This window comes from ANME-2 cluster archaeon, from assembly GCA_019429385.1.
Classification (GTDB): Archaea; Halobacteriota; Methanosarcinia; order Methanosarcinales; family Methanocomedenaceae; genus Methanocomedens_B.
In genome coordinates, this window is the sequence record JAHYIS010000025.1 from 1 (window position 1) to 41,918 (window position 41,918).

General features: G+C 46.3%; 43 protein-coding genes and 2 pseudogenes. 16 read left to right on the forward strand and 29 right to left on the reverse strand.

The window, feature by feature from the left end:
• Positions 1-204: 204 nt before the first annotated feature.
• Positions 205-1,551, forward strand: a pseudogene (locus K0A89_08980) (ammonium transporter).
• On the forward strand, positions 1,548-1,886 hold the full coding sequence (locus tag K0A89_08985; protein MBW6518618.1) for a P-II family nitrogen regulator: 339 nt from the start codon (positions 1,548-1,550) through the stop codon (positions 1,884-1,886). Before K0A89_08980 ends, K0A89_08985 begins: the two are co-directional and overlap by 4 nt.
• Before the next feature lie 61 nt (positions 1,887-1,947).
• Here K0A89_08985 and K0A89_08990 read toward each other — a convergent pair whose 3' ends face one another.
• The gene (locus K0A89_08990; GenBank protein ID MBW6518619.1) at positions 1,948-2,265 is read right to left on the reverse strand and encodes a hypothetical protein; all 318 of its coding nucleotides are present in this window, start codon (positions 2,263-2,265) and stop codon (positions 1,948-1,950) included.
• A 72-nt stretch (positions 2,266-2,337) separates the two neighbouring features.
• On the opposite strand from K0A89_08990, the gene K0A89_08995 reads away from it, so the two are divergent.
• Positions 2,338-2,805: a helix-turn-helix transcriptional regulator gene (locus K0A89_08995; protein ID MBW6518620.1), complete on the forward strand. Its 468-nt coding sequence runs from the start codon at positions 2,338-2,340 to the stop codon at positions 2,803-2,805.
• A gap of 23 nt (positions 2,806-2,828) precedes the next feature.
• On the forward strand, positions 2,829-3,344 hold the full coding sequence (locus K0A89_09000) for a nitroreductase family protein (protein MBW6518621.1): 516 nt from the start codon (positions 2,829-2,831) through the stop codon (positions 3,342-3,344).
• A gap of 33 nt (positions 3,345-3,377) precedes the next feature.
• On the opposite strand, the gene K0A89_09005 is transcribed toward K0A89_09000, so the two are convergent.
• The 6 genes from K0A89_09005 to K0A89_09030 all read right to left on the reverse strand — a co-directional run bounded on the left by K0A89_09005 (position 3,378) and on the right by K0A89_09030 (position 6,265).
• On the reverse strand, positions 3,378-3,806 hold the full coding sequence (locus K0A89_09005; protein ID MBW6518622.1) for a hypothetical protein: 429 nt from the start codon (positions 3,804-3,806) through the stop codon (positions 3,378-3,380).
• Between the two features lie 118 nt (positions 3,807-3,924).
• On the reverse strand, positions 3,925-4,092 hold the full coding sequence (locus K0A89_09010) for a hypothetical protein (GenBank protein MBW6518623.1): 168 nt from the start codon (positions 4,090-4,092) through the stop codon (positions 3,925-3,927).
• Positions 4,093-4,282: 190 nt separating this feature from the next.
• Positions 4,283-4,426, reverse strand: a complete 144-nt coding sequence (locus K0A89_09015) for a hypothetical protein (protein MBW6518624.1) — start codon at positions 4,424-4,426, stop codon at positions 4,283-4,285.
• 770 nt (positions 4,427-5,196) lie between these two features.
• Positions 5,197-5,430, reverse strand: a complete 234-nt coding sequence (locus K0A89_09020; GenBank protein ID MBW6518625.1) for a type II toxin-antitoxin system HicA family toxin — start codon at positions 5,428-5,430, stop codon at positions 5,197-5,199.
• A complete protein-coding gene (locus tag K0A89_09025; protein ID MBW6518626.1) occupies positions 5,427-5,651 on the reverse strand; it encodes a type II toxin-antitoxin system HicB family antitoxin in 225 nt (74 codons plus the stop codon). Before K0A89_09025 ends, K0A89_09020 begins: the two co-directional genes overlap by 4 nt.
• Before the next feature lie 41 nt (positions 5,652-5,692).
• Entirely contained in the window at positions 5,693-6,265 is a 573-nt protein-coding gene (locus tag K0A89_09030; GenBank protein ID MBW6518627.1) for a hypothetical protein, read from the reverse strand.
• A gap of 328 nt (positions 6,266-6,593) precedes the next feature.
• Here K0A89_09030 and K0A89_09035 point away from each other — a divergent pair, with 328 nt between their 5' ends.
• Positions 6,594-7,586, forward strand: coding sequence for an EVE domain-containing protein (locus K0A89_09035; protein MBW6518628.1), 993 nt, complete (start codon positions 6,594-6,596; stop codon positions 7,584-7,586).
• Positions 7,587-7,763: 177 nt separating this feature from the next.
• Here the strand turns inward: K0A89_09035 and tnpA are convergent, their stop codons facing one another.
• The 6 genes from tnpA to K0A89_09065 form a co-directional block, all read right to left on the reverse strand.
• Positions 7,764-8,183 carry an IS200/IS605 family transposase gene (gene tnpA / locus K0A89_09040; protein MBW6518629.1) on the reverse strand — a complete coding sequence of 140 codons (420 nt, stop codon included), beginning with the start codon at positions 8,181-8,183 and terminating at the stop codon, positions 7,764-7,766.
• 102 nt (positions 8,184-8,285) lie between these two features.
• Positions 8,286-9,221, reverse strand: a complete 936-nt coding sequence (gene arcC / locus K0A89_09045) for a carbamate kinase (GenBank protein MBW6518630.1) — start codon at positions 9,219-9,221, stop codon at positions 8,286-8,288.
• Complete coding sequence (locus K0A89_09050) at positions 9,218-10,552, reverse strand: cyclic 2,3-diphosphoglycerate synthase (protein ID MBW6518631.1); 1,335 nt, start codon at positions 10,550-10,552, stop codon at positions 9,218-9,220. Before K0A89_09050 ends, arcC begins: the two co-directional genes overlap by 4 nt.
• Before the next feature lie 49 nt (positions 10,553-10,601).
• Entirely contained in the window at positions 10,602-11,012 is a 411-nt protein-coding gene (locus K0A89_09055) for a PIN domain-containing protein (protein MBW6518632.1), read from the reverse strand.
• A 3-nt stretch (positions 11,013-11,015) separates the two neighbouring features.
• Entirely contained in the window at positions 11,016-11,246 is a 231-nt protein-coding gene (locus tag K0A89_09060; GenBank protein MBW6518633.1) for a hypothetical protein, read from the reverse strand.
• A gap of 30 nt (positions 11,247-11,276) precedes the next feature.
• Positions 11,277-13,418, reverse strand: a complete 2,142-nt coding sequence (locus K0A89_09065; GenBank protein MBW6518634.1) for a hydrophobe/amphiphile efflux-3 (HAE3) family transporter — start codon at positions 13,416-13,418, stop codon at positions 11,277-11,279.
• A 491-nt stretch (positions 13,419-13,909) separates the two neighbouring features.
• Here K0A89_09065 and sucC point away from each other — a divergent pair, with 491 nt between their 5' ends.
• On the forward strand, positions 13,910-15,031 hold the full coding sequence (gene sucC / locus K0A89_09070; GenBank protein ID MBW6518635.1) for an ADP-forming succinate--CoA ligase subunit beta: 1,122 nt from the start codon (positions 13,910-13,912) through the stop codon (positions 15,029-15,031).
• Entirely contained in the window at positions 15,028-15,894 is an 867-nt protein-coding gene (gene sucD / locus K0A89_09075; GenBank protein ID MBW6518636.1) for a succinate--CoA ligase subunit alpha, read from the forward strand. The genes sucC and sucD overlap by 4 nt, the downstream gene beginning before the upstream one ends.
• Here the strand turns inward: sucD and K0A89_09080 are convergent.
• From K0A89_09080 to K0A89_09090, 3 genes and pseudogenes are all read right to left on the reverse strand, one after another.
• A pseudogene (locus K0A89_09080) lies at positions 15,895-16,038 on the reverse strand (DUF2339 domain-containing protein).
• A 3-nt stretch (positions 16,039-16,041) separates the two neighbouring features.
• Entirely contained in the window at positions 16,042-16,641 is a 600-nt protein-coding gene (locus K0A89_09085) for a hypothetical protein (GenBank protein MBW6518637.1), read from the reverse strand.
• 15 nt (positions 16,642-16,656) lie between these two features.
• Positions 16,657-17,166 carry a hypothetical protein gene (locus tag K0A89_09090; GenBank protein MBW6518638.1) on the reverse strand — a complete coding sequence of 170 codons (510 nt, stop codon included), beginning with the start codon at positions 17,164-17,166 and terminating at the stop codon, positions 16,657-16,659.
• A 201-nt stretch (positions 17,167-17,367) separates the two neighbouring features.
• On the opposite strand from K0A89_09090, the gene K0A89_09095 reads away from it, so the two are divergent.
• Genes K0A89_09095 through K0A89_09105 form a run of 3 tightly spaced genes read left to right on the forward strand, consistent with a single transcriptional unit; the run spans position 17,368 to position 19,506 of the window.
• A complete protein-coding gene (locus K0A89_09095; protein MBW6518639.1) occupies positions 17,368-18,261 on the forward strand; it encodes a fructose-1,6-bisphosphatase in 894 nt (297 codons plus the stop codon).
• Positions 18,262-18,270: 9 nt separating this feature from the next.
• Positions 18,271-18,756: a hypothetical protein gene (locus K0A89_09100; GenBank protein MBW6518640.1), complete on the forward strand. Its 486-nt coding sequence runs from the start codon at positions 18,271-18,273 to the stop codon at positions 18,754-18,756.
• Positions 18,757-18,762: 6 nt separating this feature from the next.
• Positions 18,763-19,506: a Bax inhibitor-1/YccA family protein gene (locus tag K0A89_09105; GenBank protein MBW6518641.1), complete on the forward strand. Its 744-nt coding sequence runs from the start codon at positions 18,763-18,765 to the stop codon at positions 19,504-19,506.
• 43 nt (positions 19,507-19,549) lie between these two features.
• Here the strand turns inward: K0A89_09105 and K0A89_09110 are convergent, their stop codons facing one another.
• The 3 genes from K0A89_09110 to K0A89_09120 all read right to left on the reverse strand — a co-directional run bounded on the left by K0A89_09110 (position 19,550) and on the right by K0A89_09120 (position 21,964).
• Positions 19,550-20,329 (reverse strand): C15orf41 family protein, encoded by a 780-nt coding sequence (locus K0A89_09110; GenBank protein MBW6518642.1) that lies wholly within the window; start codon positions 20,327-20,329, stop codon positions 19,550-19,552.
• Between the two features lie 9 nt (positions 20,330-20,338).
• Entirely contained in the window at positions 20,339-21,589 is a 1,251-nt protein-coding gene (gene prf1, locus K0A89_09115; GenBank protein MBW6518643.1) for a peptide chain release factor aRF-1, read from the reverse strand.
• Between the two features lie 72 nt (positions 21,590-21,661).
• Positions 21,662-21,964, reverse strand: coding sequence for a hypothetical protein (locus K0A89_09120; protein ID MBW6518644.1), 303 nt, complete (start codon positions 21,962-21,964; stop codon positions 21,662-21,664).
• A gap of 352 nt (positions 21,965-22,316) precedes the next feature.
• On the opposite strand from K0A89_09120, the gene K0A89_09125 reads away from it, so the two are divergent.
• Together K0A89_09125 and clpB are read left to right on the forward strand one after the other, a co-directional pair.
• Complete coding sequence (locus K0A89_09125) at positions 22,317-23,123, forward strand: 4Fe-4S binding protein (protein ID MBW6518645.1); 807 nt, start codon at positions 22,317-22,319, stop codon at positions 23,121-23,123.
• Positions 23,124-23,202: 79 nt separating this feature from the next.
• Positions 23,203-25,797 carry an ATP-dependent chaperone ClpB gene (gene clpB / locus K0A89_09130; GenBank protein MBW6518646.1) on the forward strand — a complete coding sequence of 865 codons (2,595 nt, stop codon included), beginning with the start codon at positions 23,203-23,205 and terminating at the stop codon, positions 25,795-25,797.
• Between the two features lie 36 nt (positions 25,798-25,833).
• On the opposite strand, the gene K0A89_09135 is transcribed toward clpB, so the two are convergent.
• Entirely contained in the window at positions 25,834-26,280 is a 447-nt protein-coding gene (locus K0A89_09135; GenBank protein ID MBW6518647.1) for an Hsp20/alpha crystallin family protein, read from the reverse strand.
• A 295-nt stretch (positions 26,281-26,575) separates the two neighbouring features.
• On the opposite strand from K0A89_09135, the gene K0A89_09140 reads away from it, so the two are divergent.
• Positions 26,576-27,178: an ATP-dependent Clp protease proteolytic subunit gene (locus tag K0A89_09140; GenBank protein ID MBW6518648.1), complete on the forward strand. Its 603-nt coding sequence runs from the start codon at positions 26,576-26,578 to the stop codon at positions 27,176-27,178.
• A gap of 60 nt (positions 27,179-27,238) precedes the next feature.
• Here the strand turns inward: K0A89_09140 and K0A89_09145 are convergent, their stop codons facing one another.
• Both K0A89_09145 and K0A89_09150 read right to left on the reverse strand, forming a co-directional pair.
• The gene (locus K0A89_09145; protein ID MBW6518649.1) at positions 27,239-28,111 is read right to left on the reverse strand and encodes a hypothetical protein; all 873 of its coding nucleotides are present in this window, start codon (positions 28,109-28,111) and stop codon (positions 27,239-27,241) included.
• A 151-nt stretch (positions 28,112-28,262) separates the two neighbouring features.
• Positions 28,263-29,774 (reverse strand): hypothetical protein, encoded by a 1,512-nt coding sequence (locus K0A89_09150; GenBank protein ID MBW6518650.1) that lies wholly within the window; start codon positions 29,772-29,774, stop codon positions 28,263-28,265.
• A 110-nt stretch (positions 29,775-29,884) separates the two neighbouring features.
• Here K0A89_09150 and K0A89_09155 point away from each other — a divergent pair, with 110 nt between their 5' ends.
• Entirely contained in the window at positions 29,885-30,838 is a 954-nt protein-coding gene (locus tag K0A89_09155; GenBank protein ID MBW6518651.1) for a hypothetical protein, read from the forward strand.
• Positions 30,839-31,095: 257 nt separating this feature from the next.
• On the opposite strand, the gene K0A89_09160 is transcribed toward K0A89_09155, so the two are convergent.
• The 5 genes from K0A89_09160 to K0A89_09180 all read right to left on the reverse strand — a co-directional run bounded on the left by K0A89_09160 (position 31,096) and on the right by K0A89_09180 (position 35,579).
• Positions 31,096-31,398 (reverse strand): ribonuclease P, encoded by a 303-nt coding sequence (locus K0A89_09160; GenBank protein ID MBW6518652.1) that lies wholly within the window; start codon positions 31,396-31,398, stop codon positions 31,096-31,098.
• Between the two features lie 50 nt (positions 31,399-31,448).
• Positions 31,449-32,144 (reverse strand): ABC transporter ATP-binding protein, encoded by a 696-nt coding sequence (locus tag K0A89_09165; protein MBW6518653.1) that lies wholly within the window; start codon positions 32,142-32,144, stop codon positions 31,449-31,451.
• Positions 32,137-33,303, reverse strand: coding sequence for an ABC transporter permease (locus K0A89_09170; GenBank protein ID MBW6518654.1), 1,167 nt, complete (start codon positions 33,301-33,303; stop codon positions 32,137-32,139). The genes K0A89_09165 and K0A89_09170 overlap by 8 nt, the downstream gene beginning before the upstream one ends.
• A gap of 11 nt (positions 33,304-33,314) precedes the next feature.
• Positions 33,315-34,394 (reverse strand): ABC transporter permease, encoded by a 1,080-nt coding sequence (locus K0A89_09175; protein ID MBW6518655.1) that lies wholly within the window; start codon positions 34,392-34,394, stop codon positions 33,315-33,317.
• 84 nt (positions 34,395-34,478) lie between these two features.
• Entirely contained in the window at positions 34,479-35,579 is a 1,101-nt protein-coding gene (locus K0A89_09180) for a hypothetical protein (GenBank protein MBW6518656.1), read from the reverse strand.
• 137 nt (positions 35,580-35,716) lie between these two features.
• Between K0A89_09180 and pdxT the strand changes: the two genes are divergently transcribed.
• The gene (pdxT, locus tag K0A89_09185) at positions 35,717-36,310 is read left to right on the forward strand and encodes a pyridoxal 5'-phosphate synthase glutaminase subunit PdxT (GenBank protein MBW6518657.1); all 594 of its coding nucleotides are present in this window, start codon (positions 35,717-35,719) and stop codon (positions 36,308-36,310) included.
• Between the two features lie 486 nt (positions 36,311-36,796).
• Here pdxT and K0A89_09190 read toward each other — a convergent pair whose 3' ends face one another.
• On the reverse strand, positions 36,797-38,500 hold the full coding sequence (locus K0A89_09190; GenBank protein ID MBW6518658.1) for an ATP-dependent DNA ligase: 1,704 nt from the start codon (positions 38,498-38,500) through the stop codon (positions 36,797-36,799).
• 86 nt (positions 38,501-38,586) lie between these two features.
• Here K0A89_09190 and K0A89_09195 point away from each other — a divergent pair, with 86 nt between their 5' ends.
• Positions 38,587-40,554, forward strand: coding sequence for an NFACT family protein (locus K0A89_09195; protein ID MBW6518659.1), 1,968 nt, complete (start codon positions 38,587-38,589; stop codon positions 40,552-40,554).
• 519 nt (positions 40,555-41,073) lie between these two features.
• Here the strand turns inward: K0A89_09195 and K0A89_09200 are convergent.
• The gene (locus K0A89_09200) at positions 41,074-41,640 is read right to left on the reverse strand and encodes a hypothetical protein (protein MBW6518660.1); all 567 of its coding nucleotides are present in this window, start codon (positions 41,638-41,640) and stop codon (positions 41,074-41,076) included.
• Between the last annotated feature and the right edge of the window lie 278 nt (positions 41,641-41,918).

Consider the following 41,918-nt stretch of genomic DNA (forward strand, 5'->3'; position numbering starts at 1 on the left):
AGCGACTGAAACAAAGCTGAAACTTGTTGCTCATGATATCAGAAGAATTGGCTACATTGAGATTTTAGATGGCAGAAGACCTCATTGGCAAAGGAAAGGGGGTTAGGGGAATATTGTCCCAAGGCCGGAGGTAATAAAATTACGTCGAATAAAAAAATTCCAACGCTGGTAATTTCGGCAGCATTATTACTCTTATTGCTGGTCATGCCTGCGATGGGCGCAACGCCTGATGAGAATGCCGACGCAATAGCAGCAGTTCAGCAAAGCCTTACATTTATCTGGTTGCTGCTTTGCGGAGGCCTGGTGTTCTTTATGCATGCAGGTTTCTCACGTGTGGAAGCAGGTCTTACCCGCACCAAGAACACAGCGAACATATTAATGAAGAACATGATGACCATCTGTATTGGTATCCTGGTATACTGGGCCGTAGGATGGGCTATCATGTACGGTGGTGATATTGCCGGGCTTTTCGGAGGAGATCAATTCTTCCTTTCAGGTGCAGATAATGCCACCTGGAACGGTTGGTTCTTCCAGATGGTATTTGCAGCCACCGGGGCCACCATCGTATCTGGAGCCATGGCCGAGAGGACCAATTTCAAGGCATATTTGATATTTACCGTCATAATGGTAGCCATAATTTACCCGGTATATGGACACTGGGTCTGGAGCGGTGCCGACTCTGCCCTTCTCACCGGAACAAATAGTTTCATTGTCAAAATAGCAGGTGCAGCCCACCATGACTTTGCCGGGTCCGGCGTAGTCCATAGTATCGGTGGATACGCAGCCCTGGCAGGCGTATTGATTGTAGGACCAAGACTGGGTAAATTCAAGGACGGTGTGGCCCAGGCAATTCCCGGTCACAACCTGACCATGGCATTCCTGGGTACACTCATCCTGACATTGGGCTGGTTAGGTTTCAACGGCGGCAGTACCCTGGATGGAAATGACGCTTTCATGAACCTGGTTGTTGTCAATACATTCCTAGCCTCAGCAGCAGGTGCAATAACTGCAATGCTCATTACCTGGGTAAAGAACGGAAAGCCTGACCCTTCACTGACCGGCAACGGCGTACTGGCAGGCCTGGTATCAATTACCGCACCTGCAGGCTCTGTAGAGAACTGGGCGGCAATAGCTATAGGCATCATAGGCGGTGCCATAATGATTGCAGGCGTGTTCTTCAATGAGAACAGGTTGAAGGTTGACGACCCGGTAGGTGCCATAGCAGTACACGGCTACTGCGGTTCCTGGGGTCTGCTCTCAGTAGACATATTCAGGGTGGGTATCGGACGCGGTATCCTGGCCGATGCAGCTTATGCAGCAGAGACACCCGGATTGCTCTAAGGAGGAGTATCACAGTTCATTGCACAGGTAGCAGGTGTCATCCTGACATTTGTCTGGGCATTCGGAGTATCTTTTATCGTATTCAAGATACTGGATGCCATTGTCGGACTTCGTGTATCTGAAAAGGATGAGGTCATGGGACTGGATATTGCAGAACATGGTGTGAACGCATATCCGGAATATATAATCGATTGGAGGTGTAACATATGAAGAAGATCGAAGCTATTATCTGTACCAATAAAGTGGATGATGTCAAGGAAGCCCTGGACGAAGCAGGATTTTCGAGCATGACCGTGACCGAGGTCAAAGGTCGTGGACGGCAGAAAGGTATTATGCAGCAATGGCGCGGCCGCGAGTACTGCGTTGACCTGCTGCCAAAAGCCAGGATCGAGATCGTAATTCCTGACGATCAAGTGGACAAAGTGATGGAGGTCATTCAAAAATCAGCTTCCACCGATAATATCGGTGATGGGAAGATTTTCGTGATACCCATCGAAAATGCCATGCGTATCAGGACGGGAGAGACCGGAGAGGGCGCGCTTTAGCGTCCCCTCCCTTTTTATTTTTTTTCATCTGGTATCGACAATTGATGCGGGATTTCCAGCACTATTTGCCTTTCAGGAACTCAATATGTTCTTTGACAGCCTGAAGTTCAAGTTCTAATTGTTGCTGGTATTCCCCTAATTGTTCTATTTTTTCCTGCTTTGTTTTAAGATGTCTGCTAAAGCCGCCATGGCATCCACACCCGCACTGTTCTTGATGCATGTCCATACCACTATGTCCATGATGCATACTCATTCCACCTTGTCCATGATGCATGCCCATTCCACCTTGTCCATGATGCATGCCCATTCCACCTTGTCCATGGTGCATGCCCATTCCGCTATGTCCGGGATGCATTCTTATAGTATTATCTTGACACATTATTATCATCTCCATTCTATAGTATAAAATCGAAAGTATTTAAACTATAAAGTTTATAGTAATATAGCTACTATGCAAAAAGAGAGAAACCAACTTTGTCTGTGCCCACTGGAAGGTATTATAGATACTATTAGCAAGAAATGGGCTCTCCTTATTGTCAATGATATCGGAAATCATGATAAACTCAGGTTCAACCAGCTTATGGAGAACCTGAACGGGATAAGTCCCAAAGCGCTTTCTGATACTTTGAAAAAGCTGGAAAACGAGCGGCTGGTAACAAGGGAATCGTTTGCTGAGATCCCGCCCCGGGTTGAATATTCTTTGACAAATGACGGCATCGACCTCAGGAAAGCAATAGTGCCCCTGCTCAAATGGGCTTCACAAAGAAGCGATGTGGGCGATATTGACCGGGAAAAATGTCCATCGAACTTTAAAGGGATGGCGGCACATCGGGTAAAAGGTGATGGGATTATTAGTGTTGATTTAGTGGCAGGAAGGACTTGTCAGTCACAAAAGCAAGATAAGTACGGACAACATTGAAACGATAAAGGAGTGTATATGGTATGGATGTGCAAAAAGCGATACAATTAAGACGGAGCATACGGGCGTATGACCCTCGTGAGGTGGAGGAGGATAAACTGATGAGAGTACTTGAATCTGGCAGACTTTCTCCTTCTGCTGGAAACCGCCAGGAACGCAGATTTATTGTCATAAAAAATGCAAATACGCGAAAATTGCTTGGTGAAGCTGCAGGTAACCAGAGATTTGTAGCTGAAGCACCTGTGGTGATCGCAGCGTGCTCTGTTGAAAAAGAATATGTCATGTCATGCGGCCAGCTGGCGTATCCCATTGACACGGCGATTGCTGTGGATCATATGACCCTCCAGGCTGTTGAGGAAGGACTTGGCACGTGCTGGATCGGGGCATTCAATGAAAAAAAAGTCAAAGAAATATTACAGATACCTGATGATGTGCGAGTGGTTTCCCTCCTTCCTCTTGGATATCCATCGACTGTGCCGCAATCGAAACCACGAAAAAGGCTTGATGAGATCGTAATGTGGGAAACATGGAGAAGCTAGCACGTTGAGGTGAAGGTCAGGGTCCTGATACCCTCACAATCCAGTGGTCCTGAAATCCAGTGCAGGTGAAAGCATAATAGCTATCACCGAAAATGCAAAAATAACAAGGTAATTCATCCGTTCCCTGGACATAGAAAGACTCCGCATGACATAATTAAGTCCCTCAAAATCCTCTTCAGTGAAAGGTTCACGCCTTTCTATCTTTTCAAGTAACTCCAGGTCTTTTATCACCCCAGACCTGCGTTTACCAATGTGATACCGATGTGCAAAGAACCACAAATATCCTGAAACTCCCCGGTACCGCAACACTCGTGCATAGATATCCCCATAATGGTCGGCAATGATAACCAGTCTGAGCAGCAGTGCTGAGATAAGGCCCACCCAGAAATACCTTTTTATCACAGACATCCGGTACCCTTTAGGCATCTTCACTCTGGCCCGGTCAGATTCAAACTCTGTCATAAACCCACGTACTCCCATTTTATACTCCCTGTCGGTAGGATGGAGCGACCAGATGCTGCTCCTCCTCCACCAAATCCCATCAGCAACAAGGGATCGTTTGAATTATTTAGGTTTTTTTTCAATATGCATACAAATTCCCATACGGCCTGCTGCTTACCGCCTTTAGCTTGATAAAATCCCTTAACCGATCACGTATGCAGTAAATTTCCGCTTCGTTGATATATGCCAATTTTTGAAGTCCCAGGATTTGTTTTGCATCTGCAATAGTAGCATTTTCAATCTTCACAATTCAATATTGATCTTAATCCAATTAATTCTTTATCGATATTCATATTTCGAAGAATTTGTCATGGATTTATTCAACACAGGGCTCCTTGAATTCATGGGGTCTGCCTGCGGCATACATAAATATATTTGTGTCAATGAAATATTCATTCATTGACAGCACCTGATTCTATCTCCTGCTCCATGGTCTCTCAATCGTCGATGAGTAGGTTCATCTTAGAGATCTTCTTTGCAGCATCAGGAGTTTTGGTATGCATTGGGCGTATGATGAGTTCGTCGTCCCTGTCTTCTCTATATACTGCTGTGGATTCTTTCAGGCAGAAGGCTTGCCTCATTTTGACAGGAATTGAAATTATGCCAAATGTATCTATTTTGGCAATTTTATGCATAATGCCATAGTAGGGTTTATTGGGTTTAGGGTGTTGAGTATGGGATTGGGTTGAGGATAGTAGAGTAAAGGAGTGGCTTTCACCACCGCCTCCTCATCAAACCGCACGTACGGATTTCCCGTATACGGCTTTCGTTTGGCATTGTCCCTTAGCAGGAGATGGATTCATCACTTGATGCTTCCACCGGTCTTTGGTCTTCAGCAGTTATTCCATCATCTTCACATATTATCCAGATGGCGTTTTTCCTTACTTTATTTCAGGAGCTACCTTTCTGGCATTTTTTTTATCCGATTGATGTTATCATGCTAAATCCTCTGACTCTACCAAAGCTAGAACCCCTTCGCTAAGTTGGGTTTTACTTCGTACAGTCGCCCCCTGCATCCTGCGATGCAGGTTCTGTATGTCATTGGCCCAACCATTATGGCTACTATGAGTTCATCCGACTTCTCATGCTGCATTGGTCTGGCTTTCCCATCAGGTTATACCTCGCCTACCTGTTCTCCTTCCTTTGAGTTCATTGAACCTGAAACGTGTAGGATGTAAACCAGCGTCAGGCAGGACAGCATAAGACCTCCCTCGAATAGAATTTGGAGGGCATCCTGGCGCGGGTGCATGAGGATTAGTATCGTTTATTCGCTGTATTGGATTTGCCAAAAAGGAGGGGCACGTAATCGGTATAAAGAGGGAGCAGATATAGGCTCAAGGATTCGTGGTTCTTATTTTTTCATCATCTTCTTAAATTCATCCACAGATAATCCAGCATCAACCAATATACTTTTGACAACTTTTGGATGCAGGATTTTTCCGCTATGGTACACAATTGTTACTCTTTTGCCTTCATCATTCTTGTATATTTTATGGCTACCTGATTGTCTTGAGAAACGGAAGCCCAATTTTTCAGCAATTTTGATTATTTCATTTGCAGTTACTCTTGGCAGCTTTTCGCTCATGCTGTCACTTCAAGGGCAACAAGGCTGAAAGAGTTGATCTTTTCAATTGCTTCTCCACTTGCGAGGATATCTTCTATGTGTAGGCGAATAGCATCTCTTATATTATCAAGAGCTTCTTCATAAGTATCCCCCTGAGAGTAACAGCCCTGCAAAGCCGGACACATTGCAAAATAGCCATCGTCGTCTTTTTCTATTACTACAGGGAGGGTATATTTTTCCATCGATAGATTCTCCTTTCAAGTCTAATTGATTTGGAAAGTATTTAATAATTACATATCTCACTTCTGTTAGTTCCTTTTTTATCGACCAGCATTTCCATCAACATCATATTTACACCCATTTGAGGGTGTTTTAATTGCCTACTCTCTTTATTATATGCATGTTCATGGCGTGATTTTATATCTCCAATAGTTAGCGAAGATAAAACATTATCATGCTTTTCAAGCAACATACGTCCCGATATCGGATCTTCAGGATCACCTGCCAATAAGTCCTTATTAGTGATATCCCATCCATCTGGACTTCTGTTTGAGCCTACAGGCATCTTTTTGCCCTTTTTTTCCATTTTTGCGCTTGGCATTTTTGCTTTTGCCAAATCGTTTTTTAAGTCCGAAATTTTTTTATAGAAACCCTCAGAAAAACATATCTTTGCCTGACACATGGTTCTGATAACTTCATATGCTCCTAATGTCCAAAACCACATCAAAGTTGAAGCATGCCCTATTAGACCTGTATGATTATTTGTAAAACCTTTATCAAGATTTTCAATAATTTCATCCGATACTGATAAAAGAATGTTATTCCGTTCAGATAAATAATATGAAAATGCAATCAAGGGTTCTTGTGATAATCTCTCTTCTTCGGTGGGATTTACTAAACAAATTTTTATCCTTCTGACTTTGTTGCAGTTTTATCCGTGCCCATTTTCTACGCCTTGATTTTTGCACTGGTTTAAGATATATTCTTAAGGATGCACATATTCTTATCGCCTTCAGTCAACGACCTCGGACCAGAGGTCCGAAAGGCATCAGGAGGATGCTCAGGCTTTTAATTTTGGAGGTTATATAATAATATAATATGAATAATTTTATTGTATTATGCTTATATACATATTGTACTCAAATTCAAAAAAATATTAATCATGCCGATAAGAAGGTTAAAGTATGTTATTCAAACTGAACAAAGAACGATCCACTATCCAACGCGTTCAACGAAATCATTTGTCTGATTTTGAATGGAAAGAGGAAAACTTTCAGAGACTATTATTTAATAATTTAGAAAAAATATTGCAAGATGAGGAATTGCTATTAATAATGCAATCCAGAAAATGGCAAGAAGAACCTGATTTGATGGCAATTGATAATAATGGTGATTTATATATTTTTGAGTTAAAAGCATGGGAATCTGAGGAATCTAATCTTCTTCAAGCATTACGATACGGACAGATATATGGACAGTACTCTTATGAAAAACTTGAGGAATTATTCCTAAAATTTTTTCCAGCTAGCAACAATTTATTAGACTCTTTAAACGATAAATTTGAAACTGATTTGAATTTAGAAAAAATTAATACAAAACAGCATTTTATTACAATAACAAATGGTTTAGATTTTAAGACCCGTAATGCTGCTTTATATTGGTCGCAAAATGGGATTGATGTACGAACGTGGATTTACCGTCTTTATAAATTAGGTGATAATGATATATTAATAGAGTTTGATACTTTTAGCGTGAAAGATGACCCATTTGAAGATATTGATGAAGGTTTTTACATTTTGAATACTGATTATAAAGATGAACCATTGAATGATAAAGACATGATAGAAAACCAGAAAGCTGCAGCTTATTTTGAGCCTTGGAAAAGGAATATCGAAAAGATCAAAAAAGGCGACAAAGTTTTCTTATATCGTTCAGGAGAAGGTATTATTGCGCTTGGGATAGGTTCAGGTAAATTAGAAAAGAAACCATATCATGATGATGAAAAACACAAAAATGAAGAGTATTGTATGAAGTTAAATAAATTCAAGAAATTAAATCAACCTTTACCTGCATCAAATATCAAGAAAATTACAGGTGTTAACTATAGGTTTATGTCTACAATGTTTGCCATTGATAAAGATTCAGGAAATAAACTATGGGAATATTTAGGAAAATAACATTTAATAAAACCGAAAATACAGCAATAACGGTTAATAACTCTTAATAATTGTGCCTATTTTCAGTTTTGAAAAGAAAATGTTCAAGTTTTCTATCATCTCACCGAGCATAAATTCCCCCATCCCGAAGTCACTATACCCCGGACTTAAGTCACAGGGCCTGTATACAGCGTTTTTTTAGGATTGTCTCCTGTTATGCTCATATGTATTGTGTGCTGAGATATACTTCTCAACAATTTCCCAGCCATTGCCCACAGAGCCGTGGTAACAACTCGGAGCCCAGAGATGGTCACCACACCATTCTTTTAAATGGGGAAATTCCTTCCTGAGCACTCTGCTACTTCTTCCTTTGATCATCTTTGATATATAACGTACGGAATATTTTGGCGGATATTTCAGAAATATATGCACATGATCTGGATTAACCGCCATATCTATAATCTCGATATTTAACTCAACGCAGGTCTTCCAGATTATCGCTTCAGCCACCATAGCCACATCACCAACCAGTACTTTACCTCTATACTTTTGGCTGAACACCCTATGGTCAGTGAGCAGAGATACCGTATGCCTGTCATGCCTCAGTTCCTTAGACATATTGAATTGTGTATGGGACAGCAATATAAGGATCAATGGCAAGAGTAAACTGAAAGTATTGATACCATCACATAAAATAAGCCGGATTAATCAAGCGATTATCTATCTCCCAACAATCACAGTCCCGCCCTTCCCCTCCAGCGCCTCGACCACACCTTCAGGCCTGCACACAACCGCCCGCTCTCCCCCCTGCTCCACAAACTCCACCGCAGCCTGTATCTTTGGCCCCATGCTCCCGGGCGGGAACTGCCCCTCTGCCAGGTAGCGGCGCGCCTCCTCCACGGTCAGCCTGTCCAGTTCAACCTGCCCTGGCGTATTATAATTCAGGCACACCTTATCCACCGTGGTCAGGAACATCACCACATCCGCCCCGAGCTCCCGTGCCAGCAAACCGGATGCCAGGTCCTTATCGATCACCGCATCCACCCCTTTCAGGTCGCCATCCTCCTCGACCACAGGAATACCCCCGCCCCCGCAGGCCACCACGATAACACCGTCCCGGACGAGTTCCTTAATGACCTCCAATTCAACGATACCCACGGGCATGGGTGAGGGTACCACCCTCCGCCATCCCCGCCCGCTGTCCTCCACCATAACATGGCCGAAGCGTTCAAGTTCCTCCACATGTGCCCGGTCATAGAACGGCCCCACAGGCTTGGTCGGATGCCCGAACGCAGGGTCACGGGGGTCCACCAGCACCTGCGTGACCACCGGGGCCACCCTCGTATTGAGGTGGTGGTCCTTCAACTGGTTCACCAGGCTCTGGGCGATCATGTATCCCATGCTCCCCTGGGACTGGGCTACGTCCACGTTCAGTGGCACATACGGCACCTTTCCGCGGGCCGCCTCCACCTGTATCATGATGAAACCCACCTGGGGCCCGTTCCCGTGTGTCAGCACGACCCGGTGGCCCGCCCGCACCAGATGAGCGATATAACCCATGGATTCGAACGTGTTGTCGAACTGCTCCCTTATCGTGCCTTTCTGCCCCGGCTTGATAATGGCATTACCACCAAGCGCGGCGACTATGAGACTCACGCGCCCACCTTTTCCAGGAACTCCCTGACTATCATTTCCAGCGTAATCTCGCCTATCTCTTTTATCTCGTAGCGCACCCTTGTCGCCGGTTTATTAATAGTGATGATCCGGCTCAGGTCAATAGGTGTCCCGATGACCACAGCATCGCAATCAACCCTGTTAATGGTCTCTTCCAGGTCGCTTACCTGCCTGGGACTGTAACCCATGGCAGGCAGCAGCGCCCCGGTTCCCGGGTATTTCCTGAAGGTCTCGGTAATGGTACCCACCGTATACGGCCTGGGATCAACTATCTCCCGGGCTCCCGCCTTTTTAGCACCAATGGTACCGGCACCGTATTTCATGCCACCATGGGTAAGGGTAGGCCCGTCCTCCACCACCAGCACCCGTTTTCCTTTGATCATCTCAGGATGTTCCACCGTGATGGGGGAGGCAGAATCAATGATCTTCGCATCTGGATTGACCTCCATAATGATGCGGCGCACCAGCTCGATATTTTCCAGCTCGGCAGTATCCTGTTTATTGATCACCACTACATCGGCCATCCGCAAATTTATCTCACCTGGATAATAGGTGAGTCCGTCCCCTGCCCTGTGGGGGTCCGCAACCACGATGCTCAGGTCAGGTTTGAAGAACGGGAAATCATTGTTACCTCCGTCCCATACCACGACATCCGCCTCTGCCTCTGCCCTGCGCAGTATCTTTTCATAATCCACACCTGCGAATACCGTACATCCCGCATCAATATGGGTTTCATATTCCTCCCGCTCCTCAATGGTAGTGTCCATTTCATCCAGGTCCCTGTACGATGAAAACCGCTGCACTGCCTGTTTTGCCAGGTCCCCGTAGGGCATGGGATGCCTGACCACCGATGATGTTTTGCCAAGCTTGCGCAGTATCTGGCATATTTTCTTGCTCACCGAGGTCTTGCCGCTACCTGTACGCACCGCGCATACCGATATCACAGGTTTGCGGCTCCCGATCATAGTGTAATCGGGTCCCAGCATGATAAAATCCGCACCAGCAGCATTGACAATGGCACCCTTTGACATAACATATTGATATGGCACATCGCTATAAGCGAACACAACCAGGTCAATGGAATGTGAATGGATCAGGTCGGCAAGTTCAGTTTCCGGGTATATGGGGATACCATCAGGATACCGCTCACCCGCAAGGGCAGCCGGGTATGTCCTGCCCTCGATGTCCGGTATCTGCGTGGCAGTGAACGCTACTACATGGTAGGCAGTATTGTGCCTGAAATATACGTTGAAATTGTGGAAATCCCGACCCGCTGCTCCCATTATTAAAACTTTTATTGGATTCTTACTCATACAACTCTCCCCAATAGGTTCTTATTATTGTATTTTATCTGTTCAACTATTATGGTATACTATTAAATCCCATTTTCCTGAAATCTTCGTCAAAGGTGAAAACATCATCAATACCCATGCTTTTCATCAATGCAAAACTGGTACAATCAGTAAAGCTCAATTGTTTGTCATGATATTTCTCAAATATGGCCAGTGCATCCTCATAGAGGGTTTTGTCAACTCTCATCAACTCGATAATGTTAGAACTATGGATGTTCCGGCTCCAGCTGACAGCCTGTGTATGGCCTACCTTGAACCTGATTCGGGTCAAAGTCTCACCTATGATATAATCAGATGTGATCAATCTGGAAGGTCTCAATCTCCCTTTTTGCAAGTCCATCAGTAAACGCCGGGCTGCTTTGTAGTAGGTGTCCCTGTCATTCGCCAGTGCCAGAAATGCAGACGTGTCTATGAAAAGCACATTTCATACCTCATATATCCGGTCATGGTTCTCTGACAGGTTCTCGTCAGTTGAGAACATCCCTGACGTTTTGAAGAACGGGTCATCTTTGTCAAGGTCTGACTTACTTCTTACCCAGAATAATATGGCCTCTCTGACAGCATCTTTTAATGAAAGATGTTTCTCATCAGCTAACATTTTAAGCCATGAATATTCGTAATCTTCCAGTTGTACCTGTACATGTTTGAACGACATGATGCACCAACATGTAATATTAACATGTTCTCATAAAATGTTATCGCTTGATGCTATCCTGTACTTCAAATGATTCGCCCCTGGCCTGTCGATCAATATCAACATGGCAGGCAGCATCGTCAACGTCAGGAAGAGTATCAGCAATATAGAAATGAACGCAATGATACCGAACCATTGCATAAGCGGGAATGGAGACAAAATCATGGCAGCAAACCCGCCTGATGTTGTCAGTCCCGAGGTCACGATGGCCTTGCCTATCCTTGAAATAGAGGTCTGGATGGCCTCATGGGGATTGACCCCGTTTTCCCTTTCCTCTTTGTAACGATGCATGATGTGGATGGAATAATCCACACCCAGGCCCAGGATGATACTGTTTGTGCTGATACTGAGGGTGGTCTGGGGAATACCCAGCAGCCACATCAGGGCACCGCTTATGGCGATCACCACAATGATAGGGACCATGGGGATAAGCGCCCGTACCACTGACCCGAATATCAATAACATGGCTAAAAACACGAACACAAAACTGATAAGTGTCATCCGCATCTGCCCGTCGGTCATAGTATGGCCTATCTTGTTGTTCAGTAACGGTTCTCCTGTTATGGTAATATCCATATCAGGTTGTATAAACCCGATAGACGAACGGATATTGTTCAGGGTATCGTCCAGCCGTTTTCCGTCCAGGTGTTCTACGGTCAGGTCGATGACCCCGAGGGTGGTGTACGGGTAATTGACCAGCCTTCGCCTCTGGGCAGGGTCCATTTCATCGACCATACGGGGGATATCATCATTCTCCGGCAGGCTTCCCCCGATTGCCAGAACCGAGGCAAGGCTGCCGGTTTGCTTTATGCTTGGTTCGTGAGCCTGTAGATATTCAGATAGAAACAGCATTTCCTGCAATGTTTTTCTTGAGGTGACGTCGTCGGACCTTACTACCAGGACGATCGTATCAGTACCTCCGGTCAGTTCACGCATTTCTTCCATGAACCTGATAGCCTGTATATCCTGGGGAAAGTACTGGTAAAAATCGGTAAGGGTATCCACCTTTGGATACGCGGCAGCACCGGTAAGGGTCACGCCGAGGATAAGCAGCAGGATGAGTACCGGATGTTTTACCGAGGTCCGGGCCGTGCGTTCAAGTGCCCGGTCCAGTATCCCTGACTTTGGTTCTCTGTATCCGGAATCACCTTTGTCTACCAGTTTCAGGACCGCAGGGATGAACCAGACCGCAGTGATATACGACAGGATAAGCCCGATGGATACAGCCATGCCGAAATACTCAAGGTCAGGGATGTTGGCGAAATACATACTGCTAAAACCGATAAGAGTGGTGATGATCGCAAGTCCCACTGCCTTGCCCATGCGGGTAATGGAGACATCGATAGCCTCATCCACGCCCAGCCCTTTTGAGCGTTCCTCTTCGTACCTCGCCATGACCTGGATACCGTAATCTATCCCCAGGCCTATCAATACACTGAGGAAACCTGTCAGTATCATGGACATGGGTATTTCCAGCACACCCATGAGGCCGAAAGCTATTGCCAGTGCCAGGGTGACCGCCAGGAGTGGGAGGAATAGTATGTACCTTCCCCGTACAACAGTCCTGAAAAAAATGAACAATATGAGTACCATCAGTACAAGAGCCACCGTGAACATCATGCCCATACTCATGCCCATGATCCTCCCGAGCTGGTAGTCAAGCATGGGCCCGCCCGAGGCTTCTACAGTCACCCCGGGGGGCCGTTCAACAAAATCAATGGCATTTTGCATATCAACTGCAATGGCTCCCGGCTGTTCCAGTTCAGGAACTTCGACAATAATGAGGGCAGTGTCGCGTCTGGGCACCATTCCCTGCAGGCGACCATCATCATAGGCTGTCAGCAGCGATTTGTGGCTGGATGTTTCTTTTGTTGTAACCCTACCGGCAGCTGAATTTGTTGAGATGACATATTCCAGTCCCTGTAATTGTATCTCCAGTCGGGCAAGGTAATCAAAAACAGAGGGTTCAAGCACGTCCTCGCTCCTGACCATAACAAAGACCGTATCAGTGCCAAAGTCTTTCTGGTAGGCCTTGAAATTATTATATGCCGCACTAGTTTCCGGGAAGAATGTCTCAGAACTGGTGACCATCTGGACCTGGGATGCAAAAATAAGTGCAATTATCACAGCCACGGCTATTATGCTAATTACAGTCTTCGGATGGCGTGTTGCATTTTTTGAAAGGCCGTGCAGGATGACGTGAATTAATCGGGAAATAATAACGTACTCCGGTATATCGAAGTACTATATCATATTTAATTTTATCAACATGAATGCTCAAAAAAAAGAAAAGGGGAGGGGATGGAGGGAAAAGATATGATTTTCAGTGAATTACGTCATGCAACTCGTGCAGATGTATTTATGCAGTAACTGAATATCGGGAGTAACTTCTAACACTTTATGTCCGCACGACGTACACACTTTCCTGTTCAGTTCAAGTTCGGGTTTGACTCGTGTTTCCATTTGAATCACCAGTCTATCATTATTGTTCATGGGATATATACCTTTCGCATATTTATAATGATTATACGTGACTATTGTATAGCTGAACATTCCCCATCCTCGCTACAATCATTATATGTCATAGGTCCATATAACTGCAATAACGAAGAGGCGGGACCAATATGAGACTTCACGAGTACCAGTCCAAGGAGATATTCAGGCAGTACGGCATACCCACACCCAGGGGAGTGGTATGCACCAGTGCAGACGAAGCGGTGCAGGCTGTGGACCAGTTCGGCAGCGCTGCCATCAAAGCCCAGGTGCTGGTGGGGGGCAGGGGCAAGGCTGGAGGTATCATCCTTGCCACACCAGACAGCGCGGCTGCGACTGCATCACGAATTTTTGGGATGACCATCAAGGGTTTGCCTGTTACTAAAGTACTGGTGGAGGAGAGTGTGGATATTGTGCAGGAGTTTTATGTAGCCATCGCCCTTGACCGAAGTTCACGGCGGCCCCTGCTAATGGCCAGTGCCAGTGGTGGCGTGGATATCGAGGAAGTTGCCAGAACCTCGCCTGAACATATCATAAAAGAATCCATTGATCCCGGCCAGGGTGGCCCCCAACCCCACCAGTTGATACACATAGCTGAACAGCTGGGTTTGCAGGATTTTACTGATTTTCCTGTGCTGGTCCGGAACCTCTATACCCTATATGATCAACTGGACTGCACCCTGTCAGAGATAAACCCGATGGTACTGACCAGGACCAGCCGGCTGGTGGCACTGGATGCCAAGCTGAACATTGACGATAATGCCCTGTTCCGCCAGGAAGCGATGGAACAGCTATACCAGCAGAATCTGGCCGACCTGGACCCGCTGGAAGTGCAGGCCAGGGAACTGGGTATGAGCTATGTGGCCTTAGATGGCAGTATCGGGTGCATCGTGAACGGTGCCGGACTTGCCCTCGCCACACTGGATATGATAACCAGGGCCGGGGGCAAACCTGCCAATTTCATGGATGTGCGCGGTGGTGCCGATGCCAGGCATGTTGGCCGGGCTGTGGAAATAACTACTTCCAATCCTGCTACCAAGGTACTGCTCATCAACATGTTCGGGGGGCTGACCCTGTGCGATGAGATCGCCGAAGGTATTAGGAACAATCTGGAGGAACTGGATATACCGGTGGTCATCAGGTTGACTGGAACCAACCAGGAGCAGGGCTGGAAGATATTAGAGGGTGCAAAAGTAACAGTGGCGCACAGTACAGATGAGGCAGCCCGTATTGCAGTGGAGATGGTATCATGAGCATACTGGTTGACAAGGACACCCGGCTGGTGGTGCAGGGTATCACCGGGCATGTAGGCACATTCGAGACCAGGCTCATGCTACAGGCCGGTACCCGCGTGGTGGCAGGGGTGACCCCGGGCAAGGGCGGCCAGACAGTGGAGGGCCTGCCTGTCTTCAATACCATGCAGGAGGTTGTGGATACCACTGGTGCCAACACGTCCATCATTTTCGTACCCCCGGCACACGCGGCCAGTGCTATACAGGAGGCTGTGGGTTCGGGTGTTGGACTGGTTGTGTGCATAACCGAGGGCATTCCGGTAAAGGACATGGTACAGGTATTCGGTAGCCTGGAAGGCACGGGTGTGAGATTGGTGGGACCCAACTGTCCCGGCATCACCACACCAGGCCAGGCACGGGTGGGCATCATGCCTGACTCGATATTTTTACCAGGCAGCGTGGGTGTAGTCTCCCGTAGCGGCACCCTGACCTACGAGGTAGTGGATGCGCTGAGCAATCATGGTGTGGGTCAATCCACCTGCGTGGGTATCGGTGGTGACCCGCTCATCGGCACCACGTTCATAGATGCGCTTGAACTGTTCGAACAGGACCCCCAGACCAGGGCCATGGTGCTGATAGGTGAGATCGGGGGCACGGCCGAGCAGGAGGCAGCTGAATACATAAAGGAGCATGTGACCAAGCCCGTGGTAGGGTATGTGGTGGGTGTGAGCGCGCCACCGGGCAAGACCATGGGCCATGCCGGGGCCATTATCAGCGGGGGCGGCGGGACCGCTAAGGAGAAGATCCAGGCGCTGGAGGGTGCAGGAGTGGCGGTGGTGGATAGTCCTGGGAACGTAGCAGTGAAAATAAAGGAACTGATATGAAATGGTGAAATAGAGCAGTGCAATCCCGCCGCCGGTAATGAGTTGTGAGAACCGGGGATAGTCCTTCTTCCTGAATACTTCCCCCGCAACCAGGACGGCCAGCGAGAAAATGAGACCAAGGACAACACGTTCGAGAATCCCTATCCATCACTGGTAAACAATAGTAATACCCCTTCTTTCAATCCCATCGGTCCCATCATAATACACTACCACCTTTTCTACCACCAGCGGCTGCCTGGTATCCGGTATGAACGGTTCCTCTGCACGTTCGGCCTCCACCTGCCCCAACATCTCCTCGACAGCCGCCATATCCGATTCCAATAACAGGTCCTCTCCTATACCGGTCCTGCCCCCGCACCTGTTCGCTATTTCCTCCAGCAGTTCGGACCTGTTTACCCAAAAACTGTTAGCAGGATATACCGTTGTCATCAAGCCCCTGGCCCTTGTGATACTACCGGGCCCGGCTCCGGAATCAGCAGACAGGTACCTTGCAGACATGTGTAGGGAAACCTCGGGTGATGATTTGAAATGATAATACCGGGCACCCTGCAGGGAACTACCTTCAACCCCTTCCATGAACGAAGCTATGGATGACAGGTCCGCATCCAACTCCCCTGCCACGTCCTGCAGAATGAACAGGGGCGGTACCTTAAAAGCAACCAGCAGCAGTATGGCACTGAACACCAGGAGTCCTGCCCTGGTGATGAGGTAATCGGCCCATGCTTTTTCATCGTCCTTTAATCCCATAGCTGTGTACCGTCCTCAATATAAGGTAATATACGTCCCATCGTTGTCTTTTACCAATTCCAGGGTCAGTTCATAGGAACCGGGCATCAGGACTATGGGTCCATCCAGTCGGGGCAGTGCGGCATACATCGCTTTTGACGGCCGGGTCCGGGAGGTACCCTGATAGGTTTTGTAGTAGATAATATTCTGCTCGTGGAGACTGGTACTGACAGGCAAACCCCCGGTCTGTGACGGCATGGCCCCGAAAACTACGTACTCGACCCCATTGGGCACGGTCAAGGTAACAATCTCTTTGGTACCGGTATTATCACCAGGTTCCGATACATCCCTGGCTCCGCCCTGCTGGTAAATGACCGACGCCCTGGCCTCGAGCGCAGACAGTTCTCCCGAAAAATGTGATATGTTTGTATCCTTTGAAAAATCTGCCAGGGCCGTTGCCGATATTGCAATGATCATCCCCATCAGAATAGCTGCTGCTGCAAATCTCATGGGCAGCGCGTCAGAACCTTCATCATTACATAACACAGCATGCCACATTTCATCAAAGTATATGATAATTTCGAAAGCGGTTTAATATATATTGTACATTATATATTTCGCCAATCAGGTTTCAAGGGGTGAACCGATAATGGTTATTTACCGAAATATCTATTATCTATACTGCCCTATAATCTACCAACCATTGAGTACAAAGTATGCAATACTGGAGTAGGGAGGATTAGATAAATGAAACTGGAGGATTTTTTAACAATACAAGGAACAGATGAGAACCTGGCGCAGCTGATCATGCTGTTTGGAAAACAGGCTATCAACATTAAAGCTGGTTTCCTGAGTGCACGGGGAGCAGCCGATACCCGGAACGTGTATGGCGAGACCCAGATGGCCCTTGATAAGCGGGCTGATGAACTATTGATAACAGCCCTCACAAAATCAAAACTGGTCAGCTGGATTGCCACGGAAGAGCAGCCCGACATCATTGAAGTGGAAGGAGCTATCAACCCGTTCGGGGTGACCATTGACCCGCTGGACGGTTCATCCCTCATAGATGTGAACCTGGCCGTTGGCACCATTGTGGGCATCTATCCCGGCCATGTTCTGGAACCGGGGAATACCATGCTGGGCGCCCTGTATATCCTGTACGGACCCCTTACCACGCTGACCTATACTACCACAGGCGGCGGTGTTCACGAGTTCGTCATGGGTGCGGATGGCACCTTCACCCTGATGCAGGAGAACCTTACCATCCCTGATGGCAAGATATATGCACCCGGTGCCCTGCGCAAGGACTACCTGCCTTATCATAAACAGTTCATCGAGCAACTGGAATCCGAAGGGTACAAACTGAGGTTCTCGGGTTCATTTGTAGCAGACGTGCACCAGATACTCCACAAAGGCGGGGTGTTCACTTATCCTGCCTTTGAGGGCAAGGAAAACGGGAAGTTACGACTGCTCTTTGAAGGGACCCCCATGGGTAAAGTGGTGACAGAAGCCGGAGGAGCTGCTTCAAACGGAACAGTCAACCTGCTTGATGTTAAACCTGCTGCTGTTTCAGACCGCACACCCATATATATTGGCGGCCGTAAAGAGATAGCATTCATTGAATCCATAAAAAGGAGTTAAGTACCTACAATGCAGCTATTAGCAGAAGATATCAACGATGTCGGGCACATACTTGCCCGCCGGTTCTTTACGGAACAGGGCTGGAAATTCACTGACCTGGCACAATCTGGCAAAAAGATAGCAGAATCACTGGCAAACGTGAACGCTTCATATCGACAATATTCTGATATGAGCAAAGACTGGTATGTGGCAAATTCTGCTGAAAAGAACATTCACATGACCACCACCTGGAATAGATTAAGTGAATTGAACAACCTTTTAATGACATGGTCCGGGCAGTTCGATTTTCTGATTAAGACCAATACGAATGTATCCCTGTGCATGGTCAAGTCCATACGATCAGATCTGGATATCATACAACAGCGTGCTATTGCCGATGCCAGGAAGGCAAAGTTCAATGTATATATTTTCAAGACAGATATTCCAATCGAGATGGATTTTGAACTGGCTGAGGTTGTGGGCGGCATTACGGGAGTAGGGAACTTCAATAAATAAGGATGAATTGATATCAGAACTGCAAATCCGGCGCTCAATAAGAATACTTTCACAAATTACGGTTATTCTTATAACACAAACGTAATGACCATCCAGGGTACTGTGAACAAGACCCTTATCATCCTGCTATTCCTGATGCTGGGTGCATTATGGGTGTGGGATATGTTCTATACAAACAATCCGCTCTTCTACCCCATGATGATACTGGGACTCATCGGCGGACTGGTGGTGGCTATCGTAACCATATTTAAAAAGGAATGGTCACCCTTTACCGCACCCGTATATGGACTGCTTGAAGGGCTGGTCCTGGGTGGTATATCTTCGGTATTTGAAGCCATGTATCCCGGAATCGTGATACAGGCAGTAGCACTGACCTTCGGCACACTTTTTGCCCTGTTATTTGCATACAAATCACGACTTATCAAGGCCACAGAGAACTTCAAACTGGGTGTAGCGGCTGCCACGGGTGCTATATTCATGATCTACCTGGCAACCATTGTGCTGGGTATGTTCGGTGTGGGCATCCCGTTCATCCATGAAAGCGGGCTCATTGGGATCGGGTTCAGTTTGTTCGTAGTAACGATCGCGGCTTTGAACCTGGTGCTTGATTTTGACTTTATCGAGAGTGGGGCCCATTCGGGTGCTCCTAAATTCATGGAATGGTATGCGGCGTTCGGGCTTATGGTCACCCTTGTCTGGCTGTACATCGAGATACTGAGGTTACTGGCAAAACTCCGCAGCAGGGATTGAAAGGACTGGATTACACATTACCGGATAGGGCACTCATGCAATATCATTGCACCATAACATGATTGAGCAGCCTGTCCAGGTCATATCCCATTTGTTCAAAAAAAGTATGGTCAACGATCAGGTAATTGTTCGGGGAAATCGTATCAAGGTATCCATACCAGTAAACTACCATACCTGGTCCGAATAATTCTTCATAGAATCCCAGTTGTTTTTTCTGGTATCTGTTATGTTCAGTCTCGTCTGCGAACACTGCTTTACTTTCGATCCAATTTACCGTACTACCATCTATATCAATGGAATTCTTTAACAGAAAATCAGGTGTTTTTGCATTTAGTTCCTTGTTCAGGTCTGATTCGGTCAGAAAATCAAGATCATGATCTGTTAACCAGTTGTGAATCAATTCTTCACCCAGATCCCCCAAACGACTCTGCACCTCATGACCCTGTGGAGAAAAATCCATATCATGAACGATCGCCTGTATAACTTCCTCCTTCAGTCGTTTGTTACTCAGTATTGCAGGGTTCTTGATCACTGATTTGCTCTTGAGTCCCATCTCCTTTAATATAATTGATGCAATAAGGACCGGAGGAAACCGGTTTTGACGGGCAAGTTCCAGAATGGTTTTCCCTTTGTGCCATGACCTGACCATCAGGGGAGCCTTTTGTACGACCCGGCTATGATATTTCTTGACATTGCGCACGGTCTTCTGGTGGGATATACTGGAGATAGTACTGATACTCACCGAGTATTTTTTTGATACCGTACTGATATCATCATGGCTTTCCAATTCCTGGTAAATCCGCTGGTATGTTTTTACATTCATTTTTCCATGTTATTGAATTCCGGTCTTATATCTGAGTATTGCCGCAATCCCCCCAAAAGCATTCATCAACTGTGCACCTTCTTCAAAATCAGTAGAAATAAATTCTATCTGCGTACTCATCTGGTCTGCCAGTGAGGATAGTTCATCCACCACATCCACGGAACCGGTGACCTTGACCGTTCCACCGCATTTTTTGCATGGGGCCAGTTCAGGTGATTCATCTCCAGGCTTTCGGGTCACGCTCTCCGCACCCACCTCATTGCACTGGTTACACCGGGTATCAATCCGCTCTCTTCGCAGTTCCTCGGATATGAGCAACACTTCCACTGACCCCACCTGGAGGTTTTTCCTGACCTCTTCCTCGCCATAGGCAGCCAGGCCATTATCACTTACGAGTTCCTTAAAAAAGCGCTCTATGTAATTCTTTTCCTTAACGACATCCAGGTTGCTCAGGGCATCAGAAGCACTATCCACCAGTTCGGTAAGACCGCTCTCATCGGTATATGAGATGTCGAACAGGCCCAGTATTTTTTTTTGCAGTTCATGGTGCAGGAATTCCCCGTCCAGGAACTCCTCCTTGGTAGGGGAAGGACCTCCTATGAGAATAGCTTCCAGGTTCTTGTGGTCAACAGTGAGGAATATCTTGCTTGCGGAATCCCCGATCCGTTTGTAAAAATCATGTATGGCGATGAGACGCAATTGCTGGAAACGATGGGCACTCTGACCGCCCTTGCGCTGCTTACCAGGTACGCTTGAGGTCATGTTGTCAAAGGCTTCAATATGTTTGCCTTTTAGCAGACCCACAGTGGCTTCGCGCCGGTCCAGTACCAGCAGGCCATAGGTCATCTTATCGGTCAGCATATCCTCGAGGGTCTCAAGGTAGAAGGCAGAATCACAATGGTATTTGTATGATATCAGGGGCTCGGGGGGTTCCACAGAATAACTTTGCAGGTCGGTCTTGTTACCTCCCACATCTACTGAACCGGTAAACAGTACGATTCCGTGAGGGGGTGCTCTTGGGATGTACCTCAATCGGGACATCAGGCTCTCCAATGCACTTTGTACATTGGTCCTGGTAAGCTTTGATTTTATGTTGGCAGCCTGACCGTGTTCGTCCCTGAGCTGGGCTACTACATCTGATATCTGTTTATCATGAGGGATGTACAGGGATATGAGTTCTGTTCCCCTGCCCTTCTTTGATCGTAACTCTTCAAGCCGGCGTTTGAATTCATACCGTTTATGAGCATCTGATTCATTCATGTGTATTAATATCTCCAGATAAAAACAGTTGTAAATACATGCCTCCGGCTATATATGTTTTTTTAGCAATTGTTAATCAAATATCTGTTTCATGTTACCCAGATGGTCTTGTATGGTTTTTTCTATCTTTGGGTCCCATTCGTTTGCAGTATCCCAGAAAAACCTGATGCGACTGTCTTTTTCTTTTAAATGATTGGGAGCCACTTTGTCCAGGCTTTCTCCCACAGTCTTTACATATTGTGCTCCAATCTCCCTTTTTGTATTGTAAAAAAGGTTTAAAAGATTCCTGCGAATTTCCATTTCATTTTTTTTTGAGTATTGCAGCCACAATTGTTCCACATCAAGGTCAACCGGATTATTTTCCCCTTTGTTCATAATTCCCAATATTAATGTTGCAGTACTATTAGATATATATTATGGTATATGTTTAGCTCGAGTGCTTCCTTACTGGTTACCTCGGGTTTTAGGGTAAGAACGGATTTGGGGGAACTTGAAATGTGGATTTTGTACATGAGGCTACTTGTTTACAGGAGGGTGCAGTTCTCATATCGAATGATAAACAATTTACCGGGCTTAATGATGCAGGAATTATCAACGTATGGACAATGACAAAGGTGATTGAAATATTTGGAAAAGATACTATCGCTCAAAAGATATTTACGCATTGTTATCTTAACATGTAGTGTTATTAAAATCGAATTTGATAATCGGATGAGTGGTTCATATTATCAATAGTACTTTAAAGGATGAGATTCTTGAAAAATGTGCTGTTTTCGACATCCCCTTACTGGGTGTGGCACCTGTGGAGCGGTGGAACACACCTCTATTCGAACCGTGGATACCCGAACCGTTCCATCCCCGGCATATTTTCCCTCAAGCTCGCTCTGTCATTGTCCTGGGTCTGCCTGTGAGCCTGCCCGTCATCGAGACCACACCCTCAATCTATTATCATGAACTCTACCGAACCATTAACAGTCTGCTGGACCAGTACGGGTACCGGTTGTCCAATTTCCTGAACCGGAAAGGGCATCCTTCGGTATTTGTTCCCAGGGACGGGTATGGGGATATTGATGTGCTGATCGACAACCCGAAGGCATTTTTCTCCCACAAACACGCGGCTTTCCTGGCTGGACTGGGCAGTTTCGGGGTGAACAATACGCTGCTGACAAAGGAATACGGACCCAGGGTGAGGTTCACGTCCATCTTTACCGCAGCCGAATTACCGCCTGACCCGTTGCTGGAGGAGAAGCTATGCATCCGGTGCATGGACTGCGTGCACAAGTGTCCTGTAGGTGCCATTGATGAGGGGGATTATCCCGACGGGCTTATCCGCAAAGACCTGTGCGCCAGGTACAGCAAGAAACTGCGCGACCGGTATATTTCACCGTGCGGGGTGTGCATCAAGGTGTGCCCGGTGGGGGAGGACAGGGTACTTTATGGGAGGGAGGATGTTTCGGTATATGGGGATGAGGGGGAAGGTTCTGGGCTGCGGGATGGGTGGGAGCATGTTCGGAGGTATGGGGGGAGAAAGTGACCTTGGAGAAGGTACATCCGGACTATCTTTGGCAACCTATTAATCTATTAAATTACCATTAAGAAGTGAGTGAACAACCATGCGATTTGATAGATTTACCATAAAGGCACAGGATGTATTTGCTGATGCACAGGACATCACGCAAAATAACAAACAGCAGCAGCTCGATGTGGAACATCTCCTGCTGGCGCTTATAAACCAGAAGGAAGGGCTTACCCTCCAGATACTTCAACGGTTGGGCGCCAATGTACCCGGAATAATCTCTCGCCTGGATGACGAAATTGGCAAGCTCCCAAAAGTAGCAGGTGCAGGCCAGCTTTATATGTCCCAGCGTGTCAATAATGTGGTTGATGCGGCCTTTGAAGAGATGAAAATGCTTAAGGATGAATACCTGAGCACCGAACATTTACTGCTGGCCATTGCTGACGAGAAAGGAGGGGTGTCGTCACGGATATTGAAAGAGAACGGTGCATCTAAGGATGATCTCTTCAATGCCCTCAGAGAAGTAAGAGGTTCATCCAGGGTTACGGACCAGACTCCGGAAGATAAATACCAGGCTCTGGAAAAATATGGCCGCGACCTCACTGAACAGGCAGCCCGCGGCAAGCTCGACCCTGTAATAGGGCGGGATAATGAGATACGCAGGGTAATACAGGTACTCTCGAGGCGGACAAAGAACAACCCTGTACTCATAGGCGAGCCCGGTGTCGGAAAAACCGCTATTGCAGAAGGACTGGCCCTGCGTATATTTGGCGGGGATGTGCCTGAGACCATCAAGGACAAGAAAGTCGTAGCGCTTGACATGGGTGCCCTTGTTGCAGGTACCAAGTTCAGGGGTGAGTTCGAGGAGCGCCTGAAGGCAGTTATCAAAGAGGTACAGGATTCAGAAGGCAAAGTAATTCTTTTTATCGATGAACTGCACACCCTGGTGGGGGCGGGAGCGTCCGAAGGGTCCATGGATGCATCAAATCTCCTGAAACCTGCACTGGCCAGGGGAGAACTGCGGGCCATTGGTGCTACTACCCTCAACGAGTACAGGAAGTACATCGAAAAGGATGCAGCACTTGAGCGCAGGTTCCAGCTTGTACTGGTTGATGAACCCACGGTGGATGAGACCATATCCATCCTGCGGGGGCTCATCGAGAAATATGAAGTGCATCACGGTGTCAGGATACAGGACTCTGCCCTTGTGGCGGCAGCCGTACTGTCCCACCGCTATATCACGGACCGGTTCTTGCCTGATAAAGCCATCGACCTTATCGATGAAGCTGCATCAAAGCTCAGGATAGAGATTGACAGCATGCCTGCGGAACTGGATGATGCCGAGCGCAAGATACGGCAGCTTGAGATCGAGCGCCAGGCAGTGAAGAAGGAAAAGGATGACTATTCAAAGGAACGCCTGGAGAAGATCGATAAGGAACTATCCGACCTGAAGGAGCAGAGCAGCCAGATGAAAGCCCACTGGCAGCTTGAAAAGGAAACCATCCAGACCATCAGGAAAATAAAAGGAGACATCGAGAAAACGCGGATGGATTCCGAGAAAGCAGAACATGAAGGCAACCTGGAGAGAGCGTCCGAACTCAGGTACGGCAAACTACCTGAACTGCAAAAGCGGCTTGAAAGTGAAAATTCTAAACTGATCGAGCTCCAGAAGGACCAGAAGATGCTCAAGGAAGAGGTGGATGAGGAGGACATAGCAGATGTGGTATCCAACTGGACCCATATCCCGGTGAGCAAGATGCTGGAAGGCGAGATGCAAAAACTGGTGCATATGGAAGAGCGCATCAGGCAGCGTTTGGTTGGACAGGAAGAGGCCGTTACCGCCGTGGCAAATGCAGTCCGAAGGGGCAGGGCCGGCATATCCGATACCAACCGGCCAACAGGTTCGTTCATGTTCCTGGGTCCCACTGGCGTAGGCAAGACAGAGCTGGGCCGGGCACTCGCAGAATTCCTGTTCGATGATGAGGGCGCCATGGTCAGGCTGGATATGAGCGAGTACATGGAAAAGCATACGGTGGCACGGCTCATCGGTGCGCCTCCCGGGTATATTGGGTATGAGGAAGGGGGGCAGCTTACTGAAGCTGTAAGGCGTCGGCCGTATTCGGTAATATTGCTGGATGAGATTGAAAAGGCTCATCCGGACGTGTTCAACCTGATGCTCCAGGTACTGGATGATGGCAGGCTCACGGATGGGCACGGGCGTACCGTGGATTTCAAGAACACGGTGATAATCATGACATCCAATATCGGTAGTCAATGGATAGTCGAACATGGCGATGATGAAGTCGAGATGCAGAAACGGGTGATGGAGGCAGTACGGGCTCAATTCAGGCCCGAGTTCCTGAACCGGCTTGATGATGTTATCATTTTCCACCAGTTAAAGCTGCCCGAGATTATGAAGATCGTGGATATCCAGGTTAACCAACTGAGTAAACGCTTGAAAGAGAGGAAAATTAACATTGTGCTGAGCGAAAAAGCCAGGGATTATGTTGCCCGGACAGGATTTGACCCAATGTTCGGTGCCCGGCCACTGAAACGTACTATCCAGCATAAGATACTGGACCCACTGGCAATGAAGATATTGAACAGGGAGTTCGGTGAAGGAGACTCCATTGAAGTGGATGTGGATAATGGTGAGATCGTGTTCAAGAAACAGGAAAATAATGGGGATTAGATACTGTGGATAACATCCACAGTATCTTTTAAACGGTTACTCGATCGTAAGTGATTTTTTCTTTTTGACCTCTGACTTGGGCATCTTTATTTCAAGTACTCCGTCCTTATATGATGCTTTGGCATTATCGGGGTCGATAGTTGAGGGGAGCGTAACGGCGCGGTAGTATTTTCCGCTGTGTCTCTCCCGATAGATGTAACCTTCTTCTTCCTTTTTCTCTTCTTTCTTTGTCTCTGCCGATATCTCAAGTCTGTCAGAGGTCAGGTTGATGCTGATATCCTCTTTCTCAAGACCTGGTATTTCGGCGGTCGCTATCAGTTCCTTATCGCTATCGATTATATCTATGAATGGCTGCTTCGCTTGAGCTGGCAACATATATTCTCTCTCGCCAGATGTCAATAACCTTCTGGAAGGTCTTCCCCATAAATCTTCATACATGCGGTTCATCATTTCTTCGAATCGTCTGAAATCATCTAATACCATAACATAACCTCCAATTGTAAGTATTTGTCAAATTAATATATAATCTTTTTTGTGTAGTGCATATTTCATCTCAAGCTGGGGGGAATCTTATTCAATCTGGTAATCCATTCCAACCTTTATGTACATTGATAGACCAGACCCAAACAATATCTAATTACAAAGGATAGTTTCTTAATGTAAAAACAAAAATAACATTATTAAGTACATAATTGATATAAGGAGATATATTAATGAGGTAAATCCGAAAATTCCACCCGGAATTTCACTGGATGAATGAAGAGTAGGGGGGAACAAGATGGTTAAGACGATTTACGTATCCGAACAAACACCTCATGGCGAACATTTGGTAGACATTTATTCCCGCCTGCTGGATCACAATCTAATATTCCTCACAGGCGAGATAGATGATGAAATGGCTGAAAATGTTATCGCTCAGCTTCTGTACCTGGAATCACTGGATACTAAAGACGACATCCGCATGCTAATAAACAGTCCGGGGGGCCTGGTGACAGCTGGTTTAGCTATCTATGATGCCATGCAGTGCATCTCATGTACTATTTCAACTATCTGCATTGGACAGGCCGCTTCTATGGCTGCGGTCTTACTGGCTGCAGGAACTGTCGGCAAAAGGCTGGCATTTCCTGATGCACGGATGATGATACATCAACCCCTGGGCGGTGCGGAAGGGCAGGCTTCGGACGTGGAGATAAGGGCAAAGGAAATAGGCAGGGTCAAGAGGCACCTTAACCAGATAATGGTCAATCATACAGGCCAGTCCATGGAGGTCATTGAAAGGGATACGGACCGGGACTTCTTCTTAAACGCAGAAGAATCGGTAAAATATGGATTGATAGACAGGATCATGAAGCCAGGAGAAGGACTGGTCAACTGGAAATAACGGGATTATTGTTGACACTATTGTTTTTGTGTGTAATTCCAGCCTTTCCCTCAGCCATCATTACCGTCTCTTACTCTTCCTGAACGCATTTTGCATTATTTCCTGACTGTACCCCGCTGGTATTGAACCGGTGTCTGCGTAGACATATAATGCAGTATTGAATACCGCGTTGGCCACATTGAATACAAGCATTACCAGTATTATATATAATACAATTATCCCTACCATACCTAACATTGCATACATCCCCAGGCTTTGTGCAGCAAAAAATAATAGGATACCGCCAAATATTCCCAGTATGAGTAAAATGGCCTGGATGAATCCTAATCCATAATACCTCACCAAACTCTCACCCCAGGTTTTCTTTAACGTTTCTACTGATTTCCTGATAGCATCTATAGGTTTAAGTTCATGATAAACCATAGCAGGAACCACAAATATCGTGATAATACTCCACATAAGTCCCAGTAACATTGTAAGGATGCCCAATATGAATTGACCTGCAGGGCCTGCTTTTTCTGCCATGCTATCAATAATTCTTAAGATCAATCCCACCGTTGCAGAGATAAGACTCCAATAGAAGATCAGACCTATCTTGGATAGAGCAAATTTCAGACTTTCCATGAACGTGGCATTTCCGCCCTCAAACCTTATTTTCACGGTATATACAACACAAACATTGAAAAAAGTGGCAATGAATGCCAACCCGAGATATGTCAAAAATAGAACCGCATATTGCACAATACCATACGCTTCAGGTCCTACACCTTCTTCTATAAAAGAAGTGATTATTGAAGGGACCAGCATCGCTACCAGGAATAAAATTGAAAATAGACTTGCGAAAAAGGGAAATAATAACAACTCTTTATCTTTTTTGATCACATCAAAACTCATTTTTGTAATTTCCCAGCTTCTTGATAGCACATCAAACATAATTATCACCAATTTTACAGATTTTATGGATAATCAAATATATATCGTAAATATATTATATATCGTAAAATTAAAATCAATATTATTTAAAGTTTTTCCAACAGAACTTGGGAGAACAATAATTTTCGCTGCCGACAGTCCAATGGGTCCATTACAATTCGTGTGACTTGTCAGCAGGCATCGGCAACCTATTCTGGAGTACAATATAAAACTCGCACAGACTATCCCCCTGACCAATCGTCTGCTTTGGCCGGATAGCAGCTTCACCTTTAAAAACATAATTAACCGCCCCCTTTAACAAACCATGGGTAAGATTACATAAATGTTTATTGAACTTCCCCTGCCGGTGCACGATCTGGCAGCTGCTGACCACATAGTGCATCACATTAGGGTCTATCAACTCAAGCATTGACTCCCTGCCAAGTTTCCTGTCAATGTTAGAAAACGCTTCCTTGAAAGATTCCATATCCCAGTCCAAGATATTGAACTGCCTGCCATATTCCTTTAATATCTGTTCCCCCATCCGAACCCCCAGTATTTCCACAGTAGAATAAATTTCGGTCTTATCCGTGATGCCATCAAGTAACATCAAAAACGTAAGCAACTCGTGATTAAATCCGCCTTTGGCCTTGAGCAGGTTATTCACCAGTTCTGTTATCCGGCCTTCTATCTCGGTTTTATGCTGCAGGATTATGATGCTCGAAACATGGATTGCTTCAAAGTGATAACCATTCAACTCTAAAATAGTAAGTATCGTACCGGTTATGTTCTCAATGGCTTCTGGAGCCGTATATGAATGGAATATCCGCAATATGTCCCTGTCCACCTCTATCTTGTCCACTATCCGTGATGTTTCAAAAATAGATCTTATCAATGGCAATAGTCGCTGGAGATTTATATTACTGCATGGAAGTCCGGTGTACACAGAAAAAATATTGCTGTTGACTTCCACTCTTGCTGATAACAGGCGTTCATAATCCTTCCGGTGTATGGTCACCATATGATAATTAGTATTTATATGAGCCGCAATAAGCGAATTCCAAAAATCAGTGGAGTGTGCAACCTCCTTTAAAGACCGGTCCATGAAACCAAGATATTTTACGCAGTCCTCATAAGCATGATCCTCAGAACTCCTGCTGGCAACATCAATATTGGTCAAAGAATAGGTATTGGAGATGCTTTCGATACCGATAAAATGTTTCACCAGATCTAAACAGATTATTTTTGAGATAAGTTCCCGCTGATTCTCGCTACCGCCTGATAGAGTGTATGTCGTCGGGGGCTTGAATATAACCTTAGTCTTCCATCCAAGCCTGATGCACAGGTCATTGACCTGCCCGGCAAGCCAGATATGATCCGTATCATCCCCCGGTTCAATAAGACTGGCCATCACCTCCTTGGCCGGTAGCACACCATGGCTGGTCTCAAGCAGCCACTGCCACAACAACTGGTCTACTAAAACCCGCTGGTTTTCTATCTTCTCAACAGACAACGAATCACGTATGGTATTCTCAAGGCTGCCGTGATTTTTTATCATCAGGTCTGTAAAGTCTATTATCTCCCTGATGCATGCACTGATATTACCCCCGTGTTTCTCAAGGAGGGGAGAGATGATATCAAGATGCTTTTTCTCCAGCGTGATATTTCTTCGTTCCATTCCCATGTAATAACTCCGAAGCATCAATTAAATAGATATCGATGCCATGATAATAAACATGAATGTTTACTATAGTATATTATGATGATACGTGCTATGAAATCAAAGGGATTAATATGAGTGAAATCAGTGTTAGTAGTGTGGCAATGTCAAACAGTACAAATGATCAGAACAATGCACCGGTAGAATCATCAGGACTGGTAGACCTGAGTTCAGACAATGCACCGGATTACCTGAGCGGAAACGTCCGGCGGGTAGAAGCTGAAAAAACCCGCCAGGAAAAGAAAAAGCAACAATTAGAAGAAGAAGATAGATTTTACAGTGACCTTATAAACAATATCCTGATACCGAAAGGGTTAGTTACCGAAAAAGAGAGAAATTTCATCCTGATAAAAGATAATACAGCCAGGTCAAAGCATTTCTGGGAAATATGGATCAAGCAATATGGGCTTTACACCAAACTTCATGAAAGTAAAATTCTGCGATCATATGAACAGAATGAATTCCATGAGCAACTTTCAATCTCGCTGAAAGGAAAAATGGGTTCGCTCCCTGATGACATTTTTAATACAGACTATTACCTGGAAAAGATAGCCCGATTCACAGCCGATTTCCAGACCGAATGGAAAACCCCGCACTTTTTTATGAGAAAGAACGCTGCCGGAGCCACCATCCTGGAAGAAGAAAGCAATACCCAGCGAAACCAGGACGCTGAACTCATCGTTCACCAGATATGGGACCTGATGGATGAACTTGTAACGGTCAGTGAAACCATAATTGATTACTATAATGCAGTCAAAAGTGAACTATCAGATAGGGCCACTACTCCGTTAGACACCGGTCAGATATACACACATATCTTTATCACTCCAAGAGTGGCCGTAGAGTTTGAACAAAAGAGATTCCAGTTCCTGAAAGACTATGCCAGGGTGTTGTTTGCGGTAAAAGGTAACTGGGAAAAGCGTCTGGACAGGACATACGACGGCTTTACCAGCTTAACTGATGTGGAAAATACTATCGACAACTTCCTGGAAAAAAGATTGGCTCTGGTTGAATCGATGTTCGACTGAAAGTCAGGCGCATTTTTAGGGTTTTGTCCGGGTTATTGCAGGTCATCGGGGATAAATAATCCGCATGCGTGTTCGTACGGGTCTATCCAGTAATGTATCTCGCACATGTCTTCAGCAGGATCGTACCTGAAGCATTCCAGACACCGGTAATCTTCTTTGTCACTCATGATTTATCACCTATGCAGGAATTATAATGATTGATACTTATAGTATATCAATTTTTCGAAATATCATTATTGCATCCTATCTTCCAGCCTTTAAAACGGTATGCGCCTATGATACCCGCATTCCAAACAAGTAGTAACGACCCTGGCGTCCTTCACCCTTACCCTGCAACTCGCGCCAGGGACCAGATAGGCACCGCATCCCTTGCATATCCTGCGTTTCAGGTGGGATGGCATCCTGACCCTGTGCCGCATGCCAATCCTGCGAGCCAGAAACACATATCGTCTACTGAGATCAGGGTCATCACCAAAAGACTCATCTGCCAGGTCGAACAGTCGTACCATTCTTTGGGCAGCCATATCCCTTATCCATACTTTCTTGTCTTTGCGCCGCATCTGACACTCAATTATATACAGACCTGATAAAAACTTGGGTGAATTGCCTTTTATGCAGGATTTTTAGAGTTTCCTGCAATACGACCATCCACGAGCCTGATGATACGGTCGGTCTTCTCAGCCATGCGCTCGTCATGGGTCACCAGTATGAAGGTCTGGTTGTGCTCGCGGTTGAGCTTTCGCAGGAGTTCATAGATGCTCTCGCTGGCTTTTGAATCAAGATTGCCTGTAGGCTCGTCACCAATAACGATACTGGGATTGTTCACCAGCGCCCGCGCAATTGCGACCCGCTGGTTCTGGCCCCCTGACAGCTGGTTAGGCCTGTGGTCCATCCTGTCACCAAGCCCTACTTCATGAAGCATCTTGCTGGCGACCTCCCGGGCCTTGGAAGATCTAACTCCACTGATCAACAACGGCATCATCGCATTCTCAAGAGCATTGAAATCGGGCAGAAGGTGATGATACTGGAATATGAAACCCAATTGCTTATTCCTGGTCATTGAGCGCTGTTTATCAGACATTTTCGTGACATCGACCCCGTCCAGCAGGATAGTGCCGCTGGTAGGTGTATCAAGAATACCGATCTGGTTGAGCAGGGTACTTTTACCTGAACCGGAAGGACCGACAATAGCCAGGAACTCACCCCTTTCAATATTGAGGTCCACGCCGTCAATGGCCTTTATCTCCACACCATCACCGAATATCTTGGTCAGGTTCTTTATCTGGATTATATACTTATCAGACACTGTAGATCGCCTCCACGGGATTCATTTTTGACGCACGCCTGGCAGGGAAGACACCGGCAATGATATTGATGACCATGGCAAAGATCCCGGCTGTGATAAAGTTCTTAAGTTCTATTTCTACGGGCAGGTGGTCCATCTCGAAATACATCTCGGGAGGTACCGGTATCGTGATGGATGCAATTGCCAGTGAAGCGACATATCCCAGTACACAACCGATTATAACCCCGGTCATACCCAAAATCCCTGCCTCCAGTAAAAATATCAGCATTATGCTCCGCCGGGTAGTGCCCATTGCCATTAACATGCCAATCTCACCAACCTTTTCCATGACTATCATTATCAGGATATTGGCGATACCAAAACCCGATATGCTAAAGATGACAATGTAAAAGAAATAAATCATGCCTTCCGAGGTCGCCAGCAGGTCAAGTATTTCTTTATTCTGTTCGATCCAGCTTACGGCGTCATAGCCGGTCTCCCGGTCGATCCCATTCGCCATCTCTTCGGCAGCATAAGCATCATACATCCTTATCCCCATCCCGGTTACCACATCACCTGACCCATAAAAATCCTGCAGACGTTTAAGATTTACAAATGCCATGGTTTCATCAGCTGGCGTTCCGGTCTGGAATATGCCGGTAATGGTAAAATCTGTCGGCCCTGCCCCGGGAATCTGGGCAGTGACAGTATCACCCATCTCCACATCAAGGTTCTGTGCCAGTTTAAAACCAAGGACAATGCGGCTGCCAGGATTTGCAATGGATGCGAACTCCCCCGCAAACATATCCTTTTCCCTGTTAACGACCCGGTTCTCGGCTTCAGGATTGATACCATACAGCAATACTCCTTCTGCGTTGTGCTTGTACTGCAGGGCAGCTTCACCCTGGAAATATGACGAAACTGCCTCTACACCTTCCTGATCATTGATATGGTTCTCAAGTCCGTGGTACAGGTGTATGTAATCCTCGTTCTCCTTGGGATGTACAGTGATATGTGCCTGGTTCTCAATTGTCGAATCTATCCAGATGCTCTTGTAACCGCTCATCATTGACATGCTAACTATAATTATTCCAACTGCCAGTGCTACTGCAATGATGGAAAATAACGTCTGCCTGCGGCGTGACCTGATATGTCTTGAGGCAACACTCAACTCAAACATGCCAATCCCCCTCACTCACGGCCGATCGCCTCCACTGGCTTAAGTTTTGAAGCACGGCTGGCAGGGTATATCCCGGCGATGAGATTGAGCAGGAATGTGAACAACACAATAATGACCGCATCCTGTATCCGCACAACATACGGAATTGATGAGATGCCAGCCATAACTTCAAACCCATAGTCATATGACCCCATATAGAGGGAAAACGCCGCACCCAGGACCACGCCAATTACAGCGCCCAGCAGTCCCAGGATACCGCTTTCCAATATAAATATCATCATAATGCTTCTTCTGTTCACTCCCATTGCCATCAGCATGCCTATCTCTTTAGTCTTCTCCATGACTGCCATAAAGAGAGTACTGACAATCCCGAAGGATGCAATAATTATAATTAAAACCATCATTATGTTATTGCTCGTCCCTTCCAGTTTCAGTGTCTGTATTATCTCAGGATTTGTCTCTTTCCAACCTGAAGCAGGATACCCGAAAGTATCTATCTTATCTGATATGGCCTCCGCACGCTCCCGGTCATCCACACGGACTAAAATGCTGTTCACTACATTGGACACATCAAGAAAGTCCTGGGCTGTGGACATTGAAGTAAATCCCAGTGTTTCATCCATTGGTGTACCGCTGTCATAGATGCCTACCACTTTCAGGGCTGCAGGGTTGGCTTCAGGAAAGGATGCATCGATTGTATCGCCTATTTCCACATCCAGTTTTTTAGCAAGGTCATCACCAACCACAACAGTGTTGGGCGAAACATCCAGGTCCCTGAAACTACCCTCGATAATGTCATCATTGATAAAAAGCACGGAATCGTGAGCTTCAGCCTGGATACCCTGTATGACCACATTCTTGTTCTTGCCTTTGTTTTCAAAGGTTGCCGGCCCGGTAAGCACCGGTGATACGGCCACCACTCCATCGATACTATCAATGTCTTCGACAAGTTTACGGTACAGATGGATGTAGTCTTCACCATCCTTCGGTTCAACGGTCACATGGGCCATCCGGTCCACAGTCTTTTCATACATCTCATTGGTAAAACCCACCATAAGCGCCTGGGTCCACATGAGCATAAAAACTGCCATCCCGACCGCAAGTATAGAAAAGATGGTCTGCCTGCGGCGCGAGGTCAGATGCCTGATGGCTATGAACAGTTCATACACCCGGTATCACCTGTTGCGGCGGTCAGTCCACCTGGATAAGAGAACCAATGCTACGAATGTGGATATTGCCGGATATATACCAAACCCGGACGTCTGTGTAGGTGTGGGTACAGGTGTTGCATCAGCAGAATTATTATAATCTGACTCGATGACAGTATCCCACCGGTCCAGTACATTGCCATCGTTCCCCATCACTTTTACGGACAACCCGTATATACCCGCTGCAAGTTTGCGGCTCCATATAACCTCGATGGTCTCATCATCGCCAGTGGTCAATAGGGGAGATTTTTCCCTTACTTCTTCAACGACCGCGTCGTCCTTTGTGACGGTAAACACAATATGTCCATTAAATGGTACCTGCGAATTGCCAAGCACTGTTGCGCTTGCCCCGGTTTCATCCCGATACAGTTCGGTAATACGTGCATCATCAGTGGCCGTGAAATGCTGAGACTGGGCAATCACTGCTTCCCTCGGTGATGATATCCTGGCCTTTACCCGGGTTGAATAATTATGGTTATTTTCGAGCAGTACGTTCCAGTCCTTTGTGAGGGGTGTGGCCTGGACTACCGTTATCCGGTTATCCATTGTGCGATAAATAACGGTATCGCCGTCCACAAGCATGAATTCTACGTCAGCAAGTACAGGTTTTGGACCGGTCAGTGTAGAATATGGTGCCAGAATGACGCTGATCCCGCTGGAATCAGGCACGATGTCAGTGATAGAAATTCCGGGAAGAGCCTGCCAACCGTATGAGAAATTGAAGTATTGTGTCTCAAGCAGGGAACCATCTATAGACAGGGTCATCCTGGTTCGGTAGAAGCCTTCTTTTGGGTTTGCTATGTCCCATGAAATTACTTTGGTAATATCGGAGTCAGCTTCAACGCTTGGTATGGAGAATTGCCTGGTGGCGATCACTTTTTTATCAAAGATCAGTTCTGCATCGATGGTGATATCCGTATACTGCCCCCCTGAATGAAGAGTGATGTCAGCCGAATCTATATCAGAATATACATCAATGATAGCAATATCTTCAGCCATAGTTGGCGGGAGAAAGATACATGCAAGGATTATCAAAGACAATAATATGAATGGTTTATAGGTACTCAATTAATTATCCCCCGTAAAGTAATGAATGGGCTGGAATATTTCAATAATTATATTTAAGGTCAAACTATTTAGGTGATACGGATTACAGGCAATTTTACCTAGAATCAATACTTATCCAATTGAAAAATGATGGTACCATGAGAATCGCAGTTGTAGCAATCCAGGGAAATGTTGAAGAACATATATCAGCAGCAAAAGGAGCCCTGAAAGAGATGAGAGTGCCGGGGGAAGTGCTCCCGGTGCGGCACAGTGGTACCATTCCCACCTGTGACGCCATCATCATTCCCGGAGGTGAAAGCACTACACTGGGCCGGCTCATGGCCCGCGAGGGCATCGATAGAGAGATTAAAGAAGCTGCCGCTGCAGGTAAACCCATAATGGGCACGTGTGCCGGCCTGGTCCTGCTGGCAAAGGACGGCGGTGACCAGGCCAGGCGTACCGGGCAGCATCTTCTGGGAATAATGGACATGAGCGTGGACCGTAACGCTTTCGGAGGTCAGCGGGAATCTTTCGAAGTCCCGCTGGAGGTATCAATACTGGAAACGCCATACAATGCAATATTCATCCGTGCTCCGGTAATTACCAATGTTAAATCCGGTGTCGAAGTACTGGCCACTTTTGATGACTATATTGTCGCAGCAAAACAGGGTAACGTTATTGCCCTTGCATTTCATCCGGAGCTGACCGGGGATTTCAGGATACACCGGTACTTTTTCGGACTCGGGAAATAAAACGTCGGGTCCAATCCCAAAATCACGATAACGAATAAAAAATTGTCTATGAATAAATGTAAAGAAGCAAACACAATCTAAAGGGTGGGAGTATAGAGTGAAAAAAAATTTTCGAGTGCCTGCTTCTTTTAGTTCGTTCGAGAACGAACGTAGACACAATGTGGCATTTCGTATTTAAATGTTGTCATAGTAAATAAATTTTCGATGAGTTAACGCAGTTAACCCGTTCATTTCATCAAATGTAATCCATGTATATTTGATAATATGGAGCCCATGTCCCCTGTTTTTGTACAAGAGTTGTTATACAGGGGCTTTATGGGGTGGGAGTGGGGAGTATAGTGTTAAAAAAGACCCCTGTATAACTTCAACTCTTGGTTCGTCTGAGGACGAACAATAATTATATATTCTCACATACTATTTATATATTGTCAGTGAAAATAAAATTCCCATGAGTTCACAGCGTAAATATAATATTGAAAACCAGTATTATGGAGTATGATAACCCCGCCCTTTCTGGTTGAGATTCAGTTGTTCGATACGTTCAAGAGTGTCTGCTTCATCGGCACTCTTATCATCCCGCACCCTGACCAGCCTTGGGAACCGCAGTGCAAATCCGGAATCATAGGTTGGGCTCTTCTGGATCTCTTCGAATGCCACTTCAAATACTACCTGTGGCACAAATTCAAGTTCCTTACCACTCTCAACCACAATTAGTTCCTTGAACCGGGACGTGAGTTCGTCCAGCATTTCATCGGTGATACCGGTCCCCACCCTCCCTATAGACAGAAATTCACCGGTATCGGATTCAATGCATGCCAGATGGTACGAACCGATGAAATTAGCACGCCGGCCCTCGCCCCATTCACCGCCCACAACGGCCAGGTCCAGGGTCTCCATCAGGGGTTTGACCTTTAACCAGTGTTTACCTCGTTTGCCAGGTGAATAAAGAGATTCCGGATTTTTCAGCATCACCCCTTCATGACCTGCATCCAGTGCCTGTTTGTATATGCCTTCAATTGTATTGATATCTGATGTTACAATCTGTTCTGCCACCGACATGGTACCAGATGAAATCACACACTCAACCAGCCGCTTCCGCCTCTGTACCAATGTCCTGTCGAACAAGCTCTCTCCATTAAGGTATACGACATCAAAGAGGAATAACTGGAGAGGTATCTCACCCTTCATGTTGTCCACATCATATTTCCGCCTGAATCGTTTGAGTATCTGCTGGAAAGCCCCCGGTTTTCCATCCTGGCCCAGCACTACGGCTTCCCCATCAAGCACGGCACTCCTGGCATTTACCCCTGTCCTGACCATATCCACGATATCAGGCAGCGAGGCGGTAACATCTTCCAGGCGCCGCGAAAAAAGAGACACATTGTCCCCGTTCTTGTGTATCTGGACCCTGGCTCCATCGAATTTCCATTCCACTGCCACCGTGCCCATTTCACCGGCTACGGCCGTAATTCCCTGGGATACCTGTGCGAGCATCATTTTTATGGGACGACCCAGCTTGATATCCAGTCCTGTCACTCCATCCGTACCTGAGAGTTTTGCTTCCCTGGCGACAAGGCCGAGGTCATTGGTCATCATATACGCCCGTTCAACAGCCTCCTTTAGCACATTGAAAGCCACAGCGATGGCATCCCTGACAATTCCCTCACCCACCCCTATCCTCAGTTCCTCTATGGCGAGCCTGGCCAGGTAGATGGCTTCAGAGGATGTGACCACACTGAACAGGAACTGCAAATGCCTGACCCTGGCGGCCTGGGAACCCTTACCCGATGAATTTGCGATATCAGTAAGCCTGCTATAGACATCCTGTACTGAGAGGCCGGGCTTATCCTGATTGAAGGCTGCAAAGGTAGACTGTGCCTTCTTTGCTGCTGTCAGTGCATCCCTGGCTGCCAGTCCGACATCCCCGGTCTCACGGACCAGGTTGATGACTTCTTTCACCGGCAGGCCCGAAGCTTTTGAAACAGCAGTGTACAGGAGGCTGGGACCGATGCCCATCTGAAGGGGACTCCAGACCGGAAATACCAGGCCCATTATGAACCTGGCTACGATCTCAAGTTCATCATCGTCAACCTTCTGGAAAAATTCAGCCACCATCTGTGTCATATCCAGTGAACTGGACGTGTCCTCGATACGCTGGCAAATAGTTGCAAAATCCTGGAAACTGGTCATCCAGTCTTTAACGGGAATATGAAGTAAAAACAGTTTCTATATGTTTGCATAAGGTTTTAGGGTCTGGGGTCCATAATAACAGCTTCATGAAAGAGGAAATGACCAGTGTGGATGTGGCTGCCATTGTGTCCGAGTTCAATACAGGTGAACTCAGCCTGGTGGATGCCAAGATCGGGAAGATCTACCAGACCAATTATGATGAAATGCGGATGACCTTGAACATTTACGGACAGGGCAGGCATAACCTGGTGATACAGGCGGGTAAGAGGGTACACCTCACCCAGCATCCACGTGCTGCACCTCAACTGCCACAGGGATTTCCCATGCTGCTTCGCAAGCATGTCATGGCAGGCAGGATAAAGAAAATTTCACAACATGACTTTGACCGCATCATAGAATTTGAAATAATTCGTGCAGACGTCACTACAAAGCTTATTGCCGAGTTGTTCGCAAGGGGCAATATCATCCTGACCGATGACGAAGGGCGTATCATTCAGCCCATGAAACCGGTAAGTTTCAAGGACAGGACGTTGCGCAGGGGCGAGATATATGAACTGCCACCGGCACAGCTCAGACCGCTTGATATGACCTCTGAAAAACTTGCCGATATATTTTCGGAATCTGATAGTGATATCGTCAGGACACTGGCCACAAGGCTGAATATGGGCGGCCTGCTGGCAGAGGAAGTGTGCCTGCGGGCCGGTATTGACAAGCATGTTGTGGCAGGGGAGGTGTCTGACTTTGATAGGGTATTGGAGGCATTGAAATCAGTTTTTCGTCCGATCGAGGATGGGAAACTTGAGCCGCATATCGTGGTAAAGGATGGTAAGAACGTAGATGTGGTGGCGTTCGGGCTTGAACGATACAGCGGGTTCGAGACCCTGAAGTTTAATAGTTTTAACATGGCGCTGGATGAATATTTCAGCGCAGGAATAGAGGTCGTAACCCCTGCACAGGTAAAAGAGGTGAAAAAGGAGAGTGTGCTTGATAGGCGACTTTTGCAGCAGCAGCAGGCGATCGAGAAGTTCGCCAAACAGGCGGATCAGTTGAAGCAGACCGGGGATCTGATTTATGCCCATTACCAGACCATTGAAGAGACGGTAAAGGCCATCAGTGAGGCCAGGGAACGGCTGGGCTGGGATGAGATACAGGCCCGCCTGAAGGGTGCAGATACACCGCAGGCTAAACTCATCAGGTCCATAGACCCGAGTAAAGGAACGCTGACGCTGGAACTGGATGGGCAAAAAGTACTGGTCGACATTAAATTGACCATACCCCAGAATGCCCAGCTGTTTTACGATAAGGCAAAGAAGATATCGGGCAAGAGGTTAGGGGCCGAGCGGGCCATTCTCCAGACCGAGAAGTTGATGGCCAGGAAGGCTGAACCGGATAAGCAAAGGAAAGGCGGTAAGATAAAGGTGAAGCCCCGCTGGTATGACAGGTTCAGGTGGTTCGAGTCGTCTGATGGCTTTTTAGTGGTGGGCGGCAGGGATGCCGGCACCAATGAGGATGTGGTAAAGAAGTACATGGAGAAGCGGGATATCTTCTTCCATACCGAAGCTCCGGGCTCGCCTGCTGTTGTCATCAAGACCGAAGGCAGGGAAGTGCCGAAAACGACGCTTGAAGAGGCTGCCAGGTTCGTGGTCTCCAATTCAAGTGTATGGAAGTCGGGGCGAGTGGATGGTGACTGCTACTGGGTGACATCAGAACAGGTGTCCAAGACCCCGGAGTCGGGCGAGTACGTGCCCCGGGGTTCGTTCATTATCAGGGGCAAGCGCAATTATATGAGTGCTATCGTGGGGGCTGCGATTGGCATACGGATCGAAGGCGGGATTAAGTTCTTTGGCGGGCCGCCTGAAGCGGTGAGAGGGCGGGCGCAGTATATAGTCGAAGTCGAGCCCGGGGAGTTCAGCCAGAATGATATTGCCAAGAAGGTCTACAAGATGCTGGTGGATATGATCGGGGACCGGGCGCTGGTGAAGTCTATCGCTTCGGCTGATAAGATTGCTATGATGCTGCCGCCGGGGGAGTCAAGGGTAGTGAAGAAGGGGTGAGTTCATGGATTCTACTCATGAGATTATGTCAGACCCGGAACTTTTGCAGCAGATTAAAGAGAGCAGGAAAGATTTCAAGGCCGGAAGATACAAAGAAATTCGTGAACTAATTGAAAAATAGAAACAGCACTTATTTCATTTAATGGATGCTGGAAAAAACATTAAACCGAAGAAATCAAAGTACGGTGCTCCTGGCACAAAATCCAGGAGTGTCCAGGATTTCATGACCTGATGTTTTTAAGTGTCTTGATTTTGAAAATCGTGTTTTTACCTCTAAGGGCTATGCGACGAATATTTTTAATTGTAATTCATCCACTCCGTTCTCTCTTAAAGTATAAATTGTGCAAATGATTCGGAACACGGATGACACGGATTAAACGGATGTACACGGATACGATTGATTAGTTTTTCATGTTCAATCAAAAAGGAGAATATACAATGCTTCACGCCGAGTCAACGACCTCGGACCGGAGGTCCGAAAGGCATCAGGAGGATGCTCGAAGGATGTCTATGAGATTTTTATTTTTTATTATATAGCCTTTTTAATAGATTAATGAGACTATCTAGGTCTTGATAATTATAGAAATGTGCAGGAAGCTTAACATATTTGCTTGTATCTCTATAGTTTAAAGGAATTCTTAAAGTAATTCTATCTTCTCGTTTGTTTTCAAAGTTTGGTATTTTAAATTCATTAAACGGAATCTCGACAAATCTTGGTGTATCAAGAGCAAACATTATGAAAATTGTAACATTTTTTCCAGCATTAGATAAAATCAAAAATTTTTCTAATTGCAGCTTAGTGAAATAAATTCTAGGTTCATCAATATTTGGCCCGTATTTACTTTTTATTTCACTGATAATAATTTCATTATTTTCCCATCTAATCAAATCAATATTATACAAATTATTTTTTTCAACTTGTTTATCAATATTATTTAAAATAACGTCATATTTTTCATCATAATTTTCACGACTGAATTTATATGAATATACAATAATACCGCTCTCGAAAAAAGTTCTGGCCAATAGGTTTTCCATAAAAAAACCAAATGGTTGCCGTAATTGTTGTTTAGGAGTTTGGTTCATTTTTATTCACCTCTTCAAGCCTCCAGTTTGTTCAGTTTTTGGGAGGTATTATATAGATTATTTTGTTGGGAAATATATTTTACCAGAGTGGAGTGAAAGTAATATATCAGTCCTTGAATTTTAAAAAAACGAGCATAATCCACCATCTTGCAGTCACTATACCTCGGACTTAAGTACCGTAGGCCTGTAATAGCTCTCTTCATTACAGTTTTTCATCTTATCCGGCATTTTCTCTCCCATATATTTTCCATCCATTTCTTCAGTCAACTGGCTATAAT

What these genes read in the sequence shown, in the direction of transcription:
- K0A89_09190 (MBW6518658.1), bottom strand. Translation starts at nt 38,500, where the DNA reads ATGACCAGTTTCCAGGATTTTGCAACTATTTGCCAGCGTATCGAGGAC.
- K0A89_09095 (MBW6518639.1), top strand. Translation starts at nt 17,368, where the DNA reads ATGAAACTGGAGGATTTTTTAACAATACAAGGAACAGATGAGAACCTG.
- pdxT (MBW6518657.1), top strand. Translation starts at nt 35,717, where the DNA reads ATGAGAATCGCAGTTGTAGCAATCCAGGGAAATGTTGAAGAACATATA.
- K0A89_09100 (MBW6518640.1), top strand. Translation starts at nt 18,271, where the DNA reads ATGCAGCTATTAGCAGAAGATATCAACGATGTCGGGCACATACTTGCC.
- K0A89_09000 (MBW6518621.1), top strand. Translation starts at nt 2,829, where the DNA reads ATGGATGTGCAAAAAGCGATACAATTAAGACGGAGCATACGGGCGTAT.
- K0A89_09050 (MBW6518631.1), bottom strand. Translation starts at nt 10,552, where the DNA reads ATGAGTAAGAATCCAATAAAAGTTTTAATAATGGGAGCAGCGGGTCGG.
- K0A89_09200 (MBW6518660.1), bottom strand. Translation starts at nt 41,640, where the DNA reads ATGAACCAAACTCCTAAACAACAATTACGGCAACCATTTGGTTTTTTT.
- K0A89_09060 (MBW6518633.1), bottom strand. Translation starts at nt 11,246, where the DNA reads ATGTCGTTCAAACATGTACAGGTACAACTGGAAGATTACGAATATTCA.
- sucD (MBW6518636.1), top strand. Translation starts at nt 15,028, where the DNA reads ATGAGCATACTGGTTGACAAGGACACCCGGCTGGTGGTGCAGGGTATC.
- K0A89_09005 (MBW6518622.1), bottom strand. Translation starts at nt 3,806, where the DNA reads ATGACAGAGTTTGAATCTGACCGGGCCAGAGTGAAGATGCCTAAAGGG.
- K0A89_08990 (MBW6518619.1), bottom strand. Translation starts at nt 2,265, where the DNA reads ATGTGTCAAGATAATACTATAAGAATGCATCCCGGACATAGCGGAATG.
- K0A89_09120 (MBW6518644.1), bottom strand. Translation starts at nt 21,964, where the DNA reads ATGAACAAAGGGGAAAATAATCCGGTTGACCTTGATGTGGAACAATTG.
- tnpA (MBW6518629.1), bottom strand. Translation starts at nt 8,183, where the DNA reads ATGTCTAAGGAACTGAGGCATGACAGGCATACGGTATCTCTGCTCACT.
- K0A89_09140 (MBW6518648.1), top strand. Translation starts at nt 26,576, where the DNA reads ATGGTTAAGACGATTTACGTATCCGAACAAACACCTCATGGCGAACAT.
- K0A89_09195 (MBW6518659.1), top strand. Translation starts at nt 38,587, where the DNA reads ATGAAAGAGGAAATGACCAGTGTGGATGTGGCTGCCATTGTGTCCGAG.
- K0A89_09150 (MBW6518650.1), bottom strand. Translation starts at nt 29,774, where the DNA reads ATGGGAATGGAACGAAGAAATATCACGCTGGAGAAAAAGCATCTTGAT.
- K0A89_09145 (MBW6518649.1), bottom strand. Translation starts at nt 28,111, where the DNA reads ATGTTTGATGTGCTATCAAGAAGCTGGGAAATTACAAAAATGAGTTTT.
- sucC (MBW6518635.1), top strand. Translation starts at nt 13,910, where the DNA reads ATGAGACTTCACGAGTACCAGTCCAAGGAGATATTCAGGCAGTACGGC.
- K0A89_08985 (MBW6518618.1), top strand. Translation starts at nt 1,548, where the DNA reads ATGAAGAAGATCGAAGCTATTATCTGTACCAATAAAGTGGATGATGTC.
- K0A89_09015 (MBW6518624.1), bottom strand. Translation starts at nt 4,426, where the DNA reads ATGAGGCAAGCCTTCTGCCTGAAAGAATCCACAGCAGTATATAGAGAA.
- K0A89_09160 (MBW6518652.1), bottom strand. Translation starts at nt 31,398, where the DNA reads ATGCGGCGCAAAGACAAGAAAGTATGGATAAGGGATATGGCTGCCCAA.
- K0A89_09170 (MBW6518654.1), bottom strand. Translation starts at nt 33,303, where the DNA reads ATGTTTGAGTTGAGTGTTGCCTCAAGACATATCAGGTCACGCCGCAGG.
- K0A89_09020 (MBW6518625.1), bottom strand. Translation starts at nt 5,430, where the DNA reads ATGAGCGAAAAGCTGCCAAGAGTAACTGCAAATGAAATAATCAAAATT.
- clpB (MBW6518646.1), top strand. Translation starts at nt 23,203, where the DNA reads ATGCGATTTGATAGATTTACCATAAAGGCACAGGATGTATTTGCTGAT.
- K0A89_09035 (MBW6518628.1), top strand. Translation starts at nt 6,594, where the DNA reads ATGTTATTCAAACTGAACAAAGAACGATCCACTATCCAACGCGTTCAA.
- K0A89_09175 (MBW6518655.1), bottom strand. Translation starts at nt 34,394, where the DNA reads ATGGCAGTTTTTATGCTCATGTGGACCCAGGCGCTTATGGTGGGTTTT.
- K0A89_09025 (MBW6518626.1), bottom strand. Translation starts at nt 5,651, where the DNA reads ATGGAAAAATATACCCTCCCTGTAGTAATAGAAAAAGACGACGATGGC.
- K0A89_09085 (MBW6518637.1), bottom strand. Translation starts at nt 16,641, where the DNA reads ATGGGATTAAAGGACGATGAAAAAGCATGGGCCGATTACCTCATCACC.
- K0A89_09110 (MBW6518642.1), bottom strand. Translation starts at nt 20,329, where the DNA reads ATGAATGTAAAAACATACCAGCGGATTTACCAGGAATTGGAAAGCCAT.
- K0A89_08995 (MBW6518620.1), top strand. Translation starts at nt 2,338, where the DNA reads ATGCAAAAAGAGAGAAACCAACTTTGTCTGTGCCCACTGGAAGGTATT.
- K0A89_09155 (MBW6518651.1), top strand. Translation starts at nt 29,885, where the DNA reads ATGAGTGAAATCAGTGTTAGTAGTGTGGCAATGTCAAACAGTACAAAT.
- K0A89_09135 (MBW6518647.1), bottom strand. Translation starts at nt 26,280, where the DNA reads ATGGTATTAGATGATTTCAGACGATTCGAAGAAATGATGAACCGCATG.
- prf1 (MBW6518643.1), bottom strand. Translation starts at nt 21,589, where the DNA reads ATGAATGAATCAGATGCTCATAAACGGTATGAATTCAAACGCCGGCTT.